Genomic DNA, 56894 nt, shown 5'->3' with positions numbered 1-56894 from the left:
GCGCCGGGCTTGCGCTCAGCCGCGAGATTATACGCCGCGAGTGTGTCAAGAACGGCCTGCTCGATATCGTTGACGAGCTCGCGCACCATCAGCTTGCGGCGCTTGAGATCGAGCAGCAGATAGGCCACCACCTGGCCAGGACCGTGATAGGTGATCTGTCCGCCACGGTCGATCTGCACCATCGGGATGCGTTCGTCCGGCGCCAGCAGGTGTGCGGGATCGCCCGCCTGGCCCAGCGTGTAGACCGGCGGATGCTCGACCAGCCAGACCTGGTCAGGCGTTTCAGGCGTGCGCGCGGCAGTGAAGGCGCGCATCGCGTCGAAGCAGGGCTGGTAGTCTTCTCGGCCCCGTTCGATGACTTGAATCGGATGCATGGCGAGAGTGTAACGAAAAGGGCCGGCTTGCGCCGGCCCTGCCCCGGTCATGGAGCGTCCTTCAGCCTGTGCTGCGCGTCCTGGCGGCCTTCTTCATCACGTGGCCTCGGCCAGACCAGCCGCAGCCGTGATGCATGCGGCGCAGACGCCCCCTCTCCGCGCTCAGGCTGCCTTGGCCTGGTCGTCGGCCGGCGTCCACTCCGTGCCTCGAACCAGGCGCCGCAACCCGCGGTACACGAGGTGCGGCAGGTCGGCCAGCGTCAACACCGGGCGCCGCGCTTCGGCGATCAGCGCCAGGCGCACCGGGCGTTCGGCGCGCGGGTCGATACTCAGTACCACTTCATCGCCACGCCGCAGCAGCAGATTCCCGCCACAACGCAGCCAGTAGTCCTCGGAATCGCCTTCACGCGTCATCCACAGGTCGGTGCCGCCGGCATCTTCCACATGGAGGCGCTGTGCCGAATGCATGGACAGCGCGGTGACTTCGCCGGGACTCAGGGTGAAAACTGTCGTTGTGAGCAGAGCTTGCATGGTGGATCTCCTGTCCGCCGGCCTCGGCGATCTTGCCGAAACATGTCACTTGACCGGTACTGGCCTGGTTTTCCCGCCAGGCCAGTTCAAATCGCAGTGGCATTGGGGCGCCGGTGAATGAATTCTAGTGATTGCCCACGCACTGGCAAAACGATATATTTTGGAGGTTCTTGTTAGTGAATCTCACAAAGCGGAGGCCGTCATGGCGTGGAAAGGCGCATGGGAAAGGGACATGCCGCGCGGCTGGCACCGTGAATTGCCGCGTCTGCCGGCACTGACGGCATTGCGCGCGTTCGAGGCGGCGGCCCGTCATGAAAGCTTCTCCCGGGCGGCCACCGAGCTGTTTGTCACGCATGGCGCGGTCAGCCACCAGATCCGCGCGCTCGAAGAAGAGCTGGGCCTGCCGCTATTCGAGCGCCATGGCAAGCGCGTCGCGCTGACGCCGCCCGGGCGTCTCTACGCCGAGCGGATCCGCGACGCCCTGTTGCAGATTGCCGACGCAACGCGCGTGCTGCAGTCCGGCAACCGCGACAAGCGGCTGACCATCAGCACCATGCCGTCGTTCGCCGCGCGCTGGCTAATGCCGCGCATCGGCAGCTTCATCGAACGGCACCCGGAACTCGACGTCGAGCTGCTGTCGTCGAACACACTCGTGGACTTCGGCCAGGAAGAGGTCGATATCGCGCTGCGCATGGGCACCGGCGACTACCCGGGCCTTTACGTGGAAAAGCTGCTCGACGACGTGTTCTTCCCGGTCTGCAGCCCGGGGTTCAACGGCGGTCGTCTGCCGGAGAAGCCCAGCGACCTCGCCGGCCTGAACCTGCTGCGCGGCGAAGGCGATCCATGGAAACCTTGGTTCGAAGCCGCCGGACTAGACTGGCCCGAGCCGCGCAAGGGGCTGATGCTCGAAGATTCCTCGCTGCTGCTGCAGGCAGCAGCCGAAGGCCAGGGCATTGCGCTGATCCGCTCTTCGCTGGCTTATAACGACCTGTTGTCAGGGCGCGTGGTGCGGCTGTTCGATGTCAGCATTACGTGCCCGTGGCTGCTGTACTTCGTATGCGCGCCAGGGGCACTCGAATTGGCAAAGGTGCAGGCGTTCCGCGGGTGGCTGTTGCCGGAGATCGACCGGTTTCGGGAAGTGCTGGCGCAGTGGGCGGATTGAGGGTTCAGTCGCCCGACGTCTCGTCATCGTCCGAGCCGTCCTTGGACGGCGCCGCGCGCCCGGCCCTCGGATGCGCCTTGTCATAGACTTTCGCCAGATGCTGGAAGTCGAGCGACGTGTAGATCTGCGTCGTGGCGATGCTCGCATGCCCGAGCAGCTCCTGCACCGCGCGCAGGTCGCCTGACGACTGCAGCATGTGCGTGGCAAACGAATGCCGCAGCATGTGCGGATGCACGTCAGCGGGCACGCCGGCACGAATGGCCTGCTGCTTGAGCCGCAGTTGCACGACGCGCATCGACAGCCGATGCCCGCGCGCGCCAAGGAACAGCGCGCTGGCGTCTTCCGGCGCGGCGCCGGGGCGCAGCAGTTGCTCGCGTACGCCGAGCCATGCGCGCAACGCCTCCATCGCCTTGCTGCCGACCGGCACGGTCCGCCGGCGCGAGCCCTTGCCCGTCACGGTCAGTTCGGCACCGGACAGGTCGAGCCAGCCGGCCGATTCGTAGCCATCGAGCCTTTCGTAGCGCACATCAAGCTGCACCAGCTCGGCCAGGCGCAATCCGCTCGAATAGAACAGTTCCCACACGGCCTGGTCGCGCAGCGCGGCGGCATCCGTGCCGGCCGGATGCGACACAAGCGCCACGGCATGCTCGACGGATAGCGCCTTGGGAAGCCGATGGCCGGAGCGCGGCGCGCGCACGCCATCCACGGGATTGGCCTGGACACCCAGGCCGTGCTGCGCGGCCCACAGATAGAAGCCGCGCCAGGCCGACAAGGTCCGGGCAATGCTGGTACCGGCCAGTCCTTCGCCATGCATGCGCGCGGCAAAGGCGCGGATATGGCGGGTCTGCAGCGCAAGTAATGCAATCCCGGGCGCATGCTTAGCCGCATGCGCCTGCAGCACGGTCAGGTCACGCCGATAGCTGCTGATCGTGTGGCCGGCCAGCTTGCGGCTGCCTTCCAGCCACGCGAGGTAGCGTTGGACGATCGGGTCGTTTGTCACGCCGTTCGTCGGTTCGGCAGGCATGGCTGCAATCCGGGACCGGGAAGTAACGATCAGTCGCGCAGGCGGTTCAGTGCCGCGCCGGCGACTTCACCGATCTGGGTCAGGTAAGCCGTGCCCATGCCTTCGTGGAAACGGCGCGCATCCGCCGAGCCCAGCACGAGCAAACCGAAGGCAGCGCCCGGCACCTCGCCAACAGTACGCACTGGCGGGCGCAAGGCGACCATGGCCAGCGATGCCACCTCGTCGAGCTCGAGCAGCCCGGCGGCTTCGAAGCCGGCATTGGCGCCGCAGTAAGGCGCGCGCAGGCCTTCGGCAAACAGGCGCATGTCGTCGCTGGCGCCCTGCGCCACTTCCATATGCGCAAACTGCTCGGCCACGCTCCACAACTTGAGCGCCACGGCGGGCACGTCGAACACCTGCTGCAGGCCATCCTGCACAGCGTAAGGCAGCGCATGCGAATCGGGCTCGGCCAGCAGGCGCAGTTGCCATGCGTGCATGCGTTGCTGGGTGCGGTCGTTATCGTGCCCGTGGCGCATCAGGTCGGCCAGGCGCAGTTCGAGTCCCTTGTTCTTTTCACGCAGGATTTCCATCTGCCGTTCCTGCAGCGACACCGCGCGGTGGCTGTGCGGGCTGGTGAGCTGCACGGTGGCGAGCAGCTCGGCATGGTCTTCGAAGAACTCGGGATTGCTCTGCAGGTAGGCGGCGACGTCTTGGGCGTTCATGGGCTTCGAACCGAGAGAAATTTGGATGGCAGTGTAGCAAAGCGGGGCATTCACGCCCCGCCCCTTTCTGTCTGCCCATCTGTATTACGTCTGGATCAGCCGTTTCTGTCGGGAAATCGCCATCAGGATGCCGATGCCCGCACCCAGCGTCACCAGCGCCGTGCCGCCGTAGCTCATCAGCGGCAGCGGCACGCCCACCACGGGCAGGATGCCGCTCACCATGCCCATATTGACGAAGGCATAGGTGAAGAAGATCAGCGTGATCGAGCCCGCCAGCAGCCGCGAAAACAGCGTCGGGGCATTGGCCGCGATGAACAGCCCACGGAAGATCAGCAGCAGGTACAGCACCAGCAGGATAGCGTTGCCGATCAGGCCGAATTCCTCGGAGTACACCGCGAAGATGAAGTCGGTGTGCTTTTCCGGGATGAACTCGAGGTGGGTCTGGGTGCCCTTGAGCCAGCCCTTGCCATCGACGCCGCCCGAGCCGATCGCGATGATCGACTGGATCGTGTGGAAGCCTTTGCCGAGCGGATCGGTGGTCGGATCGAGCAGCGTGCACACGCGATGCTGCTGGTAGTCGTGCAGGATCGGCCAGTTCACGCCCGGCGCGCAGATATCGTTCTGGTACGTGATCAGCAGCGAGACCGCGACCACCAGGACGCCCAGCAGCGGCAGGATGATGCGCCAGGACAGTCCCGCGAAGTAGATCACGTAGACACCGGCCGCCATCACCAGCAGCGCGGTGCCGAGGTCGGGCTGCTTGGCGATCAGGCCGACCGGGATCAGCAGCAGCGCCAGAGCCACCACGAAGTCATACCATCGGACCACACCCTCGCGTTTCTGGAAGTACCACGCGAGCATCAGCGGCATGGAGATCTTCATGATCTCTGACGGCTGGATCACCATGCCGACATTGAGCCAGCGCCGCGCACCCTTGCGGATCAGGCCGAACATGGCCACCGCGATCAGCAGCGCCACACCGACCGTATAGATCGGCACGGCCACCCGCATCAGCGTCTGCGTGGGCAGGTAGGCGATCACCAGCATCACCACGTACGACAGCAGGATGTTGCGCAGCTGGTCTTCGACCCGGCCCGGCATGTCGATGGCGGCGGAATACAGCGCCACGATGCCGGTGGCGAACAACAGGAACACGATCAGCGCGAGCGGCTTGTCAAAGCCGGTAAACGCCGTCTTGATAAGCGACAGGACGCGACGCTTGTCCATGCGCGTCTCCTTCAGCGGGTAACGTCGGGGCCAGTCGCCGGGGTGGCAGCAACGGGCTTGACGCGGGGTTTCGGTGCAGGCGCCTTGGCCGCAACAGGGGCAGACGCCGGTCCCGGCGCAACGGGCTTGGGCTTGCTGTGGCCGAGCGCCTGCAGCATGCGTTCATCCAGCGTCTGCATGGCCGAAGCCGGCGCAATGGCGGCCGGATCCAGCGCCGCGGCCATGGAGGCGCCAGCCGTCGCGGACGATGCCGCCGCCATGGCGGACGATGCGCCCACCGCGCTGGCCGCCACGGCGCTGGCGCCGCCGGACATCACCGTCGCGCTGGCAATGCTCGCAGTCTGGCCCGTGGTGAACACGCTCGCCGTATCGACCGGCGGACGTTCGGCCGGCGGCGGTGCCGAGGCTTCCAGTTCGGCAGGCCACTTGCCGAGCAGGTAATAGTCCATCACCTTGCGCGCGATCGGCGCGGCCACCGCGGCGCCGAAGCCCGCGTTCTCGACGATCAATGCAAGCGCGATCTTCGGGTTATCGGCCGGCGCGAACGCCGTGTAGAGCGAGTGGTCGCGCTTGCGCTCGTCAAGCGCGTGGTGGTTGTACTTCTCGTTCTTGCCGAGTGTGTAAGTCTGGGCCGTACCGGTCTTGCCGGCCGACTCGTAGGCAGCGCCGGCGAACACGCGCGCGGCGGTACCCGAATGCGTCACCGCCACCATCGCGCGCTTGATCACGTCGATGTCGGCCTGCTTGAAGTCCAGCCGGTAGCTTTCCTTGGGCACGGTCAGCGTGCGCTTGCGCGTGACGGAATCCTCCACGGCCTTGACCAGGTGGGGCTTCATCGCCGCGCCGTTGTTGACGATGATCGAGATCGCGTTGGCAAGCTGCAGGATCGTGAAGCTGTTGTAGCCCTGGCCGATACCCAGCGAAATCGTCTCGCCGTCATACCACTTCTGCTGCTCGGGCTTGCGGTATGCCTTGCGCTTCCACTCCGTGGACGGCAGGATGCCTCGGCTTTCGCCCTCGATGTCGATCCCGGTGATCTGCCCGAAGCCCAGCGGCTTCATGAAGTCGTGGATCGCGTTGACGCCCATGTCGCGTGCGAGCGCGTAGTAGTACGTATCGCACGACTGCACGATCGACGTCTGCATGTCGACCCAGCCGTGGCCGCCCGGCTTGTCGTCGCGGAACGTGTGGTTGCCCAGCGTGAACGAACCCGGGTCATGCATGCCCCACGCGGCCGTGCGCTTGCCCGTGGTCAGCGCCGCCAGCGCCATGAACGGCTTGTAGGTCGAGCCGGGCGGATAGGTGCCGCGCAACGGGCGGTTCAGCAGCGGCTTGTCGGGCGAATTGTTGAGCTCGCCCCAAGTGTTGGAGTCGATCCCCTCGACGAACAGGTTCGGGTCGAAAGTCGGCTTGGAGACGAAGGCCAGGATGTCGCCAGTCGACGGCTCGATCGCCACCAGCGCGCCACGGCGGTCGCCGAACAGCTCCTCGGCCAGTTGCTGCAGGCGGATGTCGAGCGACAGGATCAGGTTGTTGCCCGGCGTGGCGGGCGAGGTCGACAGCGTGCGGATCGGCCGGCCGCCCGCGCTCACCTCGACCTCCTCGAAGCCGGTCAGCCCGTGCAGCTCGGTCTCGTAGCTCTGCTCCAGGCCGATCTTGCCGATGTAGTTGCTGCCCTTGTAGTTGTCGGCGTCCTTGCGCGGATCGTACTTGGCGCCATCGGCATCGTTGGCCTCGTCCATGGCCTCGATGCGCTCCTGGTCGCGCTGCGAGATGCGTCCCAGGTAACCGATCACGTGCGACGCCGATTCCCCGAGCGGATATTGCCGGAACAGGCGCGCGCGCACGTCCACGCCCGGGAAGCGGAAACGCTGCGCGGAGAAGCGCGCCACCTCTTCATCGGAGAGCTGGCTGCGGATCGGCAGGCTCTCGAAGCTGCGCGATTCCTCCATCAAGCGCTTGAAGCGGCGCCGGTCGCGCGGCTGGATGTCGACCAGCAACGACAGTGCCTCGATCGTGTTTTCGAGCGTATCGGTCAGCTTGGACGGCGTGATTTCGAGCGTGTACGCCGAGTAATTGCGCGCCAGCACGACACCGTTGCGGTCCATGATGATGCCGCGGTTCGGCTCGATCGGCGCGACGGAGATGCGGTTGTCCTCGGCCTTGGCCGAGTACTGGTCATGCTTGTACCACTGCAGCCACAGGAAGCGCGTGAACAGCAAGCCGAAGCAGATCACCGTGAACAGCGCCGCGGCCGCCACGCGGAGGCGGAAGCGGCCGATTTCCAGTTCGACGTTGCGGATTTCGGTCATGGTACTGCCGGATAGGATGCGTGGGTCGCGCTCAGATCGGGCGCGTCTCGTCGACGTCGACCGAGCGGCGCTGCGGCGCGAGCAGCACTGCCGTGGCCAATGGCCACAGCAGCGCCTCGATGCCTGGGGCGACAAGCAGCGGCCAGCCCGGCAGCGGTGCGCCCATGGCCAGGCGGATCACCACCGGCACCGCATGCGCGATAAACAGCAGCGGCAGCACGTGCAGCGCCTGCGTATAGACCGTGAACCACAGCACACGGCGATGGATGGTAATGGCGAAGTAGGCCAGCAGCGTATAGGCCACCGCGTGTTCGCCGAGCAGGCGCGCATCATGCACGTCCATCAACAGGCCCAGCGCGAACGCCACGCCCATGCCGACCTTGCGCGGCTGGTGGATGTTCCAGAACACCAGCACCAGCGCCACCATGTCCGGGATCCACAGGGTGGTGCCCCACGGCATCAGGTTGAACAGGAAGGCCATGACGAAGCTGAACGCGATGAACACCGGGTTCACCGGACGCAGCAGGTACTGGGGATTGGTCATTGCTGGGCCTCCTTGGCGGCGGGAGCGGATGCGGCCTTTGCCGCCGCCGCGCTGGCCGCAGCGGCACGCGCGGCCGCCGAGCGGGCACCCTTGGCCGGGGCTTCGGTCTTCGCTTCGATGGTCTCGCGCGGCGGCATGGCGGAGTCGTAGCGGACCACGAGCAGTTGCCGGTGCGAACGCACACCGGCCACCGGCTCGCACCACACGCGCGAGAAGGCGGTATCGGCCTTGCGCTCGATGTGTGCGATCTTTGCCACTGGCAGGCCCGGCGGGTACGTGCCGTCCAGGCCTGACGTCACCAGCAGGTCACCCTCTTGCAGGTCGGCCGCCGCAGCCATGAAGCGCAGGTCGAGCTGACCGGCGCGCGCGCCGCCGAAAGCCACGCTGCGCAGCCCGTTGCGCACTACCTGAACGGGAATGGCCTGGTCCTTGTCGGTCAGCAGCGTGACTTCGGACTGGAACGGCGACACGCGCGTGACCTGCCCGATCACGCCGCGTTCGTCGATCACCGGATAGCCGGCGCGCAGTCCATGCTGGCTGCCCTTGTCGATCACGATGCGCTGCGAGTACGGATCGCGCGCGTCATAGAGGATTTCCGCCGTCGTGACGGGCGTGGCCGACTGCTGCTGCAAGCCGAGCAGCTTGCGCAGCTGGTTGTTTTCGGCCTCGAGTTGCGCCTGGCGCACCGAGGCCTCGGCCTGTTCCACGGCGCTGCGGCGCAGTTCGCGGTTCTCGCCGGCGAGCGTGGCCGAAGACTGCGCGTAGTCAAACACGGTGCGCAACGCATCGCGCGGCACCAGCACGACGCGCTCCACGGGCATCAGCACCGTGGCGGCTATCTGGCGCACGATGCTGAGCGCGTTGAAGCGCGCGTCGACGATCAGCAGCGCCAGCGCGATGGCCACATACAGGACCAGGCGCGCGACAGCCGAAGTTCCTTGCTTGAAAAGCGGCGGTGGAGAGTAATCCATTTAGCCGGGCGCAGGCGTTGTCGGGAGAGAAGACGCTAGGGAAAAGTGAGGCTGGCACGCAAAGACATTGCCGCCCCGGCGTGCCGGGGCGGCAATGGGCGCCGCGGGAGCGCTCCCGCGGAGGCAGCGTTGCTCCGCAGCCCTGATCGCGAGATCCGGCAGGCGGTGCATCGCGCCGTGCAGTCCTGCAGCCTTACTCGTACGAGAAGATGCTGCCCAGCTTGTCCATGCGCTCGAGCGCCATGCCGGAGCCGCGTACCACGCAGGTCAGCGGGTCTTCTGCGACCAGCACCGGCAGGCCGGTTTCCTCGGCCAGCAGGCGGTCCAGGTCGCGCAGCAGCGCGCCGCCGCCGGTCAGCATCATGCCGCGCTCGGCGATGTCGGCGCCCAGTTCCGGCGGGGTCTGTTCCAGCGCGATCTTGACGGCCGATACGATCTGGTTGAGCGGATCGGTCAGTGCTTCCAGGATTTCGTTGGACGACACCGTGAATGCGCGCGGGATGCCTTCGGACAGGTTGCGGCCCTTGACTTCCATCTCGCGGACTTCGGAACCCGGGAACGCCGAGCCGATTTCCTTCTTGATGGCTTCAGCGGTCTGTTCGCCGATCAGCATGCCGTAGTTGCGGCGGATGTAGTTGACGATGGCCTCGTCGAACTTGTCGCCGCCGACGCGCACCGAGCCCTTGTACACCATGCCGCCCAGCGAGATGATGCCGACTTCGGTGGTGCCGCCGCCGATGTCCACGACCATCGAGCCCGACGGCTCCGACACCGGCAGGCCGGCGCCGATCGCGGCCGACATCGGCTCCTCGATCAGGTAAACCTGGCTGGCGCCGGCGCCCAGGGCGGATTCGCGGATCGCGCGGCGCTCGACCTGGGTCGAGCCGCACGGCACGCAGATGATGATGCGCGGGCTCGGACGCAGCAGCTTCGAGTCATGCACCATCTTGATGAATTGCTTGAGCATCTGCTCGGTGACGGTGAAGTCGGCAATCACGCCGTCCTTCATCGGGCGGATGGCTTCTATATTGCCCGGCACCTTGCCCAGCATCTGCTTGGCTTCCTTGCCCACTGCCTGGATGGTCTTCTTGGCGTTGGGACCGCCCTCCTGGCGGATGGCCACGACCGAAGGCTCGTCCAGCACGATGCCCTTGTCACGCATATAGATCAGCGTGTTGGCGGTGCCAAGGTCGATGGCCAGGTCGTTGGAGAAGTAGCTGCGGAGAAATCCGAACATCAGGAATCCTGTTTCTGTTGGGTTCGCGGGTAGGCGAAGTGGCCGGCACCGACTACGGGCCGGCCACAAAATGTATTCATGCGGGTAAGGTCAGGCTTCCCGGACGCCGGACAGTCCGCCACCGGCCACCCTGCTCCAGGATGGCGCCGGCAAACTGCCGCGGAGCGCTGTCGCGCGCCGCTCTTACGGGAACCTTTGATTAGACCTCACGAAAAAGTTCGCGAAAAGATCACGTCTGTGCCCCATCGCTGAAATTTCGCAATGCGGCAGAGGGCTAATCAGAGGGACCCAGACCATCAGCTTCGGACATCTCCGCCCCGGCGCGCGGCCGGTGCATCCCGAAGCACGTTTCACGGCAGTCGAAGACCCCGCCGAAAAAGTGACAAATTATTCACCTGAGAGGCTCCGCCGGCGCGCATGTGGCGAGGACGTTGCCAAAGGTCGAGAGCACGCAATGATACCTTATAATTCCAGCTGATTCGGGCGGTTACAGCCTGAAAACAACTGCTAATCCGACGACACCGGGGCGCCCCTCGGCACCCCGCCCGGGCCGCGCGACGCACCCGCCGCATGCCTCGGACGCCTGTGCTGCAAGCGCCTTTTTGCATCCGACCCGTACCCACTACGCCATGGCCCTCGACCTTTCCGACGTCAAGCGCATCGCCCATCTGGCCCGCATCGAAACCAGCGATGAAGAGGCGTCCCAGACGCTTGCGCAGCTCAATAACTTCTTCTCGCTGGTCGAGCAGATGCAGGCTGTCGATACCACCGGCATCGAACCGCTGGCGCACCCGCTGGCTACCGTGCGCGACATGGTCCAGCGCCTGCGCGACGACGCCGTGACCGAAAGCGACCACCGCGAAGACTATCAGCGCCCCGCGCCGGCCACCCAGAATGGCCTCTACCTGGTGCCCAAGGTCATCGAATGACCCCGTGCTGCCTCATTGCGCCCGCACCCAAGCACGCCACCCCTGATGCCAACCGACTGTCATGCCCTTTTCCGCTGATTCCGTGACTTCCCTGCGCCAGCTTGCCGACGCCCTGGCCGCGCGCTCCGTTTCCGCCGAGGAACTCGCGCGCACCTACCTGGCCCGCATCGAGCAGGCCGGCGCGCTGAACGCCTTCACCCATGTCGACGCCGAACGCACGCTAGCCCAGGCCCGCGAAGCCGACGCACGCCGCGCGCGCGGCGAGGCCACGCTGCTCACCGGCGTGCCGGTGGCCCATAAGGACGTGTTCGTGACGCGTGGCTGGCGCGCCACGGCCGGCTCGAAGATGCTGGCCAATTACGAAAGCCCGTTCGACGCCACCGTAGTCGAACGCATGGCCGCCGCCGGCATGGTGACGCTGGGCAAGACCAATATGGACGAGTTCGCGATGGGCTCGTCCAACGAAAACTCGTTCTTCGGCGCGGTGCGCAACCCGTGGGACACCGACCGTGTGCCGGGCGGCTCCTCGGGCGGCTCGGCCGCCGCGGTGGCCGCGGGACTGGCGCCTGCCGCGACCGGCACCGACACCGGCGGTTCGATCCGCCAGCCGTCGTCGTTCTCGGGCATCACCGGCATCAAGCCGACCTACGGCCGCGTATCGCGCTACGGCATGATCGCGTTCGCGTCGTCGCTGGACCAGGGTGGCCCGATGGCCCACACCGCCGAAGACTGTGCGCTGCTGCTCAACGCCATGGCCGGTTTCGATGCGAAGGACTCGACCAGCATCCCGCCCGAGCAAGGCGGCGTCGATGAAGACTTCGCGCGCTACCTGGGCCAGCCGCGCGCCGGCGCTTCCGAAAGCCAGCCGCTGGCAGGCCTGCGCATCGGCCTGCCGCGCGAGTACTTCGGCAAGGGCCTGTCGCCCGATGTGGAAGAGACGGTGCGCGCCGCGCTGCGCCAGTACGAACAACTCGGCGCCACGCTGGTCGAGGTCTCGCTGCCGAAGACCGAACTGTCGATTCCCGTGTACTACGTAATCGCCCCGGCCGAAGCTTCATCGAACCTGTCACGCTTTGACGGCGTGCGCTACGGCCACCGCGCGGCCGAGTACCGCGACCTGCTCGACATGTACAAGAAGTCGCGCGCCGAAGGCTTCGGCGCCGAGGTCAAGCGCCGCATCATGGTCGGCACCTACGTGCTGTCGCACGGCTACTACGACGCCTATTACCTGCAGGCGCAGAAGATCCGCCGCATCATCGCCGACGACTTCCAGCGCGCGTTCGCCCAGTGCGACGTGATCATGGGCCCGGTCGCGCCCACGGTTGCATGGAAGCTCGGCGAGAAGACCTCGGACCCGGTGCAGATGTACCTGGCCGACATCTTCACGCTGTCGACCAGCCTGGCGGGACTGCCCGGCATGAGCGTGCCGTGCGGCTTCGGCGAAGGCAATATGCCGGTCGGCCTGCAGCTGATCGGCAACTACTTCGACGAAGCGCGCCTGCTGCAAACCGCGCACGCATTCCAGCAGGCGACCGACTGGCACCTGCGCCGTCCCGCCAAGGCATGAAACGGCTTGCGCAAGGCTTCCGGCTGATCCTCGCTGCGGCGCTCGCGGCGGTGGTGGCCGGCTGCATCCAGTTGCCGATCATCGGCAAGCCGACGCCGATCGCCGCCCGCGATATCGACCTTGTCGGCGACTGCCGCCGCACCGAGGAAGACGGCTTCCGCGAGGACGCCCAGTTGCGCGTGTCCGACAACAGCGTGCAACAACTGTCGTGGAAGCTGTGGGTCGGCAAGCGCGGCTCATGCAGCTTCAACCTGGCCGATTTCCGCCAGGTCCAGAAGAAGCCGCATATCGAACTGCGCGCGAACGACGGCAGCGGCTGCAAGCTGATGGTCTGGCAGGACCCCCGCCGCGTGACGCTGGCGCATGCCAACTGCCAGCAGCGCTGCACGCCGGGCATCTATGAACAGGCGTGGCCGGTGATGTTCGAACCCGGCACGGGCGCCTGCGCGCAAACCCGCTAAGGCCATACGCCATGCGCACCACGCCCGCCAGCCAACGCCCGCACCGACTGCACCGCCTCGCCATGCGCGTGGCCGGTGTGGCCGGCATGCTGCTGGCCGGCGCGGCGATCGCGCATACACCCGCCCCGCCCACGCCGGCGCTGGTACAGCCTGCCAACACGGCACCGCTGAGCGCGCTGACACCCGGCGCCACCACGCGCACGCCGCCGGCCACACGCGCCGCCACGCCGGCGCAGCGCGTGCTGCTGCCTGGCGAACAAGGCGCGCCGGCGCTCAACGCCTTCTGGTTCGTGCCGCGCGAGGGAAGCACGCCGCGCACGCAACCGCTGCCTGTCGTGGTCGCGCTGCACGGCTGCAACGGGCTGCTGGGCACTCGCCCCGAAACCATCCGCGTGGAAGCCGGAAACTCCGGCAACAATGCCGCCGACAGCACCGTGGACGCCGCGCCCGCGCTGCAGCAACGCTATCGCGAATACGCGCAATGGCTGGCGGAGCGCGGCTACGCCGTGCTGATGCCGGACAGCCTGTCCGCGCACGGCAGGCTGCCGGGGTGCGGCGATTCGCCGGAAGCCCGCGGCATGGACGAGCGCGTGCGCCGCACTGACGCACTGGCGGCGCTGCGCTGGGTCGCGCGCCAGCCCGGCATCGACGCTTCGCGCATCGTGCTGCTCGGCTGGTCCAACGGTGCGCAGGCCGTACTGGCCACCGTCGACGCCAGCCGCGCATGGCCGGCCGACACGCCGCAGGTAGAGCGTGCCGTGGCCTTCTATCCGGCCTGCAAGCGCGCCGTGCAACAGCACAACTTCCGGCTGCGCGCGCCGGTGCTGCTGATGATCGGCGGCGCCGACGACTGGACGCCGGCCACGCGCTGCGCCATGCTGCAGAGCGCGGTGCTCGCGCGCCAGCCAAATGCACGCTTCCGGCTCGAGATCTATCCCGGCGCCTATCACGGCTTTGACGGCACGAGCGAGCTTCACGTGCGCCGCGACGTGCTAGGCAACTCAGGCAACGCGCGCGCCGGCCGCGGCGTAACGGTCGGCGGCGATGCCGTGGCCCGCGTCGCCGCCATGGCTCAGCTCGATTCATGGCTCGCGAGCCCCGACCCCTGAGAGCGCCGGCAGTACAGACACAGACAATCGGACCGGTGCCAGCTCTGGTCCATCGCAACAGACAGAACCCAAGAACCGAACAGGAATACCGCCATGCAATGGGAAGTGGTGATCGGCCTCGAAACGCACACGCAGCTCTCGACGGCCTCCAAGATTTTCTCCGGGACCTCCACCGCCTTCGGCGCCGAGCCCAACACGCAGGCCTCGCCGGTTGACCTCGCGCTGCCGGGCGTGCTGCCTGTGCTGAACAAGGGCGCGGTAGAACGCGCCATCCAGTTCGGCCTGGCGATCGGCGCCACCATCGCGCCGCGCAGCATCTTCGCGCGCAAGAACTACTTCTACCCCGACCTGCCCAAGGGCTACCAGATCAGCCAGTACGAGATTCCTGTGGTGCAGGGCGGCAGCATCACCATCCAGGTCGAAGGCAAGAAGGGCGAGGTGTACGAGAAGACCGTGCAGCTCACGCGCGCGCACCTGGAAGAAGACGCGGGCAAGTCGCTCCACGAAGACTTCGCCGGCATGACCGGCATCGACCTGAACCGCGCCGGCACGCCGCTGCTCGAAATTGTGACCGAGCCGGACATGCGCAGTGCGGCCGAGGCCGTAGCCTATGCCAAGGCGCTGCACTCGCTGGTGGTGTGGCTGGGCATCTGCGACGGCAACATGCAGGAAGGCAGCTTCCGCTGCGACGCCAACGTCTCGGTGCGCCCCGTTGGCCAGAAGGAATTCGGCACGCGCCGCGAGATCAAGAACCTGAACTCGTTCCGCTTCCTGCAACAGGCCATCGAATACGAGGTGCAGTGGCAGATCAACGAGATCGAGGATGGCCGCAAGATCCAGCAGGCCACCGTGCTGTTCGATCCGGACACCGGCGAAACGCGCGCGATGCGCACCAAGGAAGACGCGCACGACTATCGCTACTTCCCGGACCCGGACCTGATGCCGCTTGAGATCGACGCAGCCTGGATCGAACGTGTGCGCGGTGAGCTGCCCGAATTGCCGGCGGCCATGCAAGCGCGTTTCGTTTCGCAATATGGCCTGTCGGCGTATGACGCCAGCACGCTGACGGCTTCGAAGGCGATGGCCAGCTACTACGAAGCTGTCGTCGCCGAGGTCGGTGCGGCCAATGCCAAGCCGGCAGCCAACTGGCTGATGGGCGATGTGGCGTCGCAGCTCAACCGTGAAGGCATCAGCATCGATGCCGCGCCGGTGAAGCCTTTGCAACTGGCCAGGCTGCTGGCGCGCATTGCCGATGGCACGGTGTCCAACAACACCGCCAAGAAGGATGTCTTCCCGGCCATGTGGGCAGGTGAGTCCAATGGCGATGCGGATGCGATCATCGCCGCCAAGGGACTGAAGCAGATGTCCGATACCGGCGAGCTCGAGAAGATCATCGATGACGTGCTGGCGGCCAATGCCAAGTCAGTGGAAGAGTTCCGGGCCGGAAAGGAGAAGGCGTTCAATGCGCTGGTTGGACAGGCAATGAAGGCAACCAAGGGAAAGGCTAATCCGGCGCAGGTGAATGAGTTGTTGAAGAAGAAATTGGGGTAAGCGGTTTTGGTGATGCGGCGGCGTGTGCCTGGCATGCGCCACCGCCTCTATGCCAAAAGAAAATCAGCCCGAATCCCTTCCCCCACCTCCCTGACCTTCCCAAGAAAATCCCCCAGCCACCCATGGATCCCGACGGCAAGAATGTCGTCGATACGTGCAAATCGCAATTCCGCATGCAGCCGCCCGGCCCGCCGCTCGGTATTGGCGGAATGCCGGTTCCGAATCTGCGCGAGGATCGCCACCACCTCCTGCATGCTGGCCGCGAGCGACCGCGGCATCGCAGCATTCACGATCAGCAGTTGCGCCACCCGTTCTGGCGTGATGGCCGAGCGGTAGACCTTCCGATACGTCTCCAGGCCTGACAAGGCGCGCAACACGGCTGCCCACTGATACGAGTCCTCCTGCGGAACAGGGCCGCCGGCAGGCCTGAATTTCACGTCGAGCAGTCGCGCAGTATTGTCGGCGCGCTCCAGGAACGTTCCCAGCCGCATGAAACAGAACGCTTCGTCCTTGAGCATGGTGCCGACTTCCACCCCACGCGCGAGGTGGGAACGAAACTTGACCCACTCGAAGAACGCCGGAGGATCGTGCAATGGCGCGCCGTCACTGACGAGCTGACGTGCTTCGAGCCATGTGGCGTTGATCGTTTCCCAAAGCGGCGTGGTCAACGCGCCGCGCACCGCGCGGGCGTTTTCGCGGGCGGCACGCAGGCAGGACAGGATCGACGCGTGATGGCTCTCGTCGGTCGCCATGAAGGCGATCATCGCTTCATGGTTAAGGCCACCGTGACGCTTGGCATAGTGCGGCGTCAGCTCGGTGATATCGAGCATGGCCCGCCAGCCCTGCTCGGCCGCTTCCGTACCCTGCGGCAACAGCGCGGTCTGGTAATTGACGTCCAGCATGCGCGCGGTGTTCTCCGCGCGCTCGGTGTAGCGGGCCATCCAGTACAGGTGATCGGCGGTGCGGCTCAGCATAGCGGCTCCCGTAATATTGCCCGGGATGCTTCAAGCAATTGCCTTGCCAGCTTGCCGGCCGTTCAGTCCACCGGCACCACGGTTACGCCGACATCCACGCCATGCGCGCCGCCGCCGACGATCACGCCGTGCAGCAGCGGCACGTCGCTGTAGTCGCGGCCCCACGCGAGCGTGACGTGGCGCGTGTCCGCGAGCACATTGTTGGTCGGATCGAGGTCGACCCAGCCCGCGACCGGGCAATACACCGATACCCACGCGTGCGAGGCGTCGGCGCCGACCAGCCGCTCCTCTCCAGGCGGCGGCTCGGTGCACAGGTAACCGCTCACGTAACGCGCTGCGACACCCACGGAACGCAGGCAGCCGATCATCACCTGCGCAAAGTCCTGGCACACGCCGCTGCGCTGCGCGAACGCCTGCATGGCGGGCGTATGCACCTCGGTGGATTCACTGTGATACGTGAAATCGGCATGGATGCGCCGCATCAGGTCCATGGCACCCGCCACGACGGGCACGCCTGCGCCAAAACTGGGCAACGCGTAGTCGCGCAGGCTCGGATGCAGTGCAATGTTGGGCGAGGCAAAGGCGAACTGCGTGGCAGGCTCGAACGGCTGGGCCGCGTGGAAGCGCAGCGATTGCGCCACGGTTTCCCACGGCGCGGAAGCGGACGGATCAAGCGTCTGCCAGCGCGGCGTGAGTACCACGGTGCTCGCGCACGTGAGCTGCATCTGCGTGTGCGGCACGTCGAGCATGAAATGCAGCACGCGGTTGCCAAATGCGTCGGTGCGCACGTGCTGGTGCGAGGGCACGGGCTCGATGCGCGTGTCGTGCGCGGTGACGGATTGCCAAGGCAAGTCAGGGGGCGTCGCCACGGCGCGCTGCTGCGCGTGCTCGACGGGCTGCGAATAGTGATAGGTAGTCGTGTGCAGCACGTTGAGCGTGCAGCCGCCGGTGCACGTGGACGCGACGTCGTTCACGACTCTGCCTCCGGGTTGGCGCCGGCATGGCTGAAATAGCGCGCGCTGATTTCATCGGACACGCGCCCCATGCGCTCGATGAACAGCTGGCACAGCGCCGACAACGCGGCGGGATCCCCTCCGGCTTCGCCCAACGGTTCGCACAGCGCCGCGCGCGTGGGCAGCGCGCTCGGTGCGGGGAGCAATTCCGCGAGCGGCACGCGCGTCTGCGCGCTGCCGCCTGGCGCGAGCTGTTCCAGCTTGCTGCGCAACCGTTCCAGCAACCCGTACAAGCCGCGCGGATTAGTGGGCTCAAGCACGAGCAGCTCGACCAGTGCAGCGAGGTCGGTACGACCCGGATACAACGAGCGGTACGTCAGCGTGCAATCGAACAGGTGCAGCAGCAATTCGAAGCCACTGCGCGAGCGCAGCGCGCCAGTGTCGATGGCAGTCAGCAGGAAGTTGCTCATGGTGGCCAGGCGCTCGATATGGCGGCCGATGAAGACCAGCCGCCATGCTTCGTCGCGTGACATGCGATCGCCCTGCGCGCCGTTGATGGCACCCAGCTGCATGGCGAGGTGCTCCAGCGCGGACAGCACGCGCGCACGGTCATAGCTGACGGCCCCTTCGCTCGGCGCCAGCGTAGCCTCCATCATCGCGTCGCCGAAATCGTTGCGCGCGGCCAGAATGGTGCGCCAGTGATCGTTGGACAGGCGGTTGCGGATTTCGCTGGCGGCGGCGGCGTGTGCGGCGAGGTTCTGCGCCAGTCCGGTACCGCCGCGCGCATCGGCGAGCGTCGCGACCAGGCTACGTTCGAACAGGCGCAGCGACGTCTTTGGCGAAGGCGCCTCGGCCGGAACCAGGCCGTCCCTCTCTGCAAGCTGGCCCTGCATTGACAGCGTGCCGTCGTCGGTATCGTCGCTGCTTTCGATCGAGCCGAGGATCTGGCGGCATAGCCTCACATTATTTTCGGCACGCTCGGCGTAGCGCCCGGCCCAGAACAGGTTCTCCGCCGCGCGGCTCGACACCGCGAGCGGCCGGGCCGGCGTCGGCGGAGCCAGACCGGTACGCCCTGTCAGCGGCGCGGCGGGTACAGGCTGACCGGACAGCACCCACGTGTCCGCGCTGGTGCCGCCAAGCTGCATCGATACCGATTCGAGCTGCGGCGCTGCGAGCCGGCTGAAGCCGCCCGCCATGACCTGCCAGCCGCCATTGCCATCGGCGACGGCGAACACGCGCAGCATCGCCGCACGCGAGCCGATCTGAGTCCCTTCCCAGCATGGCGTGTGTGACAGCGGCAGCGGCGGCTGCAACGTGTAGCGGTCCGGCATGCGCGCAATGCGCTCGCGCCATCCGTCGAGCGCCTGCAGGCCCAGCTCCATACCCAATGGCGGCTCGTCGGACAAGTCCGCACGGCGCGGATACGTCGGCATCACGAACGCTTCGGTCAGCGTGGAGAGGGCCTGTTCGCGCGCGGCATCCTCGCCGCACCACCAGCTCGGCACGCCGGGCAGAATCAGCGGCTCGCCGAGCAACGCTTCGGCGATGCCGGGCAGAAATCCGTGGATCGCCGGCGACTCGAGGAAGCCCGCGCCGGGCACGTTGGAAACCATCACGTTGCCTGCACGCATCGCTTCGAGTAGCCCGGGTATGCCAAGCGTGGAGTCATGGCGCAGCTCGAGCGGATCGCAGAAGACGTCGTCCAGGCGCCGCAGCACCACGTCCACGCGTTCAAGCCCGCCGAAGGTCTTGAGGTAGACCACGTCGTTGCGCACGGTCAGGTCCTTGCCCTCGACCAGCGTGATGCCGAGATAGCGGGCCAGGAAGGTGTGCTCGAAGAAGGTCTCGCTGTAGGGGCCGGGCGTGAGCAGCACGATGTGGTGACCGGTGCCGGCACTGACAGGTCCATCTCGTCCACTTCCGGCTTCTGTCGCAGCGGCGAGCGGGGCATGCGCGAGCGTGGACACCAGTTGCGCGAATGCGGGCGGTAGGCGCCGCACGTGCAGGTCGCGGAAGGCATCGGTGAACAGGCTCGAGATGATCAGCCGGTTCTCGAGCGCGTAGCCCATGCCCGAAGGCGTATCGGTGCGATGCGCCATGACGGTCCAGCCATCGTCGGTGTGCACGACGTCGACCGCGACGATCTGCAGGAAACTGCCGCCCGGCGGCTGGTAGCCGCGCAGCGGATGCAGGTAGCCCGGATGCCCGTACACGAGCCCCGGCGGCAGCAGCGCGCTCGAAAGCAGCGTCTGTTCGCCGTAGATATCGGCCAGGATCGCGTTGGCCAGGGTCGCACGCTGCGCGGCGCCGCGCTCGATCAGCTGCCAGTCCTGTTCCGTGACGAGGAACGGGAACAGCTCCAGCGGCCACGCACGCGCCGCACCCTGGTCGGCGTAGACGTTGTAGGTGACACCGTTGTCGCGGATCTGGCGCGCCATGGCCGTCGCGCGCGGCCCCAGCGTTTCCGCACTCGGTTCGCCGACTACGGTGAAGAAGCGCGCCCATGCTTCGCGCAAGCTGCCAGCGGGCAAGCGAAGTTCGTCGAGATGCCCGGCGGGAACCGGCTGCGCAAGACGTGCGGCAGCGGCAATCGCCGCTGCCGCATGGGTGGCATCGAGGTCATCAGTCGGCCGCGACAGGGGCTGGGCCAAGATTGGGTCTCCCGTTGGCGGCTGGCCTGTCCCGGCGCAGCCGCGGTGCTGCATGTCTACCCCTGGCGCAGGTCGAGCGTGAAGGGGAACTCAAGGCTGCGCTGTGGCGCCTGCGCGACGGTGCGCCCCGGTGTATGCCCGTAGGCCGAAAAGCGCGCCAGCCGCCTGCTTTCCGCCTCGTAGGCGTTGACCGGGAAGGCCTGGTAGTTGCGTCCGCCCGGATGTGCGACATGATACTGGCAGCCGCCGATGCTGCGCTCCGACCACGTGTCGACGACGTCGATGGTCAGCGGCGCATGCGAGCCGATGGTCGGATGCAGCGACGATGGCGGCGCCCACGCGCGGTAGCGCACGCCCGCGACGAATTCGCCGGCACGCCCTGTCGGCTGCAGCGGCAGAGACTTGCCGTTGGCCGTGATCACGTGCCGGCTGTCGTTCAGGCCGAGCACGCGCACTTCCATGCGTTCGACCGATGAATCCACATAGCGCACCGTGCTACCGGCGCCGCCCTCCTCGCCCATCACGTGCCAGGGCTCCAGCGCGCCGCGCAGCGTGAGCGCGAGGCCGCCTGCGGCCAGCTCGCCGATGCGCGGGAAGCGGAATTCGAAATGCGGCGCGAACCAAGCCGCATCGAACGTAAAGCCCGCGGCATTCATGTCGGCGAGCACATCGTCGAAATCCATCTGCACGAAGCTGCCCAGCATGAAGCGGTCATGCAGCGCCGTGCCCCAGCGCGTAAGCGGCGCGTGGTACGGCTCGCGCCAGAAGCGTGCGACCAGCGCGCGCAGCAGCAACTGCTGCACCAGGCTCATGCGTGCGTGCGGCGGCATCTCGAACGCACGCAATTCGAGCAGGCCGAGCCGGCCGGTCGGGCCGTCGGGCGAATAGAGCTTGTCGATGCAGAACTCGGCGCGGTGCGTGTTGCCGGTGACGTCGATCAGCAGGTTGCGCAGCACGCGATCGACGAGCCACGGCGGCACGTAGCCGTTGGTGCCGCCCTGCTCGCGTCCGGCGAGTTGACGGCGCAGTTCGGCGAAGGCTATATCGAGTTCATAGAGCTGGTCGTTGCGCGCCTCATCCACGCGCGGCGCCTGACTGGTCGGGCCGATGAAGAGGCCCGAGAACAGGTATGAGAGCGACGGGTGGTTGTGCCAGTACGTGATCAGGCTGGCCAGCAGGTCCGGGCGCCGCAGGAACGGGCTGTCGGCCGGCGTCGCCCCGCCCAGCACGAAATGGTTGCCGCCGCCGGTGCCGGTATGGCGGCCGTCGAGCATGAACTTCTCGGTCGACAGGAAACATTCGTGCGAGGCCAGGTAGAGAAACTCGGTGTGGTCAACCAGTTGCTCCCAGTTCGCGGCCGGGTGGATGTTTACCTCGATCACGCCGGGGTCCGGCGTGACCTGCAGCACCTTGAGGCGTGCATCGCGCGGTGGCGGATAGCCTTCGAGCACGATCTGCACGTTCAGCGCGGCGGCCGTGGCTTCCACGGCCTGCACCAGCGCGAGGTAGTCCTCCAGCTTTGGCAGCGGCGGCATGAAGACGTAAATCACGCCGCGCTTGTCGTCCATTTGTTCGGCTTCGATCTTTGGCCCTGCCGCGCGGGCGGGATGGCGGACTTCCACGCATAGCGCAGTACGTATCACGCCTGGTGCGGATTGGCCACGTGCGGGCTCGCCTTGTGAAGCGGCGGCCGTGCCGCCGCCCGTACCCGGGCCAGCGGCCGCACCGGCAGCTCGCCGCGCTGGCGTCGTGGCAGCCGACCGTGCCGGTGACTGTCGCCGCAGTGCTGCGGCCGCAGGCAAGGCTGCGCGCGGCGCGAACGGATCCTGCTCGAACTGCTGCACGCGGTCGGCCTCGCTGGCCCACGGCAGCGAATCGAGCGGCAGGCGATAGCCCATCGGAGAATCGCCGGGATGCAGGTAGAGGCGCTCCTCGCGCAGGTACCAGCGTCCGGTTTCCCAGCCAATTTCCACAGCGTCGTCGTTCTCGCCTTCCGCGCGCGCCAGCGGCAGCACGTAACCGGTCACACTCGCCAAGCCCGTATCAAACACACGGCGCAGGCGCACGCGCTCCATCTCGTCGTCAAGGCGCGAGGCATGCGGATCGACATTGACCGGCAGCCGCCGTTCGCGCCACAGGTAGTACCAGGCATCTTCGTAGGCCGGTTGCGCGCACGATGCGTCCACCCCAAGCCGGTCGCACAGGGTCATCATAAGGCGGCGTGCGTCGGCATCGGTGTAGTCGCCCGGGTGGCGTTCGTCGGCGAACAGGGCCGGGTTCTGCCAGCACGGCATGCCATCGGCACGCCACGCGATCGTCAGCGCCCAGCGCGGCAACTGCTCGCCCGGATACCACTTGCCCTGCCCGAAATGCAGGAAGCCGCCCGCGCCGTAACGCTCGCGCAGGCGATGCACCAGTTCGGTGGCCAGGCCGCGCTTGGTCGGGCCCAGCGCATCGGTGTTCCATTCGGCGCCGTCGCGGTCGCGCGCCGAGACGAAGGTGGGTTCGCCGCCCATGGTCAGGCGCACATCCATCGCCTGCAGGTCGCGGTCCACCGCGGCGCCCACGGCGTTCACGGCCTGCCACTGGTCTTCGGTATAGGGCAGCGTGACACGCGGCGATTCGTGAACGCGCGTGATGGTCATCGCATGGCTGAACTCCGCTTCGCACTCGTCGACGGCGCCGGTCACCGGCGCCGCGCTACCCGGCTCGGGCGTGCACGCAAGCGGGATATGCCCTTCGCCCGCGAGCAGGCCCGAGGTCGGGTCCAGGCCAATCCATCCAGCGCCGGGCAAATACACCTCGCACCATGCATGCAAATCGGTGAAATCGCGCTCGGCGCCGCTGGGGCCGTCGATGGCCTTCACATCGGGCGCAAGCTGCAGCAGGTAGCCCGAGACGAAACGCGCTGCCAGACCGAGATGGCGCAGTGTCTGCACCAGCAGCCAGCCGGAATCGCGGCATGAACCCGAGGCATTGTTAAGCGTGGTCTCCGGCGTCTGCACGCCCGGCTCCATGCGGATCAGATAGCGGATCTCGCGTTGCAGGCGCTGGTTCAGCGCGACCAGGAAATCGAGCGTGCGGCATTCGGTGCGGTCGATGCTGCCGACAAAGTCTGCAAAGCGCGGCGTCAGTTCATCGCGCACCAGATAGGGAGCCAGGTCGTGCGCGAGACCGGCGTCGTACTCGAACGGAAAGCGTTCGGCCGACGGTTCGAGGAAGAAGTCGAACGGGTTGTAGACCGACATCTCGGCGACAAGGTCGACGGTGACCTTGAATTCGGTCGTGGCCTCGGGAAAGACCAGCCGCGCCAGGTAGTTCGAGAACGGATCCTGTTGCCAGTTGATGAAATGCTGCGCCGGCTCGATGCGCAATGCGTAGGACAGGATCGGCGTGCGGCAATGCGGTGCAGGCCGCAGGCGCACCACCTGTGGCGACAGCTTCACCGGACGGTCATAGCGATAGTGCGTGACGTGATTCAGTGCGACATGTATGGCCACGGCGCCCTCCCAGGCGGTTGCTGCGATGATTGTCGCGCTGTCTCAAGCAAGACTTGTACCCTCTCGCGGCCGCTTACATCGAGCTGCCGGCCTTCGCGCGTACGGATTGCTCCAGCAGCGAGCGCAGCTTGGCCAGCGCGCCCGGATCGCCATGCGCCGCCGAGCGCGCATACCAGATCTTGGCCTGTTCGATGTCCTTGCCGACCACGCCAGGCTCGCCGCGTTCGTAGTAACTGCCAACGATGTACTGTGCACCACCGTCGCCCGCCGCGGCGGCACGGTTGTACCACTCGAAGGCCTTGGCATAGTCTCGCGGCACCCCGCGGCCGGTGAAGTAGTTGGTCGCCAGCGCCACCTGCGCTTGAATGTGGCCGCCCTGCGCGGCGCGTTCATACCAGCGGTTGGCCTCTTCGAGCGAGCGCGGCACCAACTCGCCGCGCTCGTACAGGTCACCAAAGGTGAACTGCGCATGTGTCATCTGGTTGTCAGCGGCCTTGCGCAGCCAGACCAGCGCTTCCTGCGGCTTGACGGGCGTGCCCTCGCCGCGCAGCAGCATCATCGCGTAGTTGAACTGGGCCAGCCGGTTGCCTTCCCGTGCGGCGGCGGCGAAGCCGCGCAGTGCGGTATCGAACGCGCCGGCCTCATAGGCGGCGAGTGCCTCGCGTGTCTGCGCCTGGGCCGGCTGAGCGGGGGCAGGCGCCGCGTGAATCAGCGGGTCAGGACAAAGCGCCAGCGCCAAGGCCAGCGTGGCGATGGCCAACGGACGGCGACAGGCCAGGCCGGCTGCCGCGGCGGGCCAGAGCGGGGGGCGGGCTTGAGGCATGACGAACTCCGGGATGCGCTGCGCCTTCTTGATTCCAGTGTAGGAGGCGGCGGCTCGGCCCGGAAGGCAGGCGGTAGCCCCAAGATTATTCGCGCGAATAATTACACATGCCAATGAATATCAAATAACATCCATTAAATTCATAAATCATGCACATCAAATCCATCCGGCACGATGTAGCCGTCGCCATAGCGCCCCGCAAGCGACAACCGTGACGCCGATCACGACCGGGTACGCATAGTGGAACTTCAGTTCCGGCATGAACGAGAAATTCATGCCGTAGAGGCTGAACACCACGGTCGGGATCGCGAGAATCGCACCCCAGCCCGCCAGGCGCTTGACCACCTCGTTCTGCCCCACGGTGACCAGCGCGAGGTTGACCTGGACGGCCGTGGTCAGCATTTCGCGCACGACGTCGAGTGTGCGCACGAGCCGGCTGGCGTGGTCCTCGATATCGCGGAAATAGGCGCGCAGTTCCTTGGGCACAAGGTCTTCGTGCAGGCGGATAAGCTGGCCGCACATGTCCTCGACCGGGTTCACCGAATTGCGCAGGCGCAGCACCTGCCGCTTGATCTGGTACAGCCGCTCGATCGCTGCGCGGTCGAATTCGTCGCGGAAAATGTCCTGCTCCAGCTCGGCAAAGGTATCTTCCAGGCGCGTGACGATGGGCATGTAGTGGTCGACCACGAAATCCATGAGCGCATAGAGCACATAGCCAGGGCCGTTGGCGAGCCCCTGCGGGTCGCTTTCGCAGCGCTCGCGCACCGGCGCATAGGTACTGCTGGCGCCGTGACGCACCGACACGACGTAGTTCGGGCCGACGAAGATATGCGTCTCCCCGACCACCACCTCGTCCTCGATCAGTTGCGCGGTGTTGAGCACAATGAACACCGAATCGCCGTAGGCCTCGAGCTTCGGCCGCTGGTGGGCATCAAGTGCGTCTTCGACCGCCAGGTCGTGCAGCCCGAACGACTGCTGCACCTGGCGCAGGAGGGCCAGGTCCGGCTCATGCAGGCCCAGCCACACGAACGTACCTGGCACGCTCAGCGCCTGCGGAATCTCCTTGATGCCGACCGTGCCGAGCCGCTTGCCTTCCCGGTAGGCCACACTATTGACGATCGCGCCCATGACAGCTCCGTTCTGCAGATGAAGCAATCGTAACAAGGCAGCGCCGCACGCGACCGCAAGGGACGGCCGCGCTGTCGCAGGCACCACTTGGACACGTCAGATGGATTGCGTGCAGCACCTGAGGACAAAGTCCACCCATTTGTTACAGTTCGCACCGAAGACGCAGTTAGAATGTGGCATTTCCACGGTCACCCGGCTATGTCACAGAAGAAATCGCCACGCTTCGAGCTGCGCAGTGGCAATGTAGACGCCCTCCTTCTCGCCCTCCAGACCGCCGACATGGCTGCACTGCGGGACGACCTGCTCTCCCGGTTCGAAGCCACTCCCGATTTCTTCTCCAATGACGTGATCGCGCTGGACCTGCGTGCGCTTGAAAGTGATGACGAGGTCTCGCTCGACGCGGTGATCGGCACGCTCGCGACGCTGAAGGCCCGTGCAATCGGCGTGGTCGCGCGGCCCGCGCAGCATGAGTGGGCCCAGCGCTTCGGCCTGCCGCTGCTCGACAGCCAGAGCCGCCGCGGCCTGCGCGACGCGGCCGAAGCCGCCGAGGCCGCCGAACGTGCAGAACGCGCCGCAGCCGAGGCCGCCGCTGAACAGTCCGCGCGCGACGAAGCCGCCCGCGCTGCTGCCCAGTCCGCCACCGAAGCCGCCGTCAAGGCCGCCATCCAGCAAGCCCAGACCCTCCTGATCGACAAGCCGCTGCGCTCGGGCCAGCAGGTCTACGCGCAGGGCGACGTGGTCATCATGGATGTGGTCAGCTACGGCGCCGAGGTGATCGCTGAAGGCAATATCCACGTCTATGCCCCGCTGCGCGGCCGAGCGCTGGCGGGCGTCAAGGGCAATACCAGCGCGCGCATCTTCAGCACGTGCATGGAGCCCGAACTGATTTCCATTGCCGGCATCTACCGCACGGCCGAGCAGACCCTGCCGGCCGACGTGCTTGGCAAGTCCGCCCAGGTTCGCCTGGCCGATGAAAAGCTGATCTTGGAAGCGATCCGGATGAAATGATCCGGCGGCGCCCAGCCACGAACTGAATCACTGCAGCGCAAGCTTCAACCTAATTACGGACCAAAGAGCCATGGCAAAAATCATCGTTGTGACCTCCGGTAAGGGAGGCGTCGGCAAGACCACCACAAGCGCCAGCTTTGCCGCGGGCCTGGCCCTGCGTGGCCACAAGACTGCCGTGATCGACTTCGACGTCGGCCTGCGCAACCTCGACCTGATCATGGGTTGCGAGCGCCGTGTCGTCTATGACCTGATCAATGTGGTGCAGGGCGAAGCCAACCTGAACCAGGCCCTGATCAAGGACAAGAAGTGCGAGAACCTGTTCATCCTGCCGGCCTCGCAGACGCGCGACAAGGACGCGCTGACCAAGGACGGCGTCGAGAAGGTCATCAAGGGCCTGGTCGACATGAACTTCGAGTACATCATCTGCGATTCGCCGGCCGGCATCGAATCGGGCGCGCTGATGGCGATGTACTTCGCCGACGAGGCGCTGATCGTCACCAACCCGGAAGTGTCGTCGGTGCGCGATTCGGACCGCATCCTTGGCATCCTGGCATCGAAGACCAAGCGTGCGAGCGAAGGTGGCGAGCCGATCAAGGAACACCTGCTGATCACGCGCTACAACCCGAAGCGCGTGCACGGCGGCGAGATGCTGTCGCTCACGGACATCCAGGAAATCCTGCGCATCAAGCTGATCGGGGTAATCCCTGAGTCCGAGGCCGTGCTGCATGCCTCGAACCAGGGCACGCCGGCCATCCACCTGGAAGGCTCCGACGTGGCTGACGCCTATGGCGACGTGGTGGACCGCTTCCTTGGCAAGGACAAGCCGATGCGCTTCACGGATTACCAGAAGCCCGGCCTGCTGTCCCGCATCTTCGGCAACAAGTAAAACAAGTAAGGAGGACTTATCCCCATGTCGATCCTGTCCTTCCTGCTGGGGGAAAAGAAGAAGTCGGCCTCGGTCGCCAAAGAGCGACTGCAGATCATCCTGGCTCACGAACGCACCGGCCATTCGGCGCCTGCCGATTACCTGCCGGCGCTGCAGCGCGAGCTGGTCGCCGTGATCTCCAAATACGTCAAGATCAGCGACCAGGATCTGCGCGTGAGCCTTGAGCGCCAGGACAACCTGGAAGTGCTCGAGGTCAAGATCGAGATCCCCCAGAACTGATTCACTGATCGTTCCCCCGCGCCGGCGCGCCTCTTTCAGGGCCCGCCGGCGCGTCTTCATTTGCGCCTGGCGCACCAGCAAATGCCCACTGATGCTGGTGCAACGCACCAACGCAGTATTGTGTAGCGGCCTGACAACGGATTTGCACCAAAATCCTGCTCGGTTCCGGGCTTCAGCGCGTATTTGTGTCCTTCGTTCCAGCGTTTTGTTAAATTTTCGCGGCGTTTACACGAAACGTAGACCCCGTGCCCCGTCGTGATCCGGCGGAGAACAGAACAGAACAGAAAAGGAGCACCATGAAGAAATCATCGGCCATCGTCCTCGCCGCCGGCAGCCTGCTGGCAGGTTCCGCTTTTGCACAGACTTCCGTCACGCTGTACGGTATCGCTGATGTCAGCGTTCGCTACACCACCCATGCCGACGCATCGGGTCACGGCAAGACCGAACTGACCGATGGCGCTGTGACGCAAAGCCGCTGGGGCCTCAAGGGCGCTGAAGCCCTGGGCAACAACCTGAAGGCGATCTTCCAGCTCGAAAACGGCTACAGCCTCGACACCGGCAAGCTGAACTCGGCCAACACGCTGTTCAATCGTCAGGCCTACGTTGGCCTGAGCGGTGACTTCGGCGCTGTCAAGCTGGGCCGCCAGTACACCGAAGGCTTTAATTTCTTCGGCGACTACGATCCGCTGACCATCGGTAACTACACCGCCAACGCCTGGCCGTTCTTCCTGACCCAGTTCCGCGCGAACAACGTCATGAGCTACGGCGGCAAGTTCGGCGGCCTGGACGTCGGCGCCAGCTACGGCTTCGGCGAAACCGCCGGCAGCATGACCTCCAACCAGTACTGGGGTGCCCGTGCCGCTTACTCGTATGGCCCGTTCGGCATCGGCGGCGTGTACCAGGAAATCCGTAACCAGGCTGGCGAGCGTCAGCAAATGTTCGGTGCTGCCGGTAAGTACAGCATCGGCCCGGCCAAGATCTTCCTGGGCTACCTCGGCGGCAAGGACCGCACTGGCGTGATCGACAACGGTTTCATGAACCAGTCGGCAGCCTCGACGGGCGCAGGCGCTCAGACCGCCATCACTGCTGGCGCCCTGAACAACCCGCGTAAGGACCACCTGGGTTATGTCGGCACGACGTACCAGGCCACTCCGGCCCTGGCAGTGACCGGTGCGTTCTACTACGACTACATCGAGAACAAGAACGGTATCGCCGGCAATGGCGGCCACCGTTACGCCGGCGTCCTGCTGGCCGAGTACTCGCTGTCGAAGCGTACCCAAGTGTACGGCACTGTCGACTACAACCACGTCTCGGGCGGCGCGACGACCGAACTGCCGGGCGCCAACAACCAGCTGGGCGTGGCCGCTGGTATCCGCCACATTTTCTGATCGCTCCCCGATCAGTCAGTTGTTTGGCGAAAGGCACCTTCAGGTGCCTTTTTTTATTTGGCAGACGCAGGATGACCAACCGGACCACCTGGACGTCTTCATGCCGCCTCACTCTCCGCCAGCTCCAGCCGGTACCCATGCGTATAGACCGGCGTCAGCCTGAGGCCATTCCTTGCATGCAGGCCCAGCTTGCTGCGCACGCGCGAGACATGCGTATCGATGGTGCGTGACAGCGGCGAGATCTCGCGGCCCCAGACCGTGGCGATGATGTGGTCACGCGTGACGATGCGCCCTTCATTGCGGAACAACAGCACGGCCAGGTCGAATTCCTTTGGCGTCAGGCAGATTGGATGGCCGTGGCAGGTCACCTGCCGCGCGGCGCAGTCAAACACATAGCCGGCCAGGCGCAGCGGCGCGTTGCGCGCGACGTTGTCAGGGCTGGATCGGCGCAGCACCGCCCCGATTCGTGCCGACAGCTCGGCGGCGCGGATCGGCTTGGCCATATAGTCATCGGCGCCGGCGACGAGCGCGCTGACAATGTCGGCTTCAGCATCGCGGGACGAAAGAAACATCACCGGGATGCGCCGGTCCAGGTTGCCGCGTAACCAGTTCAGTACCTCGCGCCCGGACATGCCGGGCATGTCCCAGTCAAGCAGCAGCAAGTCGAACGCGGTGTCATGCAGGGCGAGCAACAGGCGTCGGCTCTGGCTGAAGCTCACGCATTCGTATCCGGCTTCATTGACGATCCGGCGGATCAGCGCCGCGTGGACGGGATCGGCTTCCAGCGAGGCAATCGTCTTTCCCATGGTCTGTCTCTCTCAGCGTTTGCGCGAGAGGGCATTAGAAACCGCCAGCCGGGACGTCCGAATAGGATGGGCCTCAAATCGAATTCCAGCTTTCAACAATCGTTTACTTCTTGCCCCGGGCAGCGGCCCCTACCATGGGCGACTGCCATGCCGGACGACCTTCCCGCATCCGGAAGCGCCAGGAGAGACGACGTGAGAATTGCCGTATTGGAGGCCGACCCGACCCGGGCCGTCGGCATTGAACAGACGCTGCGCCTCAGTGGGCACCAGTGCACGCGCTATATCCATGGCCGGTCGCTGATCCAGGCTCTGCGGGGCGCCACTTTCGACATGTTGCTGCTCGACGGCGACACGCCGGGCATTGCGGCGCTGGACGTGCTCTCATGGGTGCGACGAACACTCGGCCATGAGTTGCCGGTAATGTTGCTGGGCGACTCCAATGAGGAAGCGCGAATCGCCAGTTGCCTCGCCGAAGGCGCCGACGCCTATCTGCGTAAGCCGGTGGGGATGGCCGAACTGTCCGCCCGCGTGATGGCGCTGCTGCGCCGCGCATGCCCGACCAGCGCGCATGGCTGCGACCTCGCCCATGGTGCTTTCCGCTTTGCCACGGCTGACCGGCGCGCCTGGGTCCACGGCAAGGCGGTGGCGCTGGCGCCCAAGGAATTCGATCTGGCCGTCCTGCTGTTCCGCAACCTGGGCTCGCTGGTGCTGCGCCAGACCATGGTCAACGAAGTCTGGCGCTATCACGTCGATGCGGCGTCGCGCACCGTGGACAGCCACCTGTCGCGCGTGCGCACCAAGCTCGCGCTGTGGCCGCACAACGGCGTGCGGCTATCGGCCGTCTATGGCCTGGGGAACCGGCTGGACCAGTTGTGAAACCCCGGTCCTGTGCCGATGAAACAACTCAGTCAGCCTTGATGCCGGCTTCCTTGACGATGCGCGCGTTCTCCACGTATTCCTCGTGGATCGCCTTCGCGAACTGGGCGGGCGTGCCGCCGGTCGGCACCTCGCCGCCCTTGAGCAGGCGCTCATGCACGTCGGGCTCCGCGAGCGCCTTGTTCAGTTCGGCATTGAGCTTGTTGATGATCGCCACCGGCGTCTTGCCCGGCGCGAAGATGCCGAAGGTCGAGGTCAGGTTCGCCTTGGGATAGCCAAGTTCCGCGAGTGTCGGCACGCCGGCCATGCTCTCGATGCGCTTGGGCGCGCCCACGGCGAGCGCGCGCAGGCGACCGGCCTGCATGTGCTGCGTGAGCGCGGGGCTGGCATTGGTGCTCATCACCTCGAACTGGCCGCCGAGCGCGTCGTTCATCTGCTGGCCGGCGCCCTTGTACGGAATCAGCGTCAGTTCGGCTTTCGACTTCGCCTTCACCTGTTCCAGCACGACATGCCCGACCGTGCCGAGGCCCGACGTGGCCCAGCGCACCGAGCCCGGCTTGGCCTTGGCCTGCGCCACAAGATCCTGGAAGGTCTTGCCCGCGAAGCTCTGCGCGGCGACGATCAGCACCGGCGAATACATGACGCTCATGACGGGGGCCACGTCGCGCTGCGGGTCATAGTTGACATGGCCCACATGCGGATTGAGCGTGAGTGGGCTGGTCGAGGCAAAGCCGAGCGTATAGCCGTCTGGCGCAGCCTTGGCGACAGCGTCGATGCCGATGCTGCCGCCAGCGCCCGCCTTGTTCTCGACCACCACCGACGTTCCCATCTGCGCGGACAGCCGTTCGCCGAGCGCGCGCGCGACGGTGTCGCTGATCCCGCCAGTGGGATAGGCGACGATCAGCCGGATCGGGCGGCTGGGGTAATTGTCGGCGGCGGAGGCAGGCAGGGCTGCCGCCATAAGGCTGGCGGCGCCAAGCGCGGCCAGCAGGGACATGCGGGAAAGAAAAGCCATGACGGGTGCGGGAGATCGAAGGGCGCGGCGCACGGCCGCGTCGCGCTATGTTAGCTGATCGGCCCCAGCGCTTCCCGCTCAGCGTACCAGCGGGTGCTCCGGCACCCACGACACGAACAGTTCGTTGGCGCGGTCGTACAGGCGCCAGACCGTGCCGCAATCCCGGCAACAAAAGGTGAGCATGCTGTAGGGAACGCCGGACGAGCTCTGGCTGACCACCGGTGCGGTATTACGCAGCGCGAGGCAGGACGGCGGCTCGCGGCGCCGCGGATCGGCCGCCAGCGCCAGACAGCGCTCGCAGGCCGGAACTGAGGGGCACGGAGAAACAGGAGGTGGGGGTACGGCAGACGTCATGCCCGCCATGATGCCGCAAAACAGCGACATACTGCGTCTCGGTCGCTTTGAATTTGGCTCGCGATCCTGCTGCGTCTCATACGCCATTTTGATCGCATCTATCGCCGATGCGCGCGCATGCGCACAGCAGCATCGCGTGGTCCGCTGTCATTCGCGTGGATTCGCGCAAACCCGCGCTTTAAGGAACAGTTAAGATTTCCTGAGCGAACTTTTACGAACCTGCCTGGGCGCTGCTACCTAGACTGCCTTTCACACGGCGTCCGCATCGGCCTGAGGACGCCGGACTGATTGATTGCAGGCCGCCCCGGCACCGCAGGTGCCCACAAGGAGACAGGTTCATCATGGCAGTCACTGGCAATACCCACGGCTTCGCGCAACAAGACCAAGAGGCACAACAGGCGCCGCGCTTTGACATTTATGTGCGCATCCACAAGGCGCTGCGCGCTTTCATGGCCGACACGCTGCTGCGCGTGGGCCGCACCGACACCGACGACGAAGCCGAACTGCGCGGCTCGCTGAGCCAGGTACGGGACCTGCTCTCGGCCTGCGAGCAGCACCTGCACAAGGAAAATGACTACGTGCACGCCGCGATGGAAGCGCGCGTGCCCGGCTCGACGACCCGCATCGCGCACGAGCACGAAACGCATATGGCCGAGATCCGCGCGCTGCGCGCACTGACCGACCGTGTCGGCGCGGTGCCTGCCGCGCGCGCCGATGCCATCCGCGAGCTGTACCGCCAGCTTTCCCTGTTCGTCGCCGAGAACTACGAGCACATGCATTTCGAGGAAACCCGGCACAACGCCGTGCTGTGGGCCAGCCATACCGATATGGAACTGCTCGACATCGAAAACCGCATCGTCGCGTCGCTGCCGCAGGAGACCGTCGGCGTGATCGCGCGCTGGATGCTGCCGAACGTCACGCCAGCCGAGCGCGCGCTGATGCTGGCCGGTATTCGTGATAACGCCCCAGCCGAAGCCTTCACCGGACTGCTCGACGTCTGCCGCACACTGCTGCCGATGCCGGACTGGATGAAGCTCGCGCGTGCGTTGGGCCTGCCTGCGGGGCCGACTCAGGCCGTCTGGGCGGCGGGCTGATCAGCCGCCGCGCTCCACATGCTCGATCCGCAGCGGCCGCGCCACGCGCAGCGCAAAGCGGCCGCGCCCGGTGCGCTCGATGCGCACACTGGCATTGCGCTCCACCAGGCGGCGCGCCAGCAGCACAAGCCGCGCTTCGAGGTTGTCGCTGATATCGGGCAGGCCGAGCGCCGGATCGAGCCGCAGTTCGCGGTTGGTGAAGGCCTCGCGCCCGGCGTGCAGGTAGTCGCACACCAGTCGGCGGAAGATGGCGCCAGCCACGCCCTTGATCAGGTAGTCGTCATCGAGGAAAACGCTGCCGTCGGCCTCGAAGTAGCGCACCAGTACAGGTTGCGGCGCCGGCGGCGGTGCGTCGCCCGATGCCTCGGCGCCGGCGGACTCGTCTGCCGCGGCATCGGCGCTGGCCTGCAAACCGCGCATGGCCTGGCCGAGCTGGGCGGCGAGCACCACGAGCGCGTCCTCGTCCTCGTAGGTAAAGCGCAGTTCCCGCTCGCTTTCGACAAACAGCACACCAAGCAGCGCGTTCCCCACGCAGACCGGCACGGCAAGCTGGCTGCCCGGCGCGGGCAATCCCGGCAGCGGGATCTCGGTATCGAGCCGTGCCGACAGGCCCGTGTCGATCACGCTGTCGCGCATCGCGCGGCTGTAGCTGCGGTCTGAAGTCATCTGCATGATGCGGATCGGCGTGCGTTCGCGCGCGGCCACGCCGATCACGCCCTCCCCCAGCGCGATCTCCGACCCCACGCCGGATTCCGCATAGCCGTGGCTGGCCACGGTGTAGAGCCGTCCGGCGCTTGCGTCATGCATGAGCAGCATCGCGTGATCGATGCCGAAGCCTGCCGCCAGACTGGCCATCGTGACATCGAAAAGCTGGTCGGTCTCGGTGCACGCTGCCAGCCGTTCGCTGACGCAGCGAAGCGCACCGAGCAACTGCCGGCGAGGCTGGTCAGACGGTGCGGGCAATCGCCCGCCGCCTGGCACGGCTTCGATCGCCGACACTCGGTACACATCCGCGCCCTGCAGCCGGAACACATTCTCCATGCCCGAATGTGAAGCGATGCCGGCCAGCCTTGCCTTCATATGTTCGAACAGCGGGCCAGAGGTTTCGGTGCGTAGGTAATGCACGGTCAGGCGGAACATCGCCGCGGTGTCCGGATGGATCATCAGCACGGTGCCGACCGGATTGGCCAGCACGTTTTCGCGCGTCTTGTTGAAGAACTGGAACGACAGCGCGACGTGCTCCGGGTCGACGAACTGCACGTGCGAAAGATAGGCGACGTTAGGCGTGCCGTCCGCCGCGCAGGTGGCCATCACGGCCGGAATCACGCCTTCGAGGCAATCGCGGATGTCGGTGGCGGTCAGCGGCAGGGCCGTCATGGCTGCGCGTATCGGCTTCCGGGTCAGGTGGCGGCCGGGCTCAGCGCCTGTCCGGCGTGCGCGCCTGGCGTCTGCTGGAACGCGTGCGTCGGCGTGAAGCTAACGGCGACGAGATCGTCATCCGGACAAGCGAGGAACGCGTGGGCCAGCGAGGCTTCATGACCGATCAGGTGGATTTCCTCGCCGAGCGCCTCGCGGTAGGCGGCGACGCGCGCGCAGTCGCCCGGCTGCAACGGCGTCTCCCTGGCGTCGAAGCCTTTGAGTTGCAGCGTGCGGTGCGTGGTGGGCTCGCTGAAGACCACGGCGATCGACCGGTTTGCGGCAATGTCGGCCAGCACTTGCTGTGACTGCGGGCGGCACAGGAACACGGTCACGCAGGCATCGTCGTCAGCGATGCGGAAACCGACCGCGCGCATCAGGTGCGGCGCCAGCGCGGCGTCGCGCGTGGCGGCGATCACCGATACGCGGCGCCCGAGCACGGCGGCGTGTCCGTCAGCGCGCAGCGCGGCGAGCGCCGACGGCGGCGCTGCAGGCATCTGCGTGGCTGGCGTCGATTCGGTGGAGGATGGCCGGCGTGCAGGCATAGTCATCCCAGTGTAGGAGACGCCGGCGCCAGTGAAAACGCCCCGCCAAGGCGGGGCGTCAGGGCGCTCTGTGCGCTGGCGCGCGTTAGCGCCGTCAGGCTGGCTTGCGCTTGCCGCCGAGGTCTGGCAGGAAAACCGCGAGCAGGCCCAGCAGCGGCAGGAACGCGCACAGCTGGTACACGGTCTGGATGCCATGCGTGTCGGCGAGCCCGCCCAGCACCGCGGCGCCGATGCCGCCCATGCCGAACGCGAAGCCGAAGAACATGCCCGACACCATGCCGACTTTGCCGGGAATCAGCTCCTGCGCGAACACCAGAATCGCCGAAAACGCCGAGGCCAGGATGAAGCCGATGATGAAGGTCAGCACGCCGGTCCAGAACAGGCCCACGTGCGGCAGCACCAGCGTGAACGGCGCGACGCCGAGGATCGACGCCCAGATCACACGCTTGCGGCCGATGCGGTCGCCGATCGGGCCGCCCAGGATCGTGCCGGCCGCCACCGCGAACAAGAATACGAACAGATAGATTTGCGCGGACTGGCGTGCCAGGCCGAACTTCTCCATCAGGTAGAAGGTGTAATAGGTGGTCAGGCTCGCCATGTAGAAGTACTTGGAGAACACCAGCACCATCAGCACCAGCATGGCCCGCACCACCACGCGCGTCGGCACCGGACTGGCCACGGCGCCGCCCGCCTTGCCCTTGCGTGCGCGGTGCGCGATCTGCTCCGCGTACCAGCCGCCGATCTTCCACAGCACCGCAATGGCCAACAGCGCTGCCAGCGAGAACCACGCCAGGCTCGCCTGCTTGTGCACGATGCCGGCGGCCAGCAGCGGCCCCATGGCGCTGCCGCCGTTGCCGCCGACCTGGAAGATCGACTGCGCCAGCCCGTGCCGCCCGCCCGAGGCCATGCGCGCCACGCGCGACGATTCCGGATGGAAGATCGACGACCCGGTGCCGACCAGCGCGGCCGCGACCAGCAGCACGCCATAAGTCGGCGCCACGGACAGCAGCAGCAGCCCGCCAAGCGTGAAGCCCATGCCGATCGCGAGCGAGCGCGGCTTCGGATGCTTGTCGGTGTACAGGCCCACCACCGGCTGCAGCAGCGATGCCGTGACCTGGTAAGTCATGGTCAGAAAGCCGATCTGCACGAAGCTCAAGTTGAAGCCGCCCTTCAGCATCGGGTAGATAGCCAGGATCAACGACTGGATCATGTCGTTGAGAAAGTGCGCGAAGCTGATCGCGTACAGCACGCGGTAGCCCGTACGCTCGGCGGCGTGTTCGGTCTTGGCGGCGGGAGTGCCGGAAATGCCGGAAACGCCGGAAGCGGCGGAACCGGAGTCGATGGTAGTGCTCATTGGCGGTCTCGACAGGACAAAACGACGAACCAGGGGGGCGCTCGCCGGGACGGTGTGAGAGGCGATGCTAACTGGCTGAAGCGCGCCTGTCCTGCGAGAATAGGTATGCAACCTTGGAGAAAAGGACATGCCTGCCTCCGGCACTCGGAAGCCTGCGCCACCGGAAGTCCGGGTGCTGGGCGACACGTACACGAATCCGCCACGCTATGTGCACTTCGACCGTGGCCCCATGCCGGTCACGGCGATGGCGGCGGACTACCAGCCCGGCGATGTCACCGCCCGGCACCAACATCCGCACGCTCAGCTGATCCATGCCGTGCATGGTGTGATGGTGGTCAGCACCGCCGAAGGACAGTGGATCGTCCCGCCCACGCGCGGCATGTGGATGCCCGGCGGCACGATGCACTGGATCCGCATGGTGGGACAGGTGCAGATGCGCACCGCCTATGTCCGGCCGGATGCCGCGCCCGACCTGCCGGGGCACTGCACGGTGCTGGGCATCTCGCCGCTGCTGCGGGAATTGATCCTGGCGGCGATCGAAGTCCCGCTGCCCTACACAGCCGATTCGCGCGATGGCCGCCTCATGCAGCTGCTGCTGGATGAGGTGGTGCTGGTGCCTACCCTGCCCCTGCACTTGCCGCATCCGGCGGACGGCGGCCTGCGCCAGATCTGCGATGCCATCGTCGCAGAACCTGATACGCAGTTGACGCTGGCGGACTGGGGTGAGCGTTTAGGCCTGGATCCCAAAACTATCCAGCGCCGCTTTGCGCGGGAAACCGGGATGACGTTCGGGCAGTGGCGACAGCAGGCGCGGTTGCTGGCGGCGCTGGAGAGGCTTGCAGCCGGCAGCAAGGTAGTGGATGTGGCGCTGGATCTCGGATACGAGAGCCCGAGTGCGTTTGCGACGATGTTCAAGAGGCAGTTCGGCGTACCGCCGAGCGCATTTTTTCGTTAAGTTTTCGCTAAGAAGACCGGCCACAACAAAAAAAGGGCGTCGCCGTACGCCAGCGCTCGGTTTGCTTTTCTCTCCCCTTGATCGGCGCCTCGCGCTGGGCCGGCTCCGCGGTCGCCTTTCTTGCTTCTTCTTTGGCGAGACAAAGAAGAAGTAGCCTCCGAAGGAGGCTATCTTGGGGCGCTAAAGCCATGATGCCGCATGCAGCATCGCAAACAGCGAGGTCACCTTGCCAGGTAGCGCTCCACCAGTCTGGTCCAATAGGCCGCACCTACCGTCAGGTTCTCGTCATTGAAGTCGTACGCCGGGTTGTGCAGCAGGGGCTGATTGGCACCATTACCGAGCCGCACGAAACAGCCCGGCCTTTGCTGCAGGTAATACGCGAAATCCTCGCTGCCCGTGATCCGGGCCGCTTGCGAAACTACCTTGTCGGCACCGACCAGTTCCTCCGCGATCTGACGCGCGAATTCGGTTTCCCGTTCGCTGTTGATCAGCACCGGATAGCCATGCACATAATTCACTTCCGCCACGGCGCCATATCCCTCCGCGTGCGCGATCGCCATCTGCCGGATGCGCGTTTCCAGCGAAGCCCGCACATCCGGGCTGAACGAGCGCACGCTGATCTCCATGCGCGCGCTGTCCGGGATCACATTAGGTGCATGGCCCGCGTGCAGCGTGCCGATGGTGACCACCGCGGTTTCATTCGGATCCACATAGCGCGAAACCACCGACTGCAGCGCCATCACCAGGCTGCCGGCAACGAGAATCGGATCGACCGACTGGTGCGGGCGCGCCGCATGCCCCCCCTTGCCGCGAATGGTAATGGTCACCGTGTCGCAGGCCGCCATGAACGGTCCCGAGCGGAACAGGAAATTCCCCTGCTCCACGCCCGGATGGTTATGCAGGCCGAAGATGGCATCGCACGGAAAGCGATCGAACAGTCCATCGGCCAGCATGCGTTCCGCACCGCCGCCAGCGCCGATTTCCTCGGCCGGCTGGAAGATCAGGTGTACGGTACCGTTGAAGTTAAGCGTGCGCGCCAGCTGCTTTGCGGCGCCGAGCAGCATCGTGGTGTGGCCGTCGTGACCGCACGCGTGCATGCGCCCTTCGTTGACGCTCGCGTATGGCAGGCCGGTCCGCTCATGAATGGGCAATGCATCCATGTCCGCGCGAATGCCAACGCTGCGCCCCCCTGTCCCCGCCTTCAACGTGCCGACCAGCCCGGTCCCGCCGACGCCGCGCGTGACGGTGTACCCCCAGCCTTCGAGCAGGCTGGCAACGAGCCCGGACGTGCGGACTTCGTCGAACGCGAGTTCTGGATTCTGGTGAATATTGCGCCGGATGGCTTCGAGTTCGTCGCGGCTGTCGAGGGTATCGGCCAGCGCGCAGAAGCGGCGCTTCAGAGAGGTACCGAGGTAAGACTCGATCTCGGGGGCGTGCTCGGACATGGCATTGCTCTTCTGGCAGAGACTGCGGGACGGTCAGTGCGCCGTCCTTATAAACAGTATTTCACGCAGAAATCGCAAACGGAAAGGCCAATAGCCGAATAACTGTAAATCGATGTAATCCGGCCCTTTTCAGCACCGGAACTGTTGCTCTCATGGCACGCTTTGTATGGAAACCCAACGGTTTGTATAAAAGCGTTTCGATGGGGAACCTTGGCGGGCGCCTTGTACGCCCGCCCTGCGCACATCACTCGTACGCGACGACCTTCTGCGTCTGCACGCCAAGCCCTTCAATGCCGAGCCGCATCGTGTCGCCGGCCTTCAGGAAGCGCGGCGGCTTGAAGCCCATGCCCACGCCCGGCGGCGTACCCGTGGCGATGAGGTCGCCCGGTTGCAGCGTCATGAAGCGGCTGACGTAGCTGACCACCGTGGCGACGTCGAACACCATGGTCGAGGTGCTGCCTTTCTGTACGCGCTCGCCATTGACCTCCAGCCACAGACCAAGCGCCTGCGGGTCAGCCACTTCGTCGCGCGTCACCAGCCACGGGCCGACCGGACAGAACGTGTCGCAGCCCTTGCCCTTGTCCCAGGTGCCGCCACGCTCGATCTGGAACTCGCGCTCCGACACATCGTTGACCACGCAGTAGCCCGCCACGTGGCTCAGCGCGTCCTCGCGCGTGACATTGCGCGCGGTCGTGCCGATCACCACGCCTAGCTCGACTTCCCAGTCGGACTTCAGCGAACCGTGCGGCAGCATCACGTCGTCGTCCGGGCCGTTGAGCGAGCTGTTGGCCTTCAGGAAGACGATCGGCTCGGCGGGCAGCGGCATGCCGGCTTCGGCGGCGTGGTCCGCATAGTTCAGGCCAATCGCGATGATCTTGCCGATACCGGTCCAGGGCACGCCAAAGCGCGCGCCCTCAACGACCGGCAACTTGCCGGCGTCCACCTGCGCCAGGCGCGCGAGCGCTTCCGGCGAGAGCTGCGCCGCATTGATGTCGGTCACCACGCCCGACAGGTCGCGTACCTTGCCCTGCGCGTCGATCAGGCCCGGGCGCTCGGCGCCGGGCTGGCCAGTTCTTACCAGTTTCATTGTTTTCCCTTCGATGGATTGGCTTGGCGGACGGCCTCGCCTGCGAGCGAGCGCGCGACCACGGTCAGCACTTCTTTGGCGGTGTTCTCGGAATGCCGGCGCAGCACCTGCGCCAGCCGCGGACAGCCGGGCTCGCGCAGCGCGGCCATGATTTCCTCATGTTCCTCATGCGACTCCTGCCAGCGCAGCGAATCGGCATTGGCGGCGCCGCGCGCGCGGTGCACCTTGCTCATCAGCGCGGCATACACGTTGGCCAGCACCGGATTGGCCGCGCCGTCGATGATGAGCTGGTGGATTTCCTGATTGATGCGGAAATAGTCGGTACGGCGGCCCGCCGCGTGCGCCTCGATCATGGCCTGGTGCCGGCGCTCGAGCTTGGTCCGCCCCGCATCGGTCAGCCGCTGCGCGGCCAGTTCGCCGGCAGTCGCCTCCAGGCCGTGCAGCGTTTCGAACGTCGCCCGCAGTTCGTCCAGGTCCAGTGGCGCGACACGGTAGCCGATGTACTGCCGATGCAGCACCAGCCCTTCGGCCACCAGCACCTTGAGCGCCTCCCGCAGCGGCGTCTTCGAGACATCGAACGCCTCGCAGAAGGCCCGCTCGTCGATGCGTTCGCCGGGCGGCAGTTCGCCCTCTTCAATCATCGTGCGCAGGCGCGCCGCGATCTCGGCGGACATGCCCAGCGTGCGCAATCGGGCGGTTTTCGGAAGCGTTTGTGTCACGGACGTCACCAGCATGGGGAATTTGCACCATTCGAAGGCTATCACACCCGGAAATTGTGCAACCGTGCACACGTAAAATCAATGACTTACGAGAGTTGTAATTACAGATTACGTATCCTATACTCCGGCCAGTTGCGCGACACCTACTACAAACGCCTCAACCGAAGGACCTACGGAGCAAGGAGACACCTCGTCATGCAAACGACAAGCCAAGCCGGCACCCTCACGGCCACGCGCAGCAGCGTGCGCTGGAAAATCTTCCTGATGATGCTGATGCTCGTCGCGATCAACTACATCGATCGCGCCTCGCTGTCGGTGGCCATGCCACTGATTGCCAAGGAATTCGACCTCAGCCCCGCCATGCAGGGCCTGATCCTCAGCTCCTTCTTCTGGACCTACGCGTTCATGCAGATCCCGGGCGGGATGCTGGCCGACAAGTACAAGCCGCGCATCGTGATCGCCTGCGCCACCGTGTTCTGGGGCTTCTTCCAGGCGATCGCGGCGGTCTGCACCAACGCCACCTCGCTGCTGCTGACCCGGCTCGGGCTGGGCGCGGCAGAAGCGCCGATCTACCCGGCCGGCGGCAAGCTCAACGCCATCTGGATGACGCAGAACGAACGCGGCCGCGGCGCCACGCTGCTTGACGGCGGCGCACCGCTGGGCGCGGCGCTCGGCTCGCTCATCATCGCCGGGCTGATCAGCGAACTCGGCTCCTGGCGCATGTCGTTCGTGGTCGCTGGCGTCGGCACCGTGCTGGCCGGCTTCGTGGCGTGGTGGTACATCCGCAATTCGCCGCGCGAACACAGCGGCGTCAATGAACTGGAAGCGCGCCACATCGAGGAAGCGCATGCCCGCGAGCACAGCGCCGAGCCGACCAACCTGTCCGGCCGTTCGCTCGACTTCTTCAAGTACCGCTCGGTGTGGTGCATGGCCATCAGCTGGATGTGCTTTAACGCCGTCTTCTACGGCCTGCTGACCTGGATGCCCACCTACCTGAGCAAGGCACGCGGCTTCGACCTCAAGACGATGGGCGGCGCGAGCTTCCTGATCTTCATGAGCGGCTTCGTTGGCGAACTCGTCGGCGGCTGGATTGCCGACAAGTGGAAAGAAGCCGGCGGCCGTCCCAATGTGGTGATGCGCACGCTGTTCGGCATTGCAGCCGTGGTCGCCACTGTGTCGATCTTCTCGGTGGCCTATGTCACCGATGCAGTGGCCGTGGTGGCGCTGCTGTCCTCCACCCTGTTCTTCCTGCGCTGGTGCGGCCTGTTCTGGTCGGTGCCGTCGATGCTCGGCACGCGCAACAAGATCGGCTTCCTGGGCGGCGTGATGAACCTGGGCGGCAACATCGCCGGCATCAGCGTGCCAATCATCGTCGGCCTGATTGTGCAAGCCACCGGCTCGTACTTCCTGGCGCTGATGTTCTTCGCCGCCTGCGGCGTCGGCCTGCTGTTCGCGTCGACCAACATCGACTACGAGACCAAGATCCCGGTCTGACGACCTTCCCCCAGCAACGCTGTATCCGCCGCGCCGGTCCGTCCGACGGTCCACGCGGCGGTGGAGGAGACACACCATGACCCGCATTTCCCGCCTGCTGGCCGGCGCCGTGCTTGCGCTGGGCGCCCTGCAAGTCCACGCCGCTCCGGCGGCGCCCGCTCGCCCGGCCGATGGCATTCCGAGTGCGCAGCCTGAAGCGGTCGGCGTCGATTCAGCGAAACTCGTTGCGCTGTCCGAATGGATTCGCCGCGACAAGCTCGACGTGCGCAGCCTGCTCGTCATCAAGGACGGCAAGCTCGTGTTCGAGCGCTACGGCGACGGCCTCTCGCGTGACTACAACCACGAGTTGTACTCCGTCACGAAATTCATCAGCGCACTGCTGGTTGGCACACTGGTCGGCGACGGCAAGCTCAGCGCCGAAGACACGCCCGCGCAGCGCCTCGCGGCTGCGCGCCCCGACCTGGCCCCTGCTCTCGCCGACAAGAAAGCAATCCAGCTGCGCCATCTGATGTCGATGTCGAGTGGCCTGTCGTACAAGCTTGTGGAAGGCACCGACACGCTGTACTACGGCGTGCCCGACCGGCTCAAGGTCGCGGCGTCCGCCAGCGTGCGTGTCGCGCCCGGCAAGGAGTTCGACTACATCGACGTGAACCCGGTGCTGGTCGGCGCCACCGTCAGCCAGGTCACGGGGCTGCCCGAACAGCAATACGCCGAACAGCGCCTGTTCAAGCCGCTCGGCATGCAGCACTACCGCTGGGACGGCGCCGACGGCAAGGGCGCTGTGTCCGGCGGCTGGGGCCTGCGCCTGCGCTCGATCGACATGGCGCGGCTCGGCATGCTGATGCTGAACCAGGGCCGCTGGAACGGCCAGCAGGTCGTGCCGGCCTCATGGGTCGCGCGCATGACCACGCCGTCCGGCCCGGCGCCGGACTACGGCTTCTACTGCTGGATCAACAACATCGTGAAGAGCGAGCGCGAGTTCAGCGCCATGGGCTACAAGGGCCAGTTCATCACTGTGCTGCCCAGGCAGAACGCCGTCGTCGTGATGAACAGCATCATGTCCACGCAAGGCGGCCTGCGTGACGCGGCGTACCTCGACCTGTACCGGCGCATGGTGAACGACTACGTGCTACCCGCGCTGCAGGCCGGCAATACCGTGCATCCCGATGCAGCCCGGCAGGCCGCGCTGCAGAAGGAGCTCGAACTGGCACGCACGAGCCAGCGCGTGCCCGGCACCGCGCTCGCCTTCAACGACAAGCCCGAACAGTAAGCCACTACACAACAACTTGCGAGACGCCGATGACGGCGTCCGCACCACTCCTGAGAACACCTCCAATGACCAAGCAAATCCGCCTCGGCATGCTGACGCCGTCTTCCAATACCGCGCTCGAACCGATTACCAGCGCGATGGTCAGCGGCTTGCCCAACGTGAGCGCGCATTTCTCGCGCTTTACCGTTACCGAGATCTCGCTGCGCGACCAGGCACTGGGCCAGTTCGATCTCGAGAAGATCCTTGCCGCAGCGCGCCTGCTGGCCGACGCGCGTGTCGACGTGATCGCGTGGAACGGCACCTCGTCGGGCTGGCTCGGCTTCGACAAGGATGAAGCGCTGTGCAAGCAGATCACCGAAGCCACCGGCATCCCCGCCACCACCTCGGTACTGGCACTGAACGAAATCCTCGAAAAGACCGGCGCGCGCCGCTTCGGCCTGGCCACGCCGTACCTCAATGACGTGCAGCAGCGCATCGTCGCCAACTACGCGCGCAGCGGCTTCGATTGCTCGCTCGAACGCCATCTGGAACTGCACGTGAACTACAGCTTCGCCGAGGTCGAGGAAGACACCATCCGCACCATGGTGCGCGAACTCGCCAAGGACAAGCCGCAGGCCATCACCACGTTCTGCACCAACCTGCGCGCCGCGCACCTGGTGGAAGCGCTGGAAGCCGAGACCGGCATTCCCGTGTACGACACCATCTCCACCGTGGTGTGGAAGTCGCTGCGCCTGGCTGGCGTCGACACGCGCGCGCTGACCGGCTGGGGTCGTCTGTTCCGCGAAGTCCAGTAAGGCAGAGTACAGAGGCAACGAACCGGAGTCATGACCATGCCCGCAGACAACAACCTAGACCTGGTGATCCGCAATGCCGACGTGGTCACCGCTTCGGACCGCTTCCAGTGCGATATCGGCGTGCGCGACGGCCGCATCGTCGCGCTCGGCCACGGCTTGCCGCAAGGCAACCGTGAAGTCGATGCCACCGGCCTGCTCGCGCTGCCCGGCGGCGTCGACGGCCACTGCCACCTGGACCAGCCCATGCCCGACGGCATGCGCATGGCCGATGATTTCTTCACCGGTACGCGCGCGGCTGTGTGCGGCGGCACCACCACGGTGATCCCGTTCGCCGCGCAGGAAAAGGGCGCTTCGCTCAAGGCCGCGGTGGCGGACTACCATCGCCGCGCCGAAGGCCGCGCCGTGATCGACTACGCGTTCCACCTGATCGTGGCCGACCCAACCCCCACTGTGCTGCAGGACGAACTGCCCTCGCTGATCCGCAAGGGCTATACCTCGTTCAAGGTCTACATGACCTATGACGACCTCAAGCTGTCGGATCGCGAAATGCTGGAAGTGCTGGACGTCGCGCGCGAACACAAGGCGCTTGTGATGGTCCACGCGGAAAACTCGGACTGCATCTCGTGGCTGACCGACAAGCTGACCGGCGAAGGGCGCATCGCCCCGCGTTTCCACGGGCTCGCGCGTCCCGCTCCGGTCGAGCGCGAGGCCACGCACCGCGCCATCACGTTCGCCGAACTCGTCGACGTGCCAATCCTGATCGTGCATGTGTCGGGCAAGGAGGCGATCGAGCAGATTCGCTGGGCGCAGGGCAGGGGACTGAAGATCCTGGCCGAGACCTGCCCGCAGTACCTGTACCTCACCGCGGACGACATGGGCCTGCCCGGCGACGATGGCTATGAAGGCGCCAAGTGCGTGTGCAGCCCTCCGCCGCGCGATCCGGAGAACCAGGCCGCCGTGTGGCGTGCGCTGGTGAACGGCGTATTCAGCGTGTTCTCCTCGGACCATGCGCCGTTCAATTACGACGATCCGGAAGGCAAGAAGCTTGGCGGTAGCACCGAGCATTCGTTCGATCACATTCCCAACGGCGTGCCGGGCATCGAAACGCGCCTGCCGCTGCTGTTCGACGGCGTCGCTCAGGGCAAGCTGTCGCTGCACCAGTTCGTCGAGCTGACCTCATACCGCCCGGCCAAGATCTACGGCCTGTATCCGCGCAAGGGCACCATTGCCGTCGGCGCCGATGCGGACATCGTGCTGTGGGATCCGGCGCGCAAGGTGCGCATCACCAACAGCGCGCTGCACCATGCGGTCGACTACACGCCGTATGAAGGCATCGACGTCACCGGCTGGCCCGTGACCTGCTTCTCGCGCGGCGACATGCTGGTGCGCGATGGCGAGTACCTGGAGCCCGCAGCCGGACGCGGCAGGTTCCTCGAAGCCGGCCAACCCGAGGTCTGAACCCGAACCATCGCAAACCCGATATGAACCTCCTGATCGTCAACCCCAACATCAGCGAGTCGGTCACCGACCTGATTCACGCGGAAGCCCTGCGCACCGCCTCGCCCGAAACGAACATCACCATGGCCACCGCGCCGTTCGGCGTGGCCTATATCGAAACGCGCTTCGAGGCGCTGGTCGGCGGCTACGCGACTGCATGCGCCGCGGCCGAGCACGCCGGCAAGTTCGATGGTCTCGTCGTCGCTGCCTTCGGCGACCCCGGCCTGGCCGGACTCAAGGAGCTGTTCGACGTGCCCGTGGTCGGCATGACCGAAGCCGCGCTGGCCAGTGCATGCCTGCTCGGCCAGCGCTTCTCGATCATCGCGATCTCGCATCGCATCGAGGCGTGGTATCGCGAATGCGTGGCGAGCAATGGGCTGTCCTCGCGCCTGGCGAGCATCCGCTCGCTGCAGGAGCCGCTGCGCGATATCGGCAGCGTGCAAGAAGACCATGCTGCGCGTTTGGAAGAACTGAGTCTGCAAGCCGTGCGTCAGGATGGCGCCGACGTGATCATCGTCGCCGGCGCGCCGCTTGCGGGACTGGCCCGCTCGCTCAAAGGCCGCATTCCGGTGCCGGTTGTCGATGGCGTCAGCAGCGCCGTGCGTCATTGCGAATCGCTCGTGGCCCTGCAGCCCGGCAGCACGCGCGAAGGCAGCTTTGCGCGCCCGCCGCGCAAGCCAAACGCCGGCCTGCCATCGGCGCTGGCACAGCTGCTCGCCTGAGGACGGATCAGTCCGTGACGGTGTGGGCGGGCGGCACGCGGTAGTGGTTCGGCGTGAGCAGGTCCAGCCCGCATTGCAGGCCATCGACCCAGTCGATAAAGCGCGCGACCATGGCCGCACCGCGAAACGACGGCCCGTGCTGCGGCACGATCCATTCGATGTCGAGCGTGCGCGCCATCGCCGCCCACAGCCGGCAGGCGCGATTGCCGCTCATATAGCGCTGGTGGAACGGCAGCATGCGCGCTACGTGCGCATCGAAATCCGTAACCGTGGCGCCGGCCTCAGCGGCGCTCGTCATGGCTGCGCCGAGATCGCCCGAGAACAGGATCTTGCTGATGGGGTCGTAGAACTGGAAGTTGCCCTCGGAATGCAGGAAATGCGCGGGCACGGCGACCAGCGAACCACGGCCCAGCGGGATATGCGTGCCCGCGTCGGGAATGGTGACGATACGCCCGTTCGTCTTCCCCGCCTGACAGAAATGCGGCAGAAAGCGCGCCCACACTTTCGAGATGAGAACCTGGCAATCCGAGCCCGTCAGCCAGCGCCCGACCGAGGCGACGATATCGGGATCGGCGTGCGAAGCGAGCACGTAGTCGAGTTGCTTGGGCGGGAAATAGCGGCTGATGGCCAGGTACAGCTCGCTGTAGGTCATGTGTCCGCCGGGATCGATCAGCGCGCCGTGGCCGTGGTCGACGACCAGGAACTGGTTGGTCTGCACCACTTCTCCATGCGCTTCCTCGACCAGGTCGGCAAACATCAGGCAGGTATGCCCGTCCGTGTTGTACAAGGTGATGCCCATCGTGCCGCTCCGCCGTCTCAAAGCGGCGACGTTAATCAGCGCGCGGCAATGTGTGCTTGATGCAAATCAAGCTCCACAAGCAAAACAGCCCGGCCAAAGCCGGGCTGTCGCAAGCGAAAGACAGGATGCGGGCCGCTCAGCGCGGGCTGGACAGCAACTGCTCGATCTTCGCCACGAACTGCTTGTCGTCGGGCTTCGTCATGCTGTTGTAGCTGCCCACCACGTTGCCGCTGCGGTCGATCAGGTACTTGTAGAAGTTCCACTTCGGCGCGGTGCCGGTTTCCTTTGCCAGCAGCGCGTACATCGGATTGACATCACCGCCACGCACGTGGGACTTGCCCAGCATTGGGAACTTGACGCCGTAGGTGTTGTAGCAGAAGTCTGCGATCTCCTTCGACGAGCCCGGCTCCTGCGAGAAGTCGTTGGACGGGAAGCCTAGCACCACCAGCCCGCGGTCGCGGTACTTGCTGTACAGCGCTTCCAGCCCTTCATATTGCGGCGTGAAACCGCAATAGCTCGCGGTGTTGACCACCAGCACGACCTTGCCCGCGTACTGGCACAGGTTCTGCGGGGCCTCGTCCTGCAGGCGCGGGAACTGGAAGTTGAGCGAAGCCGGGCAGTTGCCGGCCGGCGCCGCGGCCGGCATGGCGGCAGGCTTGTCGGCGGCGCGCGCCGGATGCGGCAACAGTGCAGCACTGGCGGCGGCGAGTGCAAGCGCGGTGGCAAACATGGCACGGCGCACGGAAGCGGCGAAGGCGGTCTGACGGCGGTTCATGCGATGTCTCCTGTCTCCATAAGGGGCGGCTCGCTGTATCGGGTACGCGATAGTCTACGCCGATGCCGGCCTCGGCGCCGGCAGGCAGCTCAGTCCATGGCCAGACTGGCGGCGTGTTCCGCGACGCTGCCGCGCAGCTCGATGTCCGGCATGCAACGCACGATGCCAAGCGCCAGCAGCGCGGCGACGGCCCCTACTGCAAAGATCAGCTGGAAGCCCGATTCGACACCGTTCGAAAGGACCTGCCGCACCGCCGGAGAAAGCTGCGCGAACGCTTCGCTGCCATGCCGCAGCGCGCCGAGGTCGAGCGCCTGCGAGACACCGGCAGCGGCCGTGGCGTGGCGGAACTCAAGCGTGAGCAGCGTACCGGCGAGCGCGCCGCCCAAAGCGCTGCCGAGCGAGCGCAGCACCAGCAGCGCGCCGGTGCCGGCGCCAGTGTCGCGGCGCTCCAGCACGTTCTGCACGCTCATGAGCGTGCCAACCATGACCATGCCGAGGCCTGTACCGCCGATGCTCATCGCCAGCAGCACCACGGCAAGCGGCACGGCAGGCGTAGCGAGTGCCAGCACGGCCAGCCCGATCGCGCCGGCAATGAAGCCGGCCGTCAGGATGCCGCGCATGCGTCCTACGCGCGGCGCCACCCAGGCCACGATGAAATTGCCCGCCACCGTGGCCAGCAGGAACGGCATCACCAGCAGCCCCGACATCGACGCATCGGCGCCGCGCACGAGCTGGAAATGCAGTGGCAGGGCGAAGATGCACAGGAAGATGTTCAGCGCGGCCAGCGCCGAAGCGGCCACGCCCATCACATAGGCGCGGTTGGCAAAGAGCCGCGGCGGCAGCATCGGGTCGGCGGCGCGGCGTTCCTGCCACGCCAGCGCGGCCACGGCGGCCACCGTCACCAGCGCCAGCAGGCCCAGTTGCGGCGAGATCCAGTTGAACACATCGCCGCCCCAGCTCATCGCGAGCAGGAATGCGACGATGGCCGCAGCCAGCAGCAGGGCGCCCACCCAGTCCACGCGCGCACGGCCGCCGCGCACGGGCAGCATGGCCAGGCCGCGGTAGCACAGCAGCATCGCCAGGCCGCCCAGCGGCAGGTTGATCCAGAACAGCCAGCGCCACGACAGGTTATCCGACACCCAACCACCGACGAGCGGACCGGCAATCGACGCCACCGCCCACACCGTGGCCAGGTAGCCTTGGTAGCGGCCGCGCTGGCGCGGCGCCACCACGTCGGCAATCGCCGCCTGTGCGAGCGACATCAGTCCGCCGCCGCCGATGCCTTGCAGCGCGCGGAACAGGATCAGCTTCCCGAGCGACTGCGCCATCGCGCATGCCACCGAGGCCAGGATAAACAGCGTGATCGCCACCATCAGCAGCCGGCGCCGGCCGAAGCTGTCGGACAGCTTGCCGTACAGCGGCGTGGCGACGGTCGAGGTGATCAGGTACGCGGTCACGATCCACGACAGATGCCCGAAGCCGTTCAGGTCATTGGCAATGGCCGGCACGGCCGGGATCACCACGGTCTGGTCGAGCGCCGCCAGCAGGATGCACAACACGATGCCGCCGATCACGCGCATGATCGCCTGGTGGTCGTGGGCGGGGGAAAGAGGAATGGAAGCGTTGGCCTGGCTGGCCGGGTTAAGCGAGGACATGGGCAGACAACGACAAGCGGCAGCCATGTGGCTGCTAACGCGAAACTGGGGAGTTGACCGGCCAGGTATGGATCCGTGCAGTGACGGCGCAAGGCCGTGGCGGAAGAAGCCGGAAACGCTAATTCAGTAACCGCATAATTATATGCGGTTATCGTCTATCGCGTGCGGTGGCGCTGCAACACTCGGCTGCGCGCGCAGGCGCCGCCGTAGCAACCGGCAGCGACCCGCATGCAGAGGTGCGGCGTTACCGACTGCCGCCGTGAATGTAATGCTCGAGCTGCTCGATGATGAATTGCTGCTCGGAGATGATGTCCTTCACCAGGTCGCCGATCGACAGCATGCCGATCAGGTCCTCGCCATTCATCACCGGCAGGTGACGCATGCGGTGCTTGGTCATCAGGGCCATGCACTCGTCGGTGCTCTGGTCACCGCTGACGTAAATAACAGACGACGTCATGATGTCGCGCACCAGCGTATCGCGCGACGAGCGCTGCATCAGGATCACCTTGCGCGCATAGTCACGCTCGCTCAGGATGCCAACAATCTTGCCGTGCTCCATCACCAGCACGGCGCCGATGCCTTTTTCCGCCATCAGCTGCAGCGCGGCATACACCGTCGCCGTGGGCGGAATGCTGAAGATGGCTTGCGTCGGCTTGGACTCTACGACCTGGCGTGCGGTTTTCATCACCCACTCCCTCTTCTGTCGATCATGCGGTACGGCAGAGATGCCATGTCCATCCAGATTAGCAAAGGATCGGGCGGCCTTACAGGGTGACTTACACGAATCTTCGTGAAGTCAGATCTGCGAGAAACTATGCGGTGGCCCAGACGCGAACGCGGCTCACTCGGTCAGCATCCTCACCTTCACCTTCTTGCCCTTCACCTTCCCCGCGTTCAACCGGCGCACCGCTTCTCGCCCGATGGCGCGATCCACCGCGATGTAGGTCGACATCTCCATCACATTGATCTTGCCGATCTGTTCCTTGGTGAAGCCGGCCTCGCCGGTCAGCGCACCGAGGATATCGCCGGGCCGGATCTTTTCCTTGCGGCCGCCCAGCATCTGCAGCGTGACCATCGGCGGCAGCAGGCGCTCGGTGCTCGCGGCGCGCAGTTCGGCCAGCGGGTGCCATTCGAATTCGCCGCCGTGGTGCTGCTCCAGGTTGCCTACGCGCCCCATCTCGTCCATGCTGACCAGGCTGAACGCATGGCCTTCCTCGCCAGCGCGGCCAGTGCGGCCGATGCGGTGGATATGCACTTCGGGGTCGGGCGTGATTTCCACGTTGATCACGGCTTCGAGCTGGGCGATATCCAGCCCGCGCGCGGCCACGTCCGTCGCTACCAGCACCGAGCAGCTGCCGTTGGCGAACTGCACGAGCACCTGATCGCGGTCGCGCTGCTCCAGGTCGCCGTGCAAGGCCAGCGCCTGAAAGCCCTGTCCGCGCAGCAGGTCGACCAGATCACGGCAGCGCGCCTTGGTATTGCAGAAGGCCAGCGTGCTGGCCGGGCGGAAATGGTCGAGCAGGCGGCCCACGGCGCTGAGACGCTCGCTCTCATCGACTTCATAGAAATACTGGCGGATGCTCGAGCTGTCGTGCTTCTCGGCCAGCTTCACCTCCTGCGGCTTGCGCAGGAACTTCTGGCTGAGCTTGTCGATGCCCGCCGGATACGTGGCCGAAAACAGCATCGTCTGGCGTTCGCGCGGGCAGCGGCTGACCACATACGAGATGTCGTCGAAAAAGCCCATGTCGAGCATGCGGTCCGCTTCGTCGAGCACCAGTGTGTTGATCGCGGACAGTTCGAGGCTGCCCCGGTCGATATGGTCGAGGATGCGGCCCGGCGTGCCCACCACGACGTGCGCGCCGTGGACCAGGCTGTCCACCTGCGGGCGCATCGGCGAGCCGCCGCACAGCGTCAGCACCTTCACGTTCTCTTCGGCCCGTGCGAGGCGGCGGATTTCCTGCGTGACCTGGTCGGCCAGCTCGCGCGTTGGGCACAGCACCATCGCCTGGACGTCGAAGCGGCGCGCATCGAGCCTGTGCAGCAGCGCCAGCGCGAAGGCAGCGGTCTTGCCGCTGCCGGTCTTGGCCTGCGCGATCAGGTCGTGGCCGGCGAGCGTCAGCGGCAGGCTCGCGGCCTGGATCGGCGTCATTTCGTCATAGCCGAGCTGGGCCAGCGTGGCGAGCATGGCCGGCGCCAGGGGCAGGGTGGAGAAATCGGCGGCGGGCGCGGCAGCGCCGGCTTGCGGGGGCAGGGAGCTTGTGTTCATGCCGGATTGTAGCAACGAGGGGTCAATGGGCCAGCCGGAATATCAGGCACGCTTCTTCGCCGGAACCTTCGCCGACACCTTCGCCGGTACCTGTTCCTGCGGTTCCCAGCCAAGGCGCGACAGCAATGCCTGAGCGGCCGCCGGAGCGCGCTCCTTGGCGCCGTTGATGAAGAAGATAAAGACTTCGCGCCGCTTCGCAGCCGGCTGCTTGTCCTCCAACTGCTCCAGATTTGCCGGCGCCTTGCCCGCGGCCCACGTGCGCGCATGCTCGGCCCACGTGTCCAGCGCCTTTGGCCCGTAGCCGGTCGTCAGCTTTTCGCTGCTGTCCATCAGGCGCGCGTAGACAAAGTCGCTGCTCAGGTCAGCCATCGATGGAAACTTGGGCGAGTCGGTGTAGACCGTCGCGGCTTTGTACTTGCGCGCCAGCTTCAGGTAGTCCGGCGACAGAAAACTGTCATGCCGGACCTCCAGCACGTGGCGCAATGTCACGCCCTCCACCGAATCGGGCAGCAACTGCAGGAAGGCTTCGAAGTCCTCGGCATCGAACTGCTTGGTCGGTGCGAACTGCCAGACCAGCGGCCCGAGCTTCGGGCCCAGTTCCGCAATGCCACTGTCGATAAAGCGCGCAATCGACTCGCCCGATTCCGCCAGCACACGGCGGTTGGTGGCAAAGCGCGAGGCCTTCACCGAGAATACGAAGTCATCGGGCGTCTCGTCTCGCCACTTGGCGAACGACGTGCGCTTCTGCGTGCCGTGATAGGTGCTGTTGATCTCGATGGCCGTCAGGTGGCGGCTCGCATATTCGAGTTCACGCGTCTGCGCGAGCCCGGCCGGATAGAAATTGTCGCGCCACGGCGCGTAGGTCCATCCGCCGATGCCGACGCGTATCAGCGGTCCGCCTGTTCCCGGCGAACCGGTCTTGCGCTGCGAAGCTGGCGCGGCAGTGGACTTCACCGCGGTATGTGCTGACATGGCGCGATCTCCCGGGACGCGAGATTCAAAGTCTAGCGGGAAACCGCGGCCAGGGCGAATGACAAGGAGGGCGTGCGCAACCGGTCGAAAAAAATGCCGGAAGCAGGCTTACACCTGCTTCCGGCCTATCGGGCCCCGGCGCTGACCGGGTCAGAACCCGAAGTTCTGGGTCACGTCGGCACTGTTCACATCCACCGGCTGCGTCTGCACCGCACCGGCGGAACTGGTGGCCTGCACGCTGTACTTGCCGCCCGCCGCGTTGTCAGGCTGCAGCGGGATCGGCAAGGCCGCCTGGTAGGTGCCGATCACCGGCGCGGCTACCGGCAGCGCCGGCGCGGCTGCATAGAAGCTGTAGGCGCCGGTATCGCTCGCGGCCGCGGTGGCGGCGATCTCGAAGGTACCGCCGCTGACCAGTTGCAGCGCGCGCAGCGTCGCTTCGGCCGATGCCGGCGTCACGGTACCCGAAACGCGCCGGTACGACGAAGTCGGCAACGACAGCGGCGTGCCGGACGTCGAAATCGCGGTGCTAGCGCCGGCCACCACCGGCACGCTACGCACGATACCTGTCGCACGGCCGTTGGCCGCGCCCGGCACGACGACAACGTCCACCGCTCCGGCAGTGCTGCTCTGCTCGATCGGCGACAGCGTGAAGTTCCCATTGGCATCCGCCACCGTGGCCTTCACCACGACGCCGTTGCGCTCGGCGTAGACGCGCGCGCCCGGCGACGAACCCACCACGCCGGTCACGGCGCCGCTGACCACGGTCGGAATGGCTGTCACCACCGGCTTCAGGCCATAGCTGCCATTGCCGCGCGTCACCACAGACTTACAGGCGTCAAAATCGAGCACGAGGTCGGTCAGCGTGCCGGGGGCGACGGTGAAGGAACGGTTGATCTTGATGCCAGACTGCACCGCACTGGGTGTATCCAGCGATTTCTCGCTTCCGCCGGTCGGCACCACGGAATTGGCCAATGCCCCTGAGCCGCCGCCGGTGTTGGCATCGAGTACCAGCCGCACCTGCTGGTAATTGCCCGCCGGCAGCGGAGTTTGCCCCAGTTCGGACAGCGCGCCGTTGGTCAGCGACAACAGGTCGATCTTGCGGGCGGGCGACACATTGATGTCGACCCAGCCGCTAGCTCCGGGATCGGCGTTGGCGCTGGTATGCACGCGCACCTTGTTGACGGTCACAAAGACATGGTCGAAACCGCAGGCCGGCGCATCGGTCATCGAGACCTTCAGCGTTCCCTGTCCGCTGCTACCGCTGCCCGAATCATCGCCACCGCCGCCGCATGCTGCCAGCCCGAATGCCCCGGCCACCGCCACGATGCGAACTGCCCTGGAAGAAAAAGAATAAGAAGAAGCCGACACGGTATCACTCCGCTTGTTGCTGTTAATGACCGCAGAATATGTGACGCATGGCGTATCGACTGTAAGCGTTTGTAATTCGCCGCAGCGACGCCACGGCCATGTTTGCATGAGCCGTCATCCAGCCAGTCCGGGCAAAAGCGCGTTGCCCGTGGCAGCGCAGCGCACGATTTGCTGCTTTGCAATGGCGATGCAATCCCTGTCTCGGCATCGATTCCAGTCGCCATCGCGCCGCAGAGCAACGACGGCCGGATGGCAGCGCGTCATCGTGCATGGCGTTGCTCGGCGCCAAGGCTGCACCGAACGTGCCGATTCGCAAACGGAAACATTCAGGACAGTCGCGGCAACAGGGAGGCTCCTGTCATGGCCTGCTAACGAGGTCACGCGCCTTTTTTGCGACGACTGGCATTGGTCGGCTCAAGTCGTCGCGAAGGCCTCCGTTTACCTGCCCAGTGGAGATCCCACACATGACGCCCCAAAAATTCCCTACGAAGGAAACTGCCCGATGTTCTCAACCATCCGCGCCCGGATCATGGCCCTTTGCGTGGCCATTGTCGTCGTCGCCCTGGCTCTCAACGCGGCGCTCAGCCACCTGGTCACACGCCGCTACAACCAGGAAGCCATCGACAGCAGCCTGACCGCCGTGCAGAACGGCCATGCCGCTGCCATCAACGACTGGGTCGCATCGCACAGCCAGATGATCAACTCGCTGCAGGACGCCGTGCTGCAGCCCGAACCCGACGCTGCGCTCAAGCAGATTGCCGATGCCGGCGGCTTTACCAACGTCTACGTCGGCTACGCGGACAAGACCGCCAAGTTCTCTAACCCGACTGGCATCCCGCCCGGCTATGACCCGACCGGCCGCCCCTGGTACAAGCAGGCCGTGGGCGCAGGCAAGCCGGTGGTGACGCCGCCCTATGTCGATGCCGGCAGCGGCAAGCTGGTGGTCGCCTTCGCAGCGCCCATCGTGCGTGATGGTGGCGTGAAAGGCGTTGTCTCAGGCGACGTGGCCATGGACACCGTGATCGCCAACGTCAAGGCCATCCACCCGACGCCGGCCAGCTTCGGCATGCTGGTGTCGAAGAACGGACTGATCGTCGCGCACCCCGACGACAAGCTCACGCTCAAGCCGGTGTCGGAACTCGTGCCCGCGCTCGGCGCGGACAAGCTCGCATCGCTGCCCGGCGCGGCGGAGCCGCTCGAGGTGGAAGTGGCCGGGACCGCCAAGCTGCTGCGCGCACGCGAGGTCCCGAACTCGGACTGGATGGTGATCGTCGCCCTCGACAAGTCGGAAGCCACCGCCGGCATGCGTTCGACGCTGATCGCCTCGATCGTCGCGCTGCTCGTGATTGCGTGCGTGGCCGCAGCCGTCACCGGCGCCGTGACGGCCGTGTCGTTCCGCCGCCTGTCGCAGATCCGCGACGCGATGCGCGCGATCGGCTCCGGCGACGGCGACCTCACGCAGCGCTTGCCGGCCAACGGCCGCGATGAAGTCGCCCAGATTGCCGTGGCGTTCAACACGTTCGCCGACAAGCTGTGCACCGTCATGCGCGACATCCGCGACACCAGCGAATCGGTGCGCGCCGCGTCCGAGGAAATCGCAGCCGGCAATATCGACCTGTCGCGCCGCACCGAAAGCGCCGCGGCCAGCCTCGAGCAAACTGCCGCGTCGATGGAAGAAATCACCGCCACCGTATCGCAGTCCGCCAACTCGGCTCAGCAGGCCAATGCATCGGTTGGCGCGGCGTCGCGCGTGGCCGAGAGCGGCGGCGTGGTGATCGGCGAAGTGATCGGCACCATGGGCGAGATCGAAAGCGCATCGGTGCGCGTGTCGGACATCATCAACGTGATCGAAGGCATCGCGTTCCAGACCAACATCCTCGCGCTCAATGCCGCAGTCGAAGCTGCTCGCGCCGGCGACCAGGGCCGCGGCTTCGCGGTGGTGGCGGGCGAGGTGCGCGCACTGGCGCAACGCAGCGCGCAGGCCGCCAAGGAAATCAAGACGTTGATTGAAACGACCGTGGGCAGCGTGACCACAGGCTCGAGCCAGGTGCAGCGTGCCGGCGCAACCATGCACGAGATTGTCAGCAACGTGTCGAAGGTGACGAGCATCATCGCCGAAATCACGCAGGCCGCCATCGAGCAGACGCGCGGCATTCACGAAGTGAACAAGGCAGTGACGCAGCTCGACGAGATGGTGCAGCAGAACGCGGCGCTGGTGGAGCAATCCACGGCGGCCGCCGCAGCATTGCAAACGCAGGCGGCAAGCCTGGCGGGGGCGGTGGGGCAGTTCAGGCTCGGTTGAGTTCCCGAGCACTGGCAGCGTGCC

The 56894-nt window shown here is 65.9% G+C and carries 50 protein-coding genes (1 of these 50 only partly in view); 19 read left to right on the top strand and 31 right to left on the bottom strand.

What is annotated here, in order from left to right:
- Both lipB and ACIGJG_RS00430 read right to left on the bottom strand, forming a co-directional pair.
- Positions 1–374 carry the 5' portion of a lipoyl(octanoyl) transferase LipB gene (gene lipB, locus ACIGJG_RS00435; RefSeq protein ID WP_140950887.1) on the bottom strand. 337 nt of this gene lie to the left of the window's left edge, so the window shows 374 of its 711 coding nt (coding positions 1–374); its start codon is at positions 372–374; the stop codon falls past the left edge of the window.
- Positions 375–536: 162 nt separating this feature from the next.
- A complete protein-coding gene (locus tag ACIGJG_RS00430; RefSeq protein ID WP_011296274.1) occupies positions 537–905 on the bottom strand; it encodes a DUF2917 domain-containing protein in 369 nt (122 codons plus the stop codon).
- 202 nt (positions 906–1107) lie between these two features.
- Here ACIGJG_RS00430 and ACIGJG_RS00425 point away from each other — a divergent pair, with 202 nt between their 5' ends.
- Positions 1108–2067: a transcriptional regulator GcvA gene (locus ACIGJG_RS00425; RefSeq protein ID WP_049796392.1), complete on the top strand. Its 960-nt coding sequence runs from the start codon at positions 1108–1110 to the stop codon at positions 2065–2067.
- Between the two features lie 4 nt (positions 2068–2071).
- Here ACIGJG_RS00425 and ACIGJG_RS00420 read toward each other — a convergent pair whose 3' ends face one another.
- The 7 genes from ACIGJG_RS00420 to ACIGJG_RS00390 all read right to left on the bottom strand — a co-directional run bounded on the left by ACIGJG_RS00420 (position 2072) and on the right by ACIGJG_RS00390 (position 10083).
- A complete protein-coding gene (locus ACIGJG_RS00420; RefSeq protein WP_483672637.1) occupies positions 2072–3091 on the bottom strand; it encodes a tyrosine recombinase XerC in 1020 nt (339 codons plus the stop codon).
- A gap of 29 nt (positions 3092–3120) precedes the next feature.
- Positions 3121–3792: a DUF484 family protein gene (locus tag ACIGJG_RS00415; RefSeq protein ID WP_041679437.1), complete on the bottom strand. Its 672-nt coding sequence runs from the start codon at positions 3790–3792 to the stop codon at positions 3121–3123.
- Between the two features lie 84 nt (positions 3793–3876).
- Positions 3877–5019 carry a rod shape-determining protein RodA gene (gene rodA, locus ACIGJG_RS00410; protein ID WP_011296270.1) on the bottom strand — a complete coding sequence of 381 codons (1143 nt, stop codon included), beginning with the start codon at positions 5017–5019 and terminating at the stop codon, positions 3877–3879.
- A gap of 11 nt (positions 5020–5030) precedes the next feature.
- Positions 5031–7331, bottom strand: coding sequence for a penicillin-binding protein 2 (gene mrdA, locus ACIGJG_RS00405; protein ID WP_140950890.1), 2301 nt, complete (start codon positions 7329–7331; stop codon positions 5031–5033).
- A gap of 31 nt (positions 7332–7362) precedes the next feature.
- Positions 7363–7875 carry a rod shape-determining protein MreD gene (gene mreD / locus ACIGJG_RS00400; RefSeq protein WP_140950891.1) on the bottom strand — a complete coding sequence of 171 codons (513 nt, stop codon included), beginning with the start codon at positions 7873–7875 and terminating at the stop codon, positions 7363–7365.
- Positions 7872–8846, bottom strand: a complete 975-nt coding sequence (mreC, locus tag ACIGJG_RS00395; RefSeq protein WP_483672636.1) for a rod shape-determining protein MreC — start codon at positions 8844–8846, stop codon at positions 7872–7874. Before mreC ends, mreD begins: the two co-directional genes overlap by 4 nt.
- Before the next feature lie 193 nt (positions 8847–9039).
- Positions 9040–10083 carry a rod shape-determining protein gene (locus ACIGJG_RS00390; protein ID WP_011296266.1) on the bottom strand — a complete coding sequence of 348 codons (1044 nt, stop codon included), beginning with the start codon at positions 10081–10083 and terminating at the stop codon, positions 9040–9042.
- A 629-nt stretch (positions 10084–10712) separates the two neighbouring features.
- Here ACIGJG_RS00390 and gatC point away from each other — a divergent pair.
- The 5 genes from gatC to gatB all read left to right on the top strand — a co-directional run bounded on the left by gatC (position 10713) and on the right by gatB (position 15700).
- The gene (gatC, locus tag ACIGJG_RS00385; protein ID WP_011296265.1) at positions 10713–11012 is read left to right on the top strand and encodes an Asp-tRNA(Asn)/Glu-tRNA(Gln) amidotransferase subunit GatC; all 300 of its coding nucleotides are present in this window, start codon (positions 10713–10715) and stop codon (positions 11010–11012) included.
- A gap of 61 nt (positions 11013–11073) precedes the next feature.
- On the top strand, positions 11074–12579 hold the full coding sequence (gatA, locus tag ACIGJG_RS00380; RefSeq protein WP_140950893.1) for an Asp-tRNA(Asn)/Glu-tRNA(Gln) amidotransferase subunit GatA: 1506 nt from the start codon (positions 11074–11076) through the stop codon (positions 12577–12579).
- The gene (locus ACIGJG_RS00375) at positions 12576–13040 is read left to right on the top strand and encodes a hypothetical protein (RefSeq protein WP_011296263.1); all 465 of its coding nucleotides are present in this window, start codon (positions 12576–12578) and stop codon (positions 13038–13040) included. Before gatA ends, ACIGJG_RS00375 begins: the two co-directional genes overlap by 4 nt.
- An 11-nt stretch (positions 13041–13051) precedes the next feature.
- Positions 13052–14149: a dienelactone hydrolase family protein gene (locus tag ACIGJG_RS00370; protein WP_011296262.1), complete on the top strand. Its 1098-nt coding sequence runs from the start codon at positions 13052–13054 to the stop codon at positions 14147–14149.
- A gap of 93 nt (positions 14150–14242) precedes the next feature.
- The gene (gene gatB, locus ACIGJG_RS00365; RefSeq protein ID WP_011296261.1) at positions 14243–15700 is read left to right on the top strand and encodes an Asp-tRNA(Asn)/Glu-tRNA(Gln) amidotransferase subunit GatB; all 1458 of its coding nucleotides are present in this window, start codon (positions 14243–14245) and stop codon (positions 15698–15700) included.
- A gap of 47 nt (positions 15701–15747) precedes the next feature.
- Here the strand turns inward: gatB and ACIGJG_RS00360 are convergent, their stop codons facing one another.
- From ACIGJG_RS00360 to ACIGJG_RS00335, 6 genes are all read right to left on the bottom strand, one after another.
- A complete protein-coding gene (locus tag ACIGJG_RS00360) occupies positions 15748–16674 on the bottom strand; it encodes an alpha-E domain-containing protein (protein ID WP_011296260.1) in 927 nt (308 codons plus the stop codon).
- A 62-nt stretch (positions 16675–16736) separates the two neighbouring features.
- Positions 16737–17648: a transglutaminase family protein gene (locus ACIGJG_RS00355; protein WP_483672635.1), complete on the bottom strand. Its 912-nt coding sequence runs from the start codon at positions 17646–17648 to the stop codon at positions 16737–16739.
- Positions 17645–20332, bottom strand: coding sequence for a circularly permuted type 2 ATP-grasp protein (locus ACIGJG_RS00350; RefSeq protein ID WP_483672634.1), 2688 nt, complete (start codon positions 20330–20332; stop codon positions 17645–17647). The genes ACIGJG_RS00355 and ACIGJG_RS00350 overlap by 4 nt, the downstream gene beginning before the upstream one ends.
- 2 nt (positions 20333–20334) lie before the next feature.
- Positions 20335–23778: a transglutaminase family protein gene (locus ACIGJG_RS00345; RefSeq protein WP_483672633.1), complete on the bottom strand. Its 3444-nt coding sequence runs from the start codon at positions 23776–23778 to the stop codon at positions 20335–20337.
- A 73-nt stretch (positions 23779–23851) separates the two neighbouring features.
- Positions 23852–24601, bottom strand: a complete 750-nt coding sequence (locus tag ACIGJG_RS00340) for a tetratricopeptide repeat protein (protein ID WP_220631199.1) — start codon at positions 24599–24601, stop codon at positions 23852–23854.
- A 156-nt stretch (positions 24602–24757) separates the two neighbouring features.
- The gene (locus ACIGJG_RS00335) at positions 24758–25729 is read right to left on the bottom strand and encodes a magnesium and cobalt transport protein CorA (RefSeq protein ID WP_011296255.1); all 972 of its coding nucleotides are present in this window, start codon (positions 25727–25729) and stop codon (positions 24758–24760) included.
- 198 nt (positions 25730–25927) lie between these two features.
- On the opposite strand from ACIGJG_RS00335, the gene minC reads away from it, so the two are divergent.
- The 4 genes from minC to ACIGJG_RS00315 all read left to right on the top strand — a co-directional run bounded on the left by minC (position 25928) and on the right by ACIGJG_RS00315 (position 29290).
- Entirely contained in the window at positions 25928–26737 is an 810-nt protein-coding gene (gene minC, locus ACIGJG_RS00330; RefSeq protein WP_041679436.1) for a septum site-determining protein MinC, read from the top strand.
- Positions 26738–26807: 70 nt separating this feature from the next.
- Positions 26808–27623, top strand: a complete 816-nt coding sequence (gene minD / locus ACIGJG_RS00325) for a septum site-determining protein MinD (RefSeq protein ID WP_011296253.1) — start codon at positions 26808–26810, stop codon at positions 27621–27623.
- Positions 27624–27647: 24 nt separating this feature from the next.
- Complete coding sequence (gene minE / locus ACIGJG_RS00320; RefSeq protein WP_011296252.1) at positions 27648–27902, top strand: cell division topological specificity factor MinE; 255 nt, start codon at positions 27648–27650, stop codon at positions 27900–27902.
- A 296-nt stretch (positions 27903–28198) separates the two neighbouring features.
- Positions 28199–29290: a porin gene (locus ACIGJG_RS00315; protein ID WP_011296251.1), complete on the top strand. Its 1092-nt coding sequence runs from the start codon at positions 28199–28201 to the stop codon at positions 29288–29290.
- A gap of 98 nt (positions 29291–29388) precedes the next feature.
- Here ACIGJG_RS00315 and ACIGJG_RS00310 read toward each other — a convergent pair whose 3' ends face one another.
- Positions 29389–30096, bottom strand: a complete 708-nt coding sequence (locus ACIGJG_RS00310) for a response regulator transcription factor (RefSeq protein WP_011296250.1) — start codon at positions 30094–30096, stop codon at positions 29389–29391.
- Positions 30097–30288: 192 nt separating this feature from the next.
- On the opposite strand from ACIGJG_RS00310, the gene ACIGJG_RS00305 reads away from it, so the two are divergent.
- Positions 30289–30972, top strand: coding sequence for a response regulator transcription factor (locus ACIGJG_RS00305; protein WP_483672632.1), 684 nt, complete (start codon positions 30289–30291; stop codon positions 30970–30972).
- A gap of 28 nt (positions 30973–31000) precedes the next feature.
- Here the strand turns inward: ACIGJG_RS00305 and ACIGJG_RS00300 are convergent, their stop codons facing one another.
- Together ACIGJG_RS00300 and ACIGJG_RS00295 are read right to left on the bottom strand one after the other, a co-directional pair.
- Entirely contained in the window at positions 31001–31987 is a 987-nt protein-coding gene (locus ACIGJG_RS00300) for a Bug family tripartite tricarboxylate transporter substrate binding protein (protein ID WP_483672631.1), read from the bottom strand.
- A 78-nt stretch (positions 31988–32065) separates the two neighbouring features.
- Positions 32066–32350, bottom strand: a complete 285-nt coding sequence (locus ACIGJG_RS00295; RefSeq protein ID WP_041679772.1) for a hypothetical protein — start codon at positions 32348–32350, stop codon at positions 32066–32068.
- Between the two features lie 332 nt (positions 32351–32682).
- Here ACIGJG_RS00295 and ACIGJG_RS00290 point away from each other — a divergent pair, with 332 nt between their 5' ends.
- Positions 32683–33435: a hemerythrin domain-containing protein gene (locus ACIGJG_RS00290; protein WP_483672630.1), complete on the top strand. Its 753-nt coding sequence runs from the start codon at positions 32683–32685 to the stop codon at positions 33433–33435.
- Here ACIGJG_RS00290 and ACIGJG_RS00285 read toward each other — a convergent pair whose 3' ends face one another.
- The 3 genes from ACIGJG_RS00285 to ACIGJG_RS00275 all read right to left on the bottom strand — a co-directional run bounded on the left by ACIGJG_RS00285 (position 33436) and on the right by ACIGJG_RS00275 (position 36750).
- Positions 33436–34812, bottom strand: coding sequence for a GAF domain-containing protein (locus ACIGJG_RS00285; protein WP_483672629.1), 1377 nt, complete (start codon positions 34810–34812; stop codon positions 33436–33438).
- 23 nt (positions 34813–34835) lie between these two features.
- The gene (locus ACIGJG_RS00280; protein WP_483672628.1) at positions 34836–35402 is read right to left on the bottom strand and encodes a hypothetical protein; all 567 of its coding nucleotides are present in this window, start codon (positions 35400–35402) and stop codon (positions 34836–34838) included.
- An 88-nt stretch (positions 35403–35490) separates the two neighbouring features.
- Positions 35491–36750, bottom strand: a complete 1260-nt coding sequence (locus tag ACIGJG_RS00275; RefSeq protein ID WP_483672627.1) for an MFS transporter — start codon at positions 36748–36750, stop codon at positions 35491–35493.
- 127 nt (positions 36751–36877) lie between these two features.
- Here ACIGJG_RS00275 and ACIGJG_RS00270 point away from each other — a divergent pair, with 127 nt between their 5' ends.
- Complete coding sequence (locus ACIGJG_RS00270; RefSeq protein WP_483672626.1) at positions 36878–37705, top strand: AraC family transcriptional regulator; 828 nt, start codon at positions 36878–36880, stop codon at positions 37703–37705.
- A gap of 221 nt (positions 37706–37926) precedes the next feature.
- Here ACIGJG_RS00270 and ACIGJG_RS00265 read toward each other — a convergent pair whose 3' ends face one another.
- The 3 genes from ACIGJG_RS00265 to ACIGJG_RS00255 all read right to left on the bottom strand — a co-directional run bounded on the left by ACIGJG_RS00265 (position 37927) and on the right by ACIGJG_RS00255 (position 40971).
- Entirely contained in the window at positions 37927–39150 is a 1224-nt protein-coding gene (locus ACIGJG_RS00265) for a M20 aminoacylase family protein (protein WP_483672625.1), read from the bottom strand.
- Positions 39151–39394: 244 nt separating this feature from the next.
- A complete protein-coding gene (locus tag ACIGJG_RS00260) occupies positions 39395–40237 on the bottom strand; it encodes a fumarylacetoacetate hydrolase family protein (RefSeq protein ID WP_140950898.1) in 843 nt (280 codons plus the stop codon).
- Positions 40234–40971, bottom strand: coding sequence for a GntR family transcriptional regulator (locus ACIGJG_RS00255; protein ID WP_011296239.1), 738 nt, complete (start codon positions 40969–40971; stop codon positions 40234–40236). The genes ACIGJG_RS00260 and ACIGJG_RS00255 overlap by 4 nt, the downstream gene beginning before the upstream one ends.
- A gap of 180 nt (positions 40972–41151) precedes the next feature.
- Between ACIGJG_RS00255 and ACIGJG_RS00250 the strand changes: the two genes are divergently transcribed.
- From ACIGJG_RS00250 to ACIGJG_RS00230, 5 genes are all read left to right on the top strand, one after another.
- Entirely contained in the window at positions 41152–42450 is a 1299-nt protein-coding gene (locus ACIGJG_RS00250; protein WP_011296238.1) for an MFS transporter, read from the top strand.
- A gap of 76 nt (positions 42451–42526) precedes the next feature.
- On the top strand, positions 42527–43720 hold the full coding sequence (locus ACIGJG_RS00245; protein ID WP_483672624.1) for a serine hydrolase domain-containing protein: 1194 nt from the start codon (positions 42527–42529) through the stop codon (positions 43718–43720).
- Between the two features lie 65 nt (positions 43721–43785).
- Positions 43786–44514, top strand: coding sequence for a maleate cis-trans isomerase family protein (locus tag ACIGJG_RS00240; RefSeq protein ID WP_041679432.1), 729 nt, complete (start codon positions 43786–43788; stop codon positions 44512–44514).
- A gap of 36 nt (positions 44515–44550) precedes the next feature.
- Positions 44551–45972, top strand: coding sequence for a dihydropyrimidinase (gene hydA / locus ACIGJG_RS00235; protein ID WP_224000892.1), 1422 nt, complete (start codon positions 44551–44553; stop codon positions 45970–45972).
- 23 nt (positions 45973–45995) lie between these two features.
- Entirely contained in the window at positions 45996–46733 is a 738-nt protein-coding gene (locus ACIGJG_RS00230) for an aspartate/glutamate racemase family protein (protein ID WP_011296234.1), read from the top strand.
- A gap of 7 nt (positions 46734–46740) precedes the next feature.
- On the opposite strand, the gene ACIGJG_RS00225 is transcribed toward ACIGJG_RS00230, so the two are convergent.
- The 7 genes from ACIGJG_RS00225 to ACIGJG_RS00195 form a co-directional block, all read right to left on the bottom strand.
- Positions 46741–47532 carry an oxygen-binding di-iron domain-containing protein gene (locus ACIGJG_RS00225; RefSeq protein ID WP_220631195.1) on the bottom strand — a complete coding sequence of 264 codons (792 nt, stop codon included), beginning with the start codon at positions 47530–47532 and terminating at the stop codon, positions 46741–46743.
- A gap of 136 nt (positions 47533–47668) precedes the next feature.
- A complete protein-coding gene (locus tag ACIGJG_RS00220; RefSeq protein WP_011296232.1) occupies positions 47669–48307 on the bottom strand; it encodes a glutathione peroxidase in 639 nt (212 codons plus the stop codon).
- Positions 48308–48396: 89 nt separating this feature from the next.
- Positions 48397–49887, bottom strand: coding sequence for an MDR family MFS transporter (locus tag ACIGJG_RS00215; protein ID WP_483673094.1), 1491 nt, complete (start codon positions 49885–49887; stop codon positions 48397–48399).
- 319 nt (positions 49888–50206) lie between these two features.
- A complete protein-coding gene (locus tag ACIGJG_RS00210; protein WP_011296230.1) occupies positions 50207–50647 on the bottom strand; it encodes a CBS domain-containing protein in 441 nt (146 codons plus the stop codon).
- Positions 50648–50803: 156 nt separating this feature from the next.
- On the bottom strand, positions 50804–52228 hold the full coding sequence (gene dbpA, locus ACIGJG_RS00205; RefSeq protein WP_483672623.1) for an ATP-dependent RNA helicase DbpA: 1425 nt from the start codon (positions 52226–52228) through the stop codon (positions 50804–50806).
- Positions 52229–52270: 42 nt separating this feature from the next.
- Entirely contained in the window at positions 52271–53200 is a 930-nt protein-coding gene (locus tag ACIGJG_RS00200) for a DUF72 domain-containing protein (protein ID WP_011296228.1), read from the bottom strand.
- Between the two features lie 150 nt (positions 53201–53350).
- Complete coding sequence (locus ACIGJG_RS00195; protein ID WP_483672622.1) at positions 53351–54568, bottom strand: DUF4382 domain-containing protein; 1218 nt, start codon at positions 54566–54568, stop codon at positions 53351–53353.
- Positions 54569–55070: 502 nt separating this feature from the next.
- On the opposite strand from ACIGJG_RS00195, the gene ACIGJG_RS00190 reads away from it, so the two are divergent.
- Complete coding sequence (locus tag ACIGJG_RS00190; protein ID WP_483672621.1) at positions 55071–56870, top strand: methyl-accepting chemotaxis protein; 1800 nt, start codon at positions 55071–55073, stop codon at positions 56868–56870.
- The last annotated feature ends 24 nt before the right edge of the window (positions 56871–56894 follow it).

This window comes from Cupriavidus sp. C1SS-2L, from assembly GCF_057073735.1.
Note: the sequence above shows the minus strand (reverse complement) of the source record. Positions and strands in the feature narration are given on the sequence as shown.

Bases quoted from the DNA above. Each gene is read 5' to 3' on its own strand.
- ACIGJG_RS00430 (WP_011296274.1), bottom strand. From the start codon at position 905: ATGCAAGCTCTGCTCACAACGACAGTTTTCACCCTGAGTCCCGGCGAA.
- ACIGJG_RS00425 (WP_049796392.1), top strand. From the start codon at position 1,108: ATGGCGTGGAAAGGCGCATGGGAAAGGGACATGCCGCGCGGCTGGCAC.
- ACIGJG_RS00420 (WP_483672637.1), bottom strand. From the start codon at position 3,091: ATGCCTGCCGAACCGACGAACGGCGTGACAAACGACCCGATCGTCCAA.
- ACIGJG_RS00415 (WP_041679437.1), bottom strand. From the start codon at position 3,792: ATGAACGCCCAAGACGTCGCCGCCTACCTGCAGAGCAATCCCGAGTTC.
- rodA (WP_011296270.1), bottom strand. From the start codon at position 5,019: ATGGACAAGCGTCGCGTCCTGTCGCTTATCAAGACGGCGTTTACCGGC.
- mrdA (WP_140950890.1), bottom strand. From the start codon at position 7,331: ATGACCGAAATCCGCAACGTCGAACTGGAAATCGGCCGCTTCCGCCTC.
- mreD (WP_140950891.1), bottom strand. From the start codon at position 7,875: ATGACCAATCCCCAGTACCTGCTGCGTCCGGTGAACCCGGTGTTCATC.
- mreC (WP_483672636.1), bottom strand. From the start codon at position 8,846: ATGGATTACTCTCCACCGCCGCTTTTCAAGCAAGGAACTTCGGCTGTC.
- ACIGJG_RS00390 (WP_011296266.1), bottom strand. From the start codon at position 10,083: ATGTTCGGATTTCTCCGCAGCTACTTCTCCAACGACCTGGCCATCGAC.
- gatC (WP_011296265.1), top strand. From the start codon at position 10,713: ATGGCCCTCGACCTTTCCGACGTCAAGCGCATCGCCCATCTGGCCCGC.
- gatA (WP_140950893.1), top strand. From the start codon at position 11,074: ATGCCCTTTTCCGCTGATTCCGTGACTTCCCTGCGCCAGCTTGCCGAC.
- ACIGJG_RS00375 (WP_011296263.1), top strand. From the start codon at position 12,576: ATGAAACGGCTTGCGCAAGGCTTCCGGCTGATCCTCGCTGCGGCGCTC.
- ACIGJG_RS00370 (WP_011296262.1), top strand. From the start codon at position 13,052: ATGCGCACCACGCCCGCCAGCCAACGCCCGCACCGACTGCACCGCCTC.
- gatB (WP_011296261.1), top strand. From the start codon at position 14,243: ATGCAATGGGAAGTGGTGATCGGCCTCGAAACGCACACGCAGCTCTCG.
- ACIGJG_RS00360 (WP_011296260.1), bottom strand. From the start codon at position 16,674: ATGCTGAGCCGCACCGCCGATCACCTGTACTGGATGGCCCGCTACACC.
- ACIGJG_RS00350 (WP_483672634.1), bottom strand. From the start codon at position 20,332: ATGCAGCACCGCGGCTGCGCCGGGACAGGCCAGCCGCCAACGGGAGAC.
- ACIGJG_RS00340 (WP_220631199.1), bottom strand. From the start codon at position 24,601: ATGCCTCAAGCCCGCCCCCCGCTCTGGCCCGCCGCGGCAGCCGGCCTG.
- ACIGJG_RS00335 (WP_011296255.1), bottom strand. From the start codon at position 25,729: ATGGGCGCGATCGTCAATAGTGTGGCCTACCGGGAAGGCAAGCGGCTC.
- minC (WP_041679436.1), top strand. From the start codon at position 25,928: ATGTCACAGAAGAAATCGCCACGCTTCGAGCTGCGCAGTGGCAATGTA.
- minD (WP_011296253.1), top strand. From the start codon at position 26,808: ATGGCAAAAATCATCGTTGTGACCTCCGGTAAGGGAGGCGTCGGCAAG.
- minE (WP_011296252.1), top strand. From the start codon at position 27,648: ATGTCGATCCTGTCCTTCCTGCTGGGGGAAAAGAAGAAGTCGGCCTCG.
- ACIGJG_RS00315 (WP_011296251.1), top strand. From the start codon at position 28,199: ATGAAGAAATCATCGGCCATCGTCCTCGCCGCCGGCAGCCTGCTGGCA.
- ACIGJG_RS00310 (WP_011296250.1), bottom strand. From the start codon at position 30,096: ATGGGAAAGACGATTGCCTCGCTGGAAGCCGATCCCGTCCACGCGGCG.
- ACIGJG_RS00300 (WP_483672631.1), bottom strand. From the start codon at position 31,987: ATGGCTTTTCTTTCCCGCATGTCCCTGCTGGCCGCGCTTGGCGCCGCC.
- ACIGJG_RS00295 (WP_041679772.1), bottom strand. From the start codon at position 32,350: ATGGCGGGCATGACGTCTGCCGTACCCCCACCTCCTGTTTCTCCGTGC.
- ACIGJG_RS00290 (WP_483672630.1), top strand. From the start codon at position 32,683: ATGGCAGTCACTGGCAATACCCACGGCTTCGCGCAACAAGACCAAGAG.
- ACIGJG_RS00285 (WP_483672629.1), bottom strand. From the start codon at position 34,812: ATGACGGCCCTGCCGCTGACCGCCACCGACATCCGCGATTGCCTCGAA.
- ACIGJG_RS00280 (WP_483672628.1), bottom strand. From the start codon at position 35,402: ATGACTATGCCTGCACGCCGGCCATCCTCCACCGAATCGACGCCAGCC.
- ACIGJG_RS00275 (WP_483672627.1), bottom strand. From the start codon at position 36,750: ATGAGCACTACCATCGACTCCGGTTCCGCCGCTTCCGGCGTTTCCGGC.
- ACIGJG_RS00270 (WP_483672626.1), top strand. From the start codon at position 36,878: ATGCCTGCCTCCGGCACTCGGAAGCCTGCGCCACCGGAAGTCCGGGTG.
- ACIGJG_RS00265 (WP_483672625.1), bottom strand. From the start codon at position 39,150: ATGTCCGAGCACGCCCCCGAGATCGAGTCTTACCTCGGTACCTCTCTG.
- ACIGJG_RS00260 (WP_140950898.1), bottom strand. From the start codon at position 40,237: ATGAAACTGGTAAGAACTGGCCAGCCCGGCGCCGAGCGCCCGGGCCTG.
- ACIGJG_RS00255 (WP_011296239.1), bottom strand. From the start codon at position 40,971: ATGCTGGTGACGTCCGTGACACAAACGCTTCCGAAAACCGCCCGATTG.
- ACIGJG_RS00250 (WP_011296238.1), top strand. From the start codon at position 41,152: ATGCAAACGACAAGCCAAGCCGGCACCCTCACGGCCACGCGCAGCAGC.
- ACIGJG_RS00245 (WP_483672624.1), top strand. From the start codon at position 42,527: ATGACCCGCATTTCCCGCCTGCTGGCCGGCGCCGTGCTTGCGCTGGGC.
- ACIGJG_RS00240 (WP_041679432.1), top strand. From the start codon at position 43,786: ATGACCAAGCAAATCCGCCTCGGCATGCTGACGCCGTCTTCCAATACC.
- hydA (WP_224000892.1), top strand. From the start codon at position 44,551: ATGCCCGCAGACAACAACCTAGACCTGGTGATCCGCAATGCCGACGTG.
- ACIGJG_RS00230 (WP_011296234.1), top strand. From the start codon at position 45,996: ATGAACCTCCTGATCGTCAACCCCAACATCAGCGAGTCGGTCACCGAC.
- ACIGJG_RS00225 (WP_220631195.1), bottom strand. From the start codon at position 47,532: ATGGGCATCACCTTGTACAACACGGACGGGCATACCTGCCTGATGTTT.
- ACIGJG_RS00220 (WP_011296232.1), bottom strand. From the start codon at position 48,307: ATGAACCGCCGTCAGACCGCCTTCGCCGCTTCCGTGCGCCGTGCCATG.
- ACIGJG_RS00215 (WP_483673094.1), bottom strand. From the start codon at position 49,887: ATGCGCGTGATCGGCGGCATCGTGTTGTGCATCCTGCTGGCGGCGCTC.
- ACIGJG_RS00210 (WP_011296230.1), bottom strand. From the start codon at position 50,647: ATGAAAACCGCACGCCAGGTCGTAGAGTCCAAGCCGACGCAAGCCATC.
- dbpA (WP_483672623.1), bottom strand. From the start codon at position 52,228: ATGAACACAAGCTCCCTGCCCCCGCAAGCCGGCGCTGCCGCGCCCGCC.
- ACIGJG_RS00200 (WP_011296228.1), bottom strand. From the start codon at position 53,200: ATGTCAGCACATACCGCGGTGAAGTCCACTGCCGCGCCAGCTTCGCAG.
- ACIGJG_RS00190 (WP_483672621.1), top strand. From the start codon at position 55,071: ATGTTCTCAACCATCCGCGCCCGGATCATGGCCCTTTGCGTGGCCATT.